This window comes from Streptomyces bugieae (genome assembly GCF_036352915.1).
In the GTDB taxonomy this organism is placed as follows: domain Bacteria; phylum Actinomycetota; class Actinomycetes; order Streptomycetales; family Streptomycetaceae; genus Streptomyces; species Streptomyces endophytica.
Genome location: NZ_JAZBJP010000022.1, coordinates 1 through 55,731, shown reverse-complemented (window position 1 = coordinate 55,731; position 55,731 = coordinate 1). Strand labels below are relative to the sequence as shown.

General features: G+C 74.1%; 53 protein-coding genes, 1 tRNA gene and 2 pseudogenes (1 of these 56 only partly in view). 21 read left to right on the top strand and 35 right to left on the bottom strand.

The genetic code is table 11. The annotated features are described in order from the left end of the window. Together V2J85_RS27265 and V2J85_RS27260 are read right to left on the bottom strand one after the other, a co-directional pair. Nucleotides 1–305 carry the 5' portion of a DUF3090 domain-containing protein gene (locus tag V2J85_RS27265; RefSeq protein ID WP_261952415.1) on the bottom strand. The gene continues 286 nt to the left of window position 1, outside the view, so 305 of the gene's 591 nt are visible here — the first part of the coding sequence; it begins with the start codon at nt 303–305; its stop codon lies beyond the left edge, outside the window. Between the two features lie 107 nt (nt 306–412). Then, complete coding sequence (locus V2J85_RS27260) at nt 413–1,111, bottom strand: histidine phosphatase family protein (protein WP_261952414.1); 699 nt, start codon at nt 1,109–1,111, stop codon at nt 413–415. 59 nt (nt 1,112–1,170) lie between these two features. On the opposite strand from V2J85_RS27260, the gene corA reads away from it, so the two are divergent. Further along, entirely contained in the window at nt 1,171–2,166 is a 996-nt protein-coding gene (gene corA / locus V2J85_RS27255) for a magnesium/cobalt transporter CorA (protein ID WP_261952413.1), read from the top strand. A 49-nt stretch (nt 2,167–2,215) separates the two neighbouring features. On the opposite strand, the gene V2J85_RS27250 is transcribed toward corA, so the two are convergent. Both V2J85_RS27250 and V2J85_RS27245 read right to left on the bottom strand, forming a co-directional pair. Continuing rightward, a complete protein-coding gene (locus V2J85_RS27250) occupies nt 2,216–3,004 on the bottom strand; it encodes a ferritin-like domain-containing protein (RefSeq protein WP_330823045.1) in 789 nt (262 codons plus the stop codon). 315 nt (nt 3,005–3,319) lie between these two features. After that, nucleotides 3,320–4,375: an LLM class F420-dependent oxidoreductase gene (locus tag V2J85_RS27245; RefSeq protein ID WP_330823044.1), complete on the bottom strand. Its 1,056-nt coding sequence runs from the start codon at nt 4,373–4,375 to the stop codon at nt 3,320–3,322. Between the two features lie 127 nt (nt 4,376–4,502). Here V2J85_RS27245 and V2J85_RS27240 point away from each other — a divergent pair, with 127 nt between their 5' ends. Next, complete coding sequence (locus V2J85_RS27240) at nt 4,503–5,486, top strand: aldo/keto reductase (protein WP_330823043.1); 984 nt, start codon at nt 4,503–4,505, stop codon at nt 5,484–5,486. Next, complete coding sequence (locus tag V2J85_RS27235) at nt 5,483–7,813, top strand: helix-hairpin-helix domain-containing protein (RefSeq protein WP_330823042.1); 2,331 nt, start codon at nt 5,483–5,485, stop codon at nt 7,811–7,813. The genes V2J85_RS27240 and V2J85_RS27235 overlap by 4 nt, the downstream gene beginning before the upstream one ends. A 46-nt stretch (nt 7,814–7,859) precedes the next feature. Here V2J85_RS27235 and V2J85_RS27230 read toward each other — a convergent pair whose 3' ends face one another. Continuing rightward, nucleotides 7,860–8,534, bottom strand: a complete 675-nt coding sequence (locus V2J85_RS27230; RefSeq protein ID WP_261952408.1) for a hypothetical protein — start codon at nt 8,532–8,534, stop codon at nt 7,860–7,862. 47 nt (nt 8,535–8,581) lie between these two features. On the opposite strand from V2J85_RS27230, the gene V2J85_RS27225 reads away from it, so the two are divergent. Continuing rightward, nucleotides 8,582–8,770, top strand: coding sequence for a DUF5703 family protein (locus V2J85_RS27225; protein ID WP_030416245.1), 189 nt, complete (start codon nt 8,582–8,584; stop codon nt 8,768–8,770). Nucleotides 8,771–8,903: 133 nt separating this feature from the next. Here V2J85_RS27225 and V2J85_RS27220 read toward each other — a convergent pair whose 3' ends face one another. The 3 genes from V2J85_RS27220 to V2J85_RS27210 all read right to left on the bottom strand — a co-directional run bounded on the left by V2J85_RS27220 (nt 8,904) and on the right by V2J85_RS27210 (nt 11,719). Then, nucleotides 8,904–9,800, bottom strand: a complete 897-nt coding sequence (locus tag V2J85_RS27220; protein WP_330823041.1) for a chaplin — start codon at nt 9,798–9,800, stop codon at nt 8,904–8,906. A gap of 186 nt (nt 9,801–9,986) precedes the next feature. Continuing rightward, nucleotides 9,987–10,220, bottom strand: coding sequence for a chaplin ChpH (gene chpH / locus V2J85_RS27215; protein ID WP_261952407.1), 234 nt, complete (start codon nt 10,218–10,220; stop codon nt 9,987–9,989). Nucleotides 10,221–10,393: 173 nt separating this feature from the next. Then, entirely contained in the window at nt 10,394–11,719 is a 1,326-nt protein-coding gene (locus V2J85_RS27210) for a M20/M25/M40 family metallo-hydrolase (RefSeq protein ID WP_330823040.1), read from the bottom strand. Nucleotides 11,720–11,950: 231 nt separating this feature from the next. Here V2J85_RS27210 and V2J85_RS27205 point away from each other — a divergent pair. From V2J85_RS27205 to V2J85_RS27190, 4 genes are all read left to right on the top strand, one after another. Beyond that, nucleotides 11,951–12,035, top strand: a tRNA-Leu gene (locus V2J85_RS27205). A 139-nt stretch (nt 12,036–12,174) separates the two neighbouring features. Then, complete coding sequence (locus V2J85_RS27200; RefSeq protein WP_330823039.1) at nt 12,175–13,143, top strand: pseudouridine synthase; 969 nt, start codon at nt 12,175–12,177, stop codon at nt 13,141–13,143. A gap of 87 nt (nt 13,144–13,230) precedes the next feature. Further along, the gene (locus V2J85_RS27195) at nt 13,231–13,905 is read left to right on the top strand and encodes an HAD family hydrolase (RefSeq protein WP_261952404.1); all 675 of its coding nucleotides are present in this window, start codon (nt 13,231–13,233) and stop codon (nt 13,903–13,905) included. A 34-nt stretch (nt 13,906–13,939) separates the two neighbouring features. Continuing rightward, nucleotides 13,940–14,392, top strand: coding sequence for an NUDIX domain-containing protein (locus tag V2J85_RS27190; protein ID WP_330823038.1), 453 nt, complete (start codon nt 13,940–13,942; stop codon nt 14,390–14,392). Here the strand turns inward: V2J85_RS27190 and V2J85_RS27185 are convergent. The 4 genes and pseudogenes from V2J85_RS27185 to V2J85_RS27175 form a co-directional block, all read right to left on the bottom strand. Beyond that, a complete protein-coding gene (locus V2J85_RS27185; protein ID WP_330823037.1) occupies nt 14,389–16,338 on the bottom strand; it encodes a HEAT repeat domain-containing protein in 1,950 nt (649 codons plus the stop codon). The two genes, V2J85_RS27190 and V2J85_RS27185, sit on opposite strands and share 4 nt — an antisense overlap. A 110-nt stretch (nt 16,339–16,448) precedes the next feature. Further along, a pseudogene (locus V2J85_RS41435) lies at nt 16,449–16,970 on the bottom strand (ATP-binding cassette domain-containing protein); the annotation flags it as partial. A 582-nt stretch (nt 16,971–17,552) separates the two neighbouring features. Next, nucleotides 17,553–18,080, bottom strand: a pseudogene (locus V2J85_RS41430) (ATP-binding cassette domain-containing protein); the annotation flags it as partial. A 308-nt stretch (nt 18,081–18,388) separates the two neighbouring features. Further along, nucleotides 18,389–19,831: a cytochrome P450 gene (locus V2J85_RS27175; protein WP_330823035.1), complete on the bottom strand. Its 1,443-nt coding sequence runs from the start codon at nt 19,829–19,831 to the stop codon at nt 18,389–18,391. Between the two features lie 119 nt (nt 19,832–19,950). Here V2J85_RS27175 and V2J85_RS27170 point away from each other — a divergent pair, with 119 nt between their 5' ends. The 3 genes from V2J85_RS27170 (at nt 19,951) to V2J85_RS27160 (ending at nt 22,460) form a co-directional block, all read left to right on the top strand. Further along, nucleotides 19,951–20,358 (top strand): (2Fe-2S) ferredoxin domain-containing protein, encoded by a 408-nt coding sequence (locus V2J85_RS27170; RefSeq protein WP_261952399.1) that lies wholly within the window; start codon nt 19,951–19,953, stop codon nt 20,356–20,358. A 186-nt stretch (nt 20,359–20,544) separates the two neighbouring features. Then, nucleotides 20,545–21,339, top strand: coding sequence for a response regulator transcription factor (locus V2J85_RS27165; protein ID WP_330823034.1), 795 nt, complete (start codon nt 20,545–20,547; stop codon nt 21,337–21,339). Then, nucleotides 21,336–22,460 (top strand): sensor histidine kinase, encoded by a 1,125-nt coding sequence (locus V2J85_RS27160; protein WP_261952397.1) that lies wholly within the window; start codon nt 21,336–21,338, stop codon nt 22,458–22,460. Before V2J85_RS27165 ends, V2J85_RS27160 begins: the two co-directional genes overlap by 4 nt. A gap of 26 nt (nt 22,461–22,486) precedes the next feature. On the opposite strand, the gene V2J85_RS27155 is transcribed toward V2J85_RS27160, so the two are convergent. The 6 genes from V2J85_RS27155 to V2J85_RS27130 all read right to left on the bottom strand — a co-directional run bounded on the left by V2J85_RS27155 (nt 22,487) and on the right by V2J85_RS27130 (nt 28,903). Beyond that, nucleotides 22,487–23,794, bottom strand: coding sequence for an MFS transporter (locus V2J85_RS27155; protein WP_261952396.1), 1,308 nt, complete (start codon nt 23,792–23,794; stop codon nt 22,487–22,489). Beyond that, nucleotides 23,791–24,489, bottom strand: a complete 699-nt coding sequence (locus V2J85_RS27150) for a helix-turn-helix domain-containing protein (RefSeq protein ID WP_330823033.1) — start codon at nt 24,487–24,489, stop codon at nt 23,791–23,793. The genes V2J85_RS27155 and V2J85_RS27150 overlap by 4 nt, the downstream gene beginning before the upstream one ends. A gap of 71 nt (nt 24,490–24,560) precedes the next feature. Then, on the bottom strand, nt 24,561–25,244 hold the full coding sequence (locus V2J85_RS27145; RefSeq protein WP_330823032.1) for a cytochrome b/b6 domain-containing protein: 684 nt from the start codon (nt 25,242–25,244) through the stop codon (nt 24,561–24,563). Next, nucleotides 25,228–25,893, bottom strand: a complete 666-nt coding sequence (locus V2J85_RS27140) for a molybdopterin-dependent oxidoreductase (protein WP_261957197.1) — start codon at nt 25,891–25,893, stop codon at nt 25,228–25,230. Before V2J85_RS27140 ends, V2J85_RS27145 begins: the two co-directional genes overlap by 17 nt. 150 nt (nt 25,894–26,043) lie before the next feature. Next, a complete protein-coding gene (locus V2J85_RS27135) occupies nt 26,044–27,036 on the bottom strand; it encodes a hypothetical protein (protein WP_330823031.1) in 993 nt (330 codons plus the stop codon). 211 nt (nt 27,037–27,247) lie between these two features. Continuing rightward, a complete protein-coding gene (locus tag V2J85_RS27130; protein WP_330823030.1) occupies nt 27,248–28,903 on the bottom strand; it encodes an FAD-binding dehydrogenase in 1,656 nt (551 codons plus the stop codon). Between the two features lie 219 nt (nt 28,904–29,122). Between V2J85_RS27130 and V2J85_RS27125 the strand changes: the two genes are divergently transcribed. The 7 genes from V2J85_RS27125 to V2J85_RS27095 all read left to right on the top strand — a co-directional run bounded on the left by V2J85_RS27125 (nt 29,123) and on the right by V2J85_RS27095 (nt 35,379). Further along, on the top strand, nt 29,123–30,016 hold the full coding sequence (locus V2J85_RS27125; RefSeq protein ID WP_330823029.1) for a DMT family transporter: 894 nt from the start codon (nt 29,123–29,125) through the stop codon (nt 30,014–30,016). A gap of 509 nt (nt 30,017–30,525) precedes the next feature. Then, the gene (locus V2J85_RS27120) at nt 30,526–31,056 is read left to right on the top strand and encodes an NUDIX hydrolase (RefSeq protein ID WP_261952390.1); all 531 of its coding nucleotides are present in this window, start codon (nt 30,526–30,528) and stop codon (nt 31,054–31,056) included. Between the two features lie 22 nt (nt 31,057–31,078). Further along, nucleotides 31,079–31,489: a YidH family protein gene (locus V2J85_RS27115; protein ID WP_261952389.1), complete on the top strand. Its 411-nt coding sequence runs from the start codon at nt 31,079–31,081 to the stop codon at nt 31,487–31,489. A gap of 3 nt (nt 31,490–31,492) precedes the next feature. Continuing rightward, nucleotides 31,493–31,852, top strand: a complete 360-nt coding sequence (locus V2J85_RS27110) for a DUF202 domain-containing protein (protein ID WP_261952388.1) — start codon at nt 31,493–31,495, stop codon at nt 31,850–31,852. Between the two features lie 156 nt (nt 31,853–32,008). Next, nucleotides 32,009–32,956 (top strand): MBL fold metallo-hydrolase, encoded by a 948-nt coding sequence (locus tag V2J85_RS27105; RefSeq protein WP_330823028.1) that lies wholly within the window; start codon nt 32,009–32,011, stop codon nt 32,954–32,956. Nucleotides 32,957–33,106: 150 nt separating this feature from the next. Then, nucleotides 33,107–34,159: a phosphotransferase family protein gene (locus V2J85_RS27100; protein ID WP_261952386.1), complete on the top strand. Its 1,053-nt coding sequence runs from the start codon at nt 33,107–33,109 to the stop codon at nt 34,157–34,159. Nucleotides 34,160–34,164: 5 nt separating this feature from the next. Further along, the gene (locus V2J85_RS27095) at nt 34,165–35,379 is read left to right on the top strand and encodes an acyl-CoA dehydrogenase family protein (protein ID WP_261952385.1); all 1,215 of its coding nucleotides are present in this window, start codon (nt 34,165–34,167) and stop codon (nt 35,377–35,379) included. 245 nt (nt 35,380–35,624) lie between these two features. On the opposite strand, the gene V2J85_RS27090 is transcribed toward V2J85_RS27095, so the two are convergent. From V2J85_RS27090 to V2J85_RS27080, 3 genes are read right to left on the bottom strand one after another with little or no spacing between them, the layout of a single operon-like run. Next, nucleotides 35,625–36,236, bottom strand: coding sequence for a TetR/AcrR family transcriptional regulator (locus V2J85_RS27090; protein ID WP_261952384.1), 612 nt, complete (start codon nt 36,234–36,236; stop codon nt 35,625–35,627). A 26-nt stretch (nt 36,237–36,262) separates the two neighbouring features. After that, nucleotides 36,263–37,927: an AMP-binding protein gene (locus V2J85_RS27085; RefSeq protein WP_330823027.1), complete on the bottom strand. Its 1,665-nt coding sequence runs from the start codon at nt 37,925–37,927 to the stop codon at nt 36,263–36,265. Beyond that, entirely contained in the window at nt 37,924–38,697 is a 774-nt protein-coding gene (locus tag V2J85_RS27080) for an SDR family oxidoreductase (RefSeq protein WP_261952382.1), read from the bottom strand. The genes V2J85_RS27085 and V2J85_RS27080 overlap by 4 nt, the downstream gene beginning before the upstream one ends. A gap of 173 nt (nt 38,698–38,870) precedes the next feature. Here V2J85_RS27080 and V2J85_RS27075 point away from each other — a divergent pair, with 173 nt between their 5' ends. Beyond that, nucleotides 38,871–40,157 carry an exo-beta-N-acetylmuramidase NamZ family protein gene (locus V2J85_RS27075; RefSeq protein WP_261952381.1) on the top strand — a complete coding sequence of 429 codons (1,287 nt, stop codon included), beginning with the start codon at nt 38,871–38,873 and terminating at the stop codon, nt 40,155–40,157. Here V2J85_RS27075 and purM read toward each other — a convergent pair. The 14 genes from purM to V2J85_RS27005 form a co-directional block, all read right to left on the bottom strand. After that, a complete protein-coding gene (purM, locus tag V2J85_RS27070; RefSeq protein WP_330823026.1) occupies nt 40,142–41,212 on the bottom strand; it encodes a phosphoribosylformylglycinamidine cyclo-ligase in 1,071 nt (356 codons plus the stop codon). The genes V2J85_RS27075 and purM overlap by 16 nt on opposite strands. A 46-nt stretch (nt 41,213–41,258) precedes the next feature. Next, a complete protein-coding gene (locus V2J85_RS27065) occupies nt 41,259–42,146 on the bottom strand; it encodes an NAD-dependent epimerase/dehydratase family protein (protein ID WP_330823025.1) in 888 nt (295 codons plus the stop codon). After that, nucleotides 42,143–43,711, bottom strand: coding sequence for a class I adenylate-forming enzyme family protein (locus tag V2J85_RS27060; protein ID WP_261952378.1), 1,569 nt, complete (start codon nt 43,709–43,711; stop codon nt 42,143–42,145). The genes V2J85_RS27065 and V2J85_RS27060 overlap by 4 nt, the downstream gene beginning before the upstream one ends. Further along, nucleotides 43,708–44,898 (bottom strand): cytochrome P450, encoded by a 1,191-nt coding sequence (locus tag V2J85_RS27055; RefSeq protein WP_330823024.1) that lies wholly within the window; start codon nt 44,896–44,898, stop codon nt 43,708–43,710. Before V2J85_RS27055 ends, V2J85_RS27060 begins: the two co-directional genes overlap by 4 nt. Then, nucleotides 44,895–45,638: a glycosyltransferase family A protein gene (locus V2J85_RS27050; protein ID WP_261952376.1), complete on the bottom strand. Its 744-nt coding sequence runs from the start codon at nt 45,636–45,638 to the stop codon at nt 44,895–44,897. Before V2J85_RS27050 ends, V2J85_RS27055 begins: the two co-directional genes overlap by 4 nt. Next, on the bottom strand, nt 45,635–46,645 hold the full coding sequence (locus V2J85_RS27045; RefSeq protein ID WP_330823023.1) for a 3-oxoacyl-ACP synthase III family protein: 1,011 nt from the start codon (nt 46,643–46,645) through the stop codon (nt 45,635–45,637). Before V2J85_RS27045 ends, V2J85_RS27050 begins: the two co-directional genes overlap by 4 nt. Nucleotides 46,646–46,660: 15 nt before the next feature. Then, entirely contained in the window at nt 46,661–47,833 is a 1,173-nt protein-coding gene (locus V2J85_RS27040; RefSeq protein WP_330823022.1) for a cytochrome P450, read from the bottom strand. Between the two features lie 98 nt (nt 47,834–47,931). After that, a complete protein-coding gene (locus V2J85_RS27035) occupies nt 47,932–48,243 on the bottom strand; it encodes a DUF6506 family protein (protein ID WP_261952373.1) in 312 nt (103 codons plus the stop codon). Between the two features lie 2 nt (nt 48,244–48,245). Beyond that, on the bottom strand, nt 48,246–48,521 hold the full coding sequence (locus V2J85_RS27030; protein WP_261952372.1) for an acyl carrier protein: 276 nt from the start codon (nt 48,519–48,521) through the stop codon (nt 48,246–48,248). After that, a complete protein-coding gene (locus tag V2J85_RS27025; protein ID WP_261952371.1) occupies nt 48,518–50,317 on the bottom strand; it encodes a fatty acyl-AMP ligase in 1,800 nt (599 codons plus the stop codon). The genes V2J85_RS27030 and V2J85_RS27025 overlap by 4 nt, the downstream gene beginning before the upstream one ends. An 11-nt stretch (nt 50,318–50,328) precedes the next feature. Beyond that, nucleotides 50,329–51,804, bottom strand: a complete 1,476-nt coding sequence (purF, locus tag V2J85_RS27020; RefSeq protein WP_330823021.1) for an amidophosphoribosyltransferase — start codon at nt 51,802–51,804, stop codon at nt 50,329–50,331. Next, on the bottom strand, nt 51,801–52,331 hold the full coding sequence (locus V2J85_RS27015; protein WP_330823020.1) for a hypothetical protein: 531 nt from the start codon (nt 52,329–52,331) through the stop codon (nt 51,801–51,803). The genes purF and V2J85_RS27015 overlap by 4 nt, the downstream gene beginning before the upstream one ends. Beyond that, nucleotides 52,328–53,206 carry a hypothetical protein gene (locus V2J85_RS27010; protein ID WP_261952368.1) on the bottom strand — a complete coding sequence of 293 codons (879 nt, stop codon included), beginning with the start codon at nt 53,204–53,206 and terminating at the stop codon, nt 52,328–52,330. The genes V2J85_RS27015 and V2J85_RS27010 overlap by 4 nt, the downstream gene beginning before the upstream one ends. Then, complete coding sequence (locus tag V2J85_RS27005) at nt 53,203–54,582, bottom strand: flavin-containing monooxygenase (RefSeq protein WP_330823019.1); 1,380 nt, start codon at nt 54,580–54,582, stop codon at nt 53,203–53,205. The genes V2J85_RS27010 and V2J85_RS27005 overlap by 4 nt, the downstream gene beginning before the upstream one ends. Nucleotides 54,583–54,933: 351 nt before the next feature. Here V2J85_RS27005 and purS point away from each other — a divergent pair, with 351 nt between their 5' ends. Both purS and purQ read left to right on the top strand, forming a co-directional pair. Beyond that, entirely contained in the window at nt 54,934–55,191 is a 258-nt protein-coding gene (gene purS / locus V2J85_RS27000; RefSeq protein ID WP_330823018.1) for a phosphoribosylformylglycinamidine synthase subunit PurS, read from the top strand. Continuing rightward, the coding region (gene purQ / locus V2J85_RS26995) for a phosphoribosylformylglycinamidine synthase subunit PurQ (protein WP_330823017.1) at nt 55,188–55,731 on the top strand (544 nt) is incomplete at its 3' end. The genes purS and purQ, both read left to right, overlap by 4 nt.

Genomic DNA, 55,731 nt, shown 5'->3' with positions numbered 1-55,731 from the left:
CAGGCCAGCGCCATCGTGCCGACCCGGAACTCCTCCTCGACGGGCATCTCCAGCGGGGCGGTGTCGGTGAGCTCGGCGGGCGAGACGGCAGGGACCGGGGCGTTGCCGCCGCTGCGCCGGACGACCTCGTCCAGCAGCTCGTCGATCCGCTCGGCGAGCGCCGCGACCTGGGTCTTCTCCAGGGCGACGCTGGTGGTCCGGCCGGCCGCGGTGGCCTGGAGGTAGAAGCTACGGCGGCCAGGCAGCCCGACCGTACCGGCGACGAAGCGATCCGGTACGTCGTAGAAGAACACCTGACGGGACAACGTCCTGCTCCGATTGCTCGACTGCGGGGTCACTGCGGTCGCTGCGGGTCCTGCGGACCGCAGGGGCGGCGGGCAGCGCCGTCGCACCACCCTACTGCGCCGACTGATCACCCTGCGCCCGCACCACCGCCGATGGCCGCGTCCCGGTCCGCCGCCGGGCTGCCGCCGTCGTCCCGGGGCACCAGCGAGGCGAAGTCGCCGGTGTCCCCGAGGCGTACGAGGTAGGGGCGCAGCCGGGTGTAGCGGATCACGGTGAGGGAGCAGGGCTCGACCGAGATCCGCTGGAAGAGGTCGAGGTGCATGCCGAGCGCGTCGGCGACCAGGGACTTGATGATGTCGCCGTGCGAGCACATGGCGTAGGTGGCCTCGGCGCCGAGGGTCTGCTCGACGCGGGCGTTCCAGTCGCGGACCGCGTCGACCGCGCGGGCCTGCATGGCCCGCATCGACTCGCCCCCGGGGAAGGCGACCGAGGACGGGTGCTGCTGGACGGCCTCCATCAGCGGCTCGTCGGTCAGCTCGGCCAGCTTGCGGCCCGACCAGTCGCCGTAGTCGCACTCGCTGATCCGGTCCTCGATGTGCAGGGTGAGCCCGGGCCGGGCCGCCAGCAGGGGCGCCATGGTCTCCCGGCAGCGCTGCAGGGGGCTGGAGACGAGGGCGGCGAGCGGTACCCGCGCCAGCCGCGCGGGGAGCGCGGCGGACTGGGCCGCGCCGTGCTCGTCGAGGGCGACGCCGGGCGCCCGCCCGGCGAGCACTCCGGCGGTGTTGGCGGTGGAGCGGCCGTGCCGCACCAGGATCAGCGTGGGCATGCCCGCCACCCTACGTTCCGGGTACCGCTTCCTGGCAGGGGTCCCGGGGACGCGCGAGAATGCCTGGTGTGATCGTGGACTGCGCCATCTACCGGGAGGGCCGCCGCAGGGACTGCGCGGCCGACTTCTCCGGCGCCCTGACGGCGGCGCGGGCGGAGGGGCACTCCTTCCTCTGGCTGGGGATGTACGAGCCGACGCGGGAGGAGTTCGACCGCGTGACCAGCGAGTTCGCGCTGCACCCGCTGGCCGTCGAGGACGCGCTCAAGGCGCACCAGCGGCCCAAGCTGGAGGTCTACGACGACTCGCTGTTCCTGGTGCTGAAGCCGGTCACGTACGACACCCGGGCCGACACGGTGACCGCGTCGGAGCTGATGGTCTTCGTGGGGGACTCGTTCGTGGTGACCGTCCGGCACGGCGAGGCCAGCCCGCTGGCGGCGGTGCGGCGCCGGCTGGAGGAGCATCCGGAGATCCTGCGGCACGGGCCGGGCGCGGTGCTCTACGCGGTCAGCGACGCGGTGGTCGACCACTACATCGAGGTGGCCGCAGAACTCGCCCTGGACATGGAGGAGTTGGAGGCGGAGGTGTTCGCTCCGGTCCGTGGCCGGGACACCCGGAACACCGCCGCGCAGATCTACGCGTTCAAGCGCGAGGTGATGGAGTTCCGACGGGCGACCGGCCCGCTGGCGGAGCCGATGGCCCGGTTGCAGAACCCGGGAGTGCCGTTCGTGCACGATCACGCCCGGCCGTTCTTCCGCGACGTCGACGACCACCTCACCCGCGCGAATGAGTCGGTGGACAGCCTGGACCGGTTGCTTTCGGACATTCTCGCCGCCCATCTGGCACAGATGGGCGTCCGGCAGAACGACGACATGCGCAAGATCTCGGCCTGGGCGGCGCTGGCGGCCGTCCCCACCCTGATCGCCGGGGTCTACGGCATGAACTTCGAGAACATGCCGGAGCTGAGGTGGCAGTGGGGCTACCCGGGGGTGCTCGTGGTGATGGTCCTCATCGAGGTGTCGCTCTACCGGCTCTTCAAGCGCCGCGGCTGGCTCTGAGGGCCCGGCGCGGAAGCACCCTCGGCGGCGTCCTCACGCGAACTCCGGCTCACGCGAACTCCGGGGCGGAGGTGGCCGGGCCGCCCAGCGCGTTCCGCCGCTCGGGCATCGTGAGGCTGACCATCCGCCGCCAGCCCCCCAGCCGCTCGTAGCCGTACACCGCCGCGATGCCGGCGGTGAGCGCCGCGGACTTCCCCCTCGGCCACTTCAGGATGCGGCCCATGCGGTCCATCACGGCCAGGCTGACGTCCCGGTGGACGGCGATCTCGGCGTGCGCGCATTCGTGGAGGGCCCGCTGGATGGTCCGCCCGTGGCCGGCCCGGGCGAGGCGGAGCAGTTCCTCGTGGCAGTAGGCGAGGTGGTTGCTCTCGTCGTTCGAGATCATCCGGATCGCCTTGCCCACCTCGGGGTGGTCGCCGAAATGCCTGGCGAGCGTGGCCATCTGGTCGGCGGCGCGCTGTTCGGTGACCCGGCTGTGGGCGAGGTAGGTGATGATGTCGAGCTCGCCGAGCGGCTCGTCACGGCGCAGCTTGTCGTGCGCCAGGCCGATGCCCCGCCGTTCCAGGAGCATGGTGTAGTCGGTGGCCGCCGGGACGTCGGTGGGGGACAGCCCGCGCTTGCGCAGCAGGGCCCGGAAGATCCGGCCGTGCTTGTCCTCGTCGGCGCCGTGCCGGGCGACCTTGGGTGCCAGATCGCGCAGCGACTCGGGCAGCAGTGCGGCGATCCGGCCGTTCTCCCAGCCGCCCTGGGCCTCACCGCTCGCCGCTATGGAGCAGAACAGACGGTAGGCCTCGTCGTCGTCGACGATCTCCTGGAACAGGCTCCGGGCCGAGAGCATCTGCGTCACCTCCGAACGGACACACCCGCGAACAGTCAAAGCGGGCGTTCCGGACGCGGCAACCGGGCGGGGCGCCCGTTCGCCCGTTCGGACGAGGCGCGGCCGGGTGGCGGGGCGTAACCCGGCCGCCCGTACCGGCGTTGTGCAGCGCGACGGCCGTGGCGGGGAAGATCCCCCGAGCCCCCACCACGGCCGCAGGCTCCCGGATAGGCCCGAGGTCCGGCTGCCCCGGCGCCGGGCCCTTCGCCGGTCGCTACCGGGCGTTTCACCGGGCGCCTCTCGCTGAGCGCCGCCGGTCCGTTCGCCCGGCGGCGCTCATGCCAGCCCGGCGCGCTCCAGGGCCTCCGTTCCGGCCCGCAGCGAGGCCAGCCGGTCCTCCAGTCCGAAGCCCGCCGGGGACAGCGTCAGCGTGGTCACCCCGGCCTCCGCGTAGGCCCGCATCCGGTCGGCGATCCGCTCGACCGAGCCGAGCAGCGTGGTCTGGTCGATCAGCTTCTCCGGGACCGCCGCGGCGGCGCCCTCCTTGTCGCCGGACAGGTACTTGTCCTGGATCTCGGCGGCTTCCTTCTCGTAGCCCATCCGCCGGGCCGCCTGGTTGTAGAAGTTCTGCTTGCGGCTGCCCATGCCGCCGACGTAGAGCGCCGTGTACGGGCGGAACATGTCGGCCAGCGCGCTGACGTCCTTGTCGGCGCCGACGGCCAGCGGCAGCGTCGGACAGATGTCGAAGCCGTCCAGGGTCTTGCCGACCTTCTCCCGGCCGGCCCGGAGGTGGGCGACCGCGGTCTCCTCCAGGTTCTCGGCGGCGGGGAAGATCAGCAGGGCGCCGTCGGCGATCTCGCCGGTCTGCGTCAGGTTCTTGGGGCCGATCGCGGCGATGTAGAGCGGGATGTGCGGGCGCTGCGGGTGGACGGTGAGCTTCAGCGGCTTGCCCGGGCCGCCGGGCAGCGGCAGCGTCCAGTGCTCGCCCTCGTAGGACAGCCGCTCGCGGCTCATCGCCCTGCGGACGATCTCGACGTACTCGCGGGTGCGGGCCAGCGGCTTGTCGAACTTGACGCCGTACCAGCCCTCGGAGACCTGCGGGCCCGAGACGCCGAGACCGAGGCGGAACCGGCCGCCGGAGAGCGAGTCCAGGGTGGCGGCCGTCATCGCGGTCATGGCGGGCGTCCGCGCCGGGATCTGGAAGATGGCGGAGCCGATGTCGATGCGCTCGGTCTGGGCGGCGACCCAGGAGAGCACGGTGGCGGCGTCGGATCCGTACGCCTCGGCGGCCCAGCAGACGGAGTAGCCGAGGCGGTCGGCCTCCTGCGCCACCACGAGATTGTCGGAGTCCATCCCGGCGCCCCAGTAGCCGAGGTTGATGCCAAGCCTCATGCCGCTCCCCTTACCGATCAGTAACGTCGCTGTTCCGGGGACTGTAGCGCGCACCCCCGCCGGGCGTCACCGACGGGTTGTCCACAGGTCCCCTGTTCCCGGCGCCCGGCGCGTACTCTCAGGGCCCATGGAGCAAAGGCACCTCGGCCGAACGGGCCTTCGCGTGTCCCGGCTCGGGCTCGGCACCCTGAACTGGGCCCGCGACACGGGCGAGCAGGAAGCCGCCGACCAGCTCAAGACGTTCTGGGAGGCCGGCGGCACGCTCGTCGACACCGCCGACATCTATGCCGACGGCGGTGCCGAGTACCTCCTCGGCCGGCTGATGGAGGGGCTGGTTCCGCGCGAGGACCTGGTGATCGCGACGAAGGCCGGCAGCGTGCTGGAGGCCGACCGCCGGGTGGACTGCTCCCGGCGCCATCTCCTCGGCGCCCTCGACGCCTCCCTGGGACGGCTGGGCACCGAGTACGTCGACCTGTGGCAGCTCCACGCCTTCGACCCGCACACGCCGTTGGAGGAGACCCTCCAGGCGCTCGACCTCGCGGTCACCAGCGGCCGGGCGCGCTATGTGGGCCTGTCGAACTTCTCCGGCTGGCAGCTGGCCAAGGCCGCCACCTGGCAGCTCGCGGCGCCCGGGGTGCGCAACCGCCTGGCGAGCACCCAGATGGAGTACTCCCTCCTGCAGCGCGGCATCGAGCGCGAGGTGCTGCCCGCGGCGCTCGACCTCGGGATGGGCGTCCTGCCGTCCTCACCACTGGGCCGGGGCGTGCTGACCGGGAAGTACCGCCATGCGACCCCGGCCGACTCGCGCGGCGCCTCGGAGCACCTGGCGGCGTTCGTCGCGCCGTATCTCGACGAGACGGCGGGCCGGGTCGTCGAGGCCGTCACCACCGCCGCCGACGGACTGGCCGTCACCCCGCTCCAGGTCGCCCTCTCGTGGCTCCGGGACCGTCCGGGGGTGACCGCGCCGGTCCTGGGCGCCCGCACGGCACAGCAGCTCAGAGCGGCGTTGTCAGTGGAGGCCCTTAGTCTTCCTGACGAGATCCGCCGGGCGCTGGACGATGTGTCGGCTCCGGTGCACCACTACCCCGATCACGACTGGAGCACGCTGTGAGCACCGACCGCCCCGCCGGCGACACACCGCCCGGGCAGGAGGCCGCACCCGGGGCCGCGGAGGCCCCCACGCCCGAGGGGGCGCCGGCGGCGGACCCGGGCGCGACGGTGAGCCAGGCGCCGGCCGCGGCGCCCCCGGCCGGCAAGGCCACCGCGGCGGCGCTGGCGGCGGCCGTCCGGGCCGTGGAGAGCGGCGAGCGCTCGGCCGCGTCGTTCTTCGCCGACGCCCCGCGCCCCGCCAGGCCGGCCGCACCCGCCAAGGCGGCCCCGGCGCCCGCCGGCCCCGCACCCGGGGGCGGATCGGCGGGCCCGCCCCCGGAGCCGGCCCCCGCGCACCGCGCCCCCGCACCGGCCGCACCGCCCGCCCCGCCCGTGGGCGGCCCGGCCGCCGCCCCGGCCGCCCCTCTCCCGGCCCCCGCACCCGGCCTCGACGGCGTACGTCAGGTCCTGCGGGCGGGCGGAGCCCCCGAGACCCTCGCGGAGCGGACCGCCGAAGTGCTCGGGGAGCGGGCCGCGGAGGTCCTGCGCGAGGATCCCTGGCAGCTGCTCGGGGTGCCGGGCGTGCGGCCCGAGCAGGCCGACGGCTTCGCGCGGGCGCTGCTCGGCGGCTCCGCCGGCCCGGGCGACGAGCGCCGCGGCCAGGCGCTGGTCGGCTGGCTGCTGGAGCAGGCCGCGGTCGCGGGGCACTCCGCGCTGGAGGCCGGCGCGCTGCGCGACGCGCTCGCGCAGCGCCAGGTGCCCGACCCCGACGAGGCCCTGCAGAGCGCCATCGCCGAGGGCGCCGTGCTGGTCTTCCAGGACGCGATCGAGGAACCGGGCCGGGCCCGGCCCGCGGCGGACGAGGACGAGGAGGAGCGGCCGGTCCGGATCCTGCTGGGCCTGGACCGCTGGGCCATGGCCGAGGAGAGCGTCGCCGACGGCTTGGCCCGGCTGCTCAACACCTTCGAGCCGGTCCCGGACTCCGGTGCCGCGGACACCGCATCCGGTGCGGCGGACGCCGAGTCCGGCTCCGGCTCCGCGGACGCCGACGGGCGGGCGGACGACGTCGCACCGGAGGACGGTGACATCCCGGTGGCGCCGGTCCGTCCCTCCGCCGCCGACTGGGAGGCGGCGGCCGCCGCCGCGCCGTCGCCGTCGGCCGCGGAGCTGATCCGTGCCGCCGCGCACAGCGGCCTGGTGGCGCACACGGGCGCCGAGGCGGCCCGCGCCGAGCCCGCCGCGCTGATCGCCGCGGCCCGTGCGCTGGGCCTGCGGGCCTTCGGCGCCACCCACAGCGACAGCGGCCGCGGCCGGCTGGCCGCCGACCTCGCCGCACTCGCCCCCGAGGCGGGCCCGGAGGCCGGTTCCGCGGGGTCGGGGGCGGCGGTGACGGTCGCCGGGCTGCTGTCCGGGCAGGAGGGCCCCGGCCGGGACGCGGACGGCGCCCTCGCGCTGGATCTGCTGGTGGTGCTGGACGCCCCGCAGCTGGATCTGGAGACCGCGGCCCTGCTCGTCGAGTCGCTGACCGACGGGACGCGGCTGGTGCTCAGCGGCGATCCCGGCGTCCTGTGGTCCGCCGGACCCGGCCGCCTCTTCGCCGACGTCCTCGCGGCCCGTTTCTGCCCCCAGGTCGCGTCCCGCACCCCGGACTTCGGCCCGATCGGCGAGCTGGTGTCCGGCATCGGCATCGGTGAGCTGAGCCAGGTCGAGGCGCCCGGCAAGGAGGTGGTGATCGTCCCGGTGCGGGACGCCGGCGAGGCGGTGCACCGCGCCGTCCAGCTGGTCGCCGACTCCGTGCCCCGGGCGCTGGGCGTCCCGCCGGAGGACACCCAGGTCATCACGGTCGGACACGGCGGCGCGGCCGGCACCCGGGCGCTGAACGCCGCGCTCAAGGAGCGGCTCAACCCCGGCCCCGGCCGGTTCGGCGGCTTCGACCCCGGCGACCGCGTGGCCTACGCCCCGGCCCCCGGCCGTACGCTGCCCGGCACGGTCACCGGCGCCGACGCCGCGGGGCTGCATCTGGACTGCGCGGGGACCGCCGTCGTGGTGCCGCGCGAGCGGGTCGGCGGCGCGGTCCGGCACGGCTGGGCGCTCACCGCCCATCAGGCGGCCGGGATGCGCTGGCCGGCCGCGGTGGTCGTGGTGCCCGGGGACGCCACGGGCGGGCTGACCCGCGCCTGGGTCTACACGGCCTTCGGCCGCGGTGAGCGGCATCTGTCGGTGGTGCAGGGCGCCGATCAGGCGCTGGCCCGTGCGGTCGCCGAGCTGCCCGTCAAGGAGCGGACCACCCGGCTGCGGACGCTGCTCGGGCAGCAGAGCGTGCCGGCCGCGGAGGATGCCCCGGCATGAGGCAGGGTGCGGGCGACCGCCCGGAGCGGGGCGGCCGCCTGCGCCCTCACCTCTCGCGGTCGAGCGGCTCCAGCAGGTCGTCGTCGCCCAGTTCCTCGTCGAAGACGGCGCTGACGTCGAAGCGGCACACCACCCGCTGCGGGTCCGCCTGGTCGAACGGCGCGGAGAGCCACTCCCCCGGTTCGGCCGGTTCGTCGGCGGCCGCCACCCACAGCGTGGAGTCGCCCTCCTCCAGGCCGAACTCCTTGTGCCGGGAGGCGATCTCGTCCGGTTCGAACTCCCCGAAGAGCACTCCCAGCGCCGCGTGGACGCTGCTGCCGACGACCGCGGCGGCGTCCACGGAGGGTCCCGCCGCTTCGTCGGCGGCGTCCGGATCGAGGTCCGCGATGCGCTGCGCCTGGTGCAGCAGCCGCTGCGGTTCGGCAACGGTGTAGTCGCGCCGGATCAGCACGCTGAGCGCGCTGGGATCCTCCGGGCCCGCGTAGGCGGGCAGCGCGTCGCTGCCGGGGATCTCGAAGGGGGTGACCTCGTCGTAGGTGTCGTAGAGCAGCTCGTCGTACACCTCGGCCGCGGCGGCGAGCTCGTCGAACGCGGCGTAGACAGCCGGATCGTCCTGCCCCGAGCGGCGTTCGACCGCGTCGAGGTGACGGTCCAGCGCGGCTTTGACCGCCTCGGCGGCGGCACGTACCTCGGCAGCGGAAGGCTGCGCAGCATCAGACATAGTGCAGACGCTATCCGTACCGGGGCCGGTCCCGCACAATAGATGCGATGCCGGAATACGAATTCTGCGATGTGTACGTGCCACGGGGCGTTTCCCGGAAGGCCACCACACGCCTGCTGACCGACCATGCCGAGTACGGACACTGGGAGTTGGACCGTCTGCGTCTGAACCCGGACGGCAGCCGCAAGGTGCGGCTGCGCCGCCGGATCATCCGACAGCTCCGCGCCACGTGGTGACCACCACCGGCGCGTGAACAGCAGAGCGGGCCCCGCCTCGGCAGGGCCCGCTCAATGGTGCGCTCGTGCGCGCTCAGCCACCGCTCGTCACGGAACGCTGATCACCGCATGATCGCCGCGTGTGCGCCGCCGTTCACCGGCGGACGGCACGCGCCTTGCGGTACAGCACCGCACCTCCGAGCAGCATCCCGGCCGCGGCCGGAACCGCGTAACCGGCAGCGCCGGCGCCGGTCTCCGCGAGCTGCTGCCGGGGAGCCGGCACCACCTGGCTGTGCGGCGCGGTCTGCGACTGCGCCGCCGGGGTGTGCCCGCCGCCCTGCTGCGGGGTCGCCGGCTGGTGCGGCTTCCCCGGGTGCTGGGGCTTCCCCGGGTGGTGCGGCTTGCCCGGGTGCTGCTGCTCCGGCTGGTGCGGCTTGCCCGGGTGGTGCGGGTGGTGCGGGTGGTGCGGGTGGTCACCGGTACCCGGGTGGTGCGGCTTCCCGGGGTGGTGCGGATGCCCCGGGTGCTGCGGGTTGCCGGGGTGGTGGGGCTGGCCCGGCTGGTGCGGACGGCCCGGCGCCGGCGCCTCGTTGGCGCAGTCGTTGCCGAAGACCGGGTTCAGCAGACCGACCACGGAAACGCTGTTGCCGCAGGCGTTGACCGGGACGTCGACCGGCGCCTGGACATTGTTGCCGGAGCCCACACCGGGCGAGTTCGCGGTGCCGCCCGCGGCGCCGGCGCCACCGTGGTGGCCACCCCCGCCCGGGTGCCCACCCTGGTGGTGGCCACCCGCGTGGTGCCGGCCGCCGACGTCATTGGCGCAGTGGTTGCCGAACGCGGGGTTCAGCAGACCGATGACGTTGACGGTGTTGCCACAGGCGTTCACCGGGACGTGCAGCGGTACCTGGACATTGTTGCCGGATCCCACGCCGGGCGAGTTCACCGCGCCACCGGCGGCCCCCGCATCCGCGTGTGCGTAGCCGGCGACCGCGGCGAGTACGCCGCCCGCCGCCGCCATGGTGATCAGGCCCTTTCTTGCGACCTGTCTCATAAATAGTTCCCCTGCCTAGTGCCTTACAGGAATTGCGTGCGCGCGACGATCCCCCGGGGAGACCGGGGGATCATCCGCTCGCCCACCGAAATACCCAGAGGCCCCGGAATGCGTGCCACGCATTCTGGAGCCGAACCGGATCAGACCCTTACGGGTGCAGGTACAACGTCAAACGGCGCCAGAAAGTCACTTGTTGACGCAGTAGTTGCCGAAGGCCGGGTTCAGCACACCGACCACGGAGATCGTGTTGCCGCAGGCGTTCACCGGAACGTGCACCGGCACCTGGACGACATTGCCGGACACGACGCCCGGAGAGTGCACGGCAGCGCCCTGGGCACCCGCGTCGGCGGCGGCCAGGCCGGCACCGGCGAGCACCAGACCACCGGTGGCCGCCGCAGCAGCGACGATCTTCTTCAGCATTGTTCCTCCTCGTGGGCAATGCGGCCCCAGCCGCGGACCGCACACCCTGCAACGAGGAAAAGGACGTTGAAGCTACGAACACATCAAAGTGTTCACTCTTTCCGGCGACACCGGCGCGAACGGCAGGAAATCCGCGCCGATTTCGGCTTCGGCGACCCCTCTTCCCGCGGGTTTCAGCTCTGTTCGATGAACCGGTCGAGCACCCGCACCCCGAACTTCAGTCCGTCCACCGGAACCCGCTCGTCCACGCCGTGGAACATTCCGGCGAAGTCCAGCTCCGGCGGCAGCTTCAGCGGCGCGAAGCCGAATCCCCGGATTCCCAGATCGTCGAACGACTTGGCGTCCGTACCGGCGGACAGCATGTACGGCACCGCGCGCGCGATCGGGTCCTCGGCCTGCAGCGCCGACTGCATCGCCTCGACCAGCGCCCCGTCGAACGTGGTCTCCAGCGCCTTGTCCGCGTGCACGTCCTCGCGCCTGACCCGCGGGCCGAGGATCCGGTCCAGGTCGGCCAGGAACTCCTCCTCGTAGCCGGGCAGGAAGCGCCCGTCGACGTGCGCGGTGGCCTGGCCCGGGATCACGTTGACCTTGTACCCGGCGCCCAGCTGCGTGGGGTTGGCGGTGTTCCGGAGCGAGGCGCCGATCAGCTTGGCGATGCCGCCGAGCTTCGCCAGCGTGCCGTCCATGTCCTCCGGGTCGAGCTCGGTGCCCAGCGCGTCGCCGAGCTCGTCCAGGAAGACCCGCAGCGTCTTGGTCACCCGCACCGGGAACTCGTGCCGCCCCAACCGCCCGACCGCCTCGGACAGTTCGGTGATCGCGTTGTCCTTGTGGATCATCGAGCCGTGGCCGGCCGAGCCGTCCACGGTCAGCTTCATCCAGTGCATGCCCTTCTGGGCCGTCTCGATCAGGTACAGCCGCAGCTGCTCGTTGACCGTGAAGGAGAAGCCGCCGACCTCGCTGATCGCCTCGGTCACCCCCTCGAAGAGCTCCGGGTGGTGGTCGACGAGGTACCGCGCGCCGTAGGTGCCGCCGGCCTCCTCGTCCGCGAGGAACGCCAGCACGATGTCCCGCGGCGGCTTGCGGCCGGTGCGCAGCCGGTCCCGGACGACGGCCAGCGTCATCGCGTCCATGTCCTTCATGTCGACCGCGCCGCGCCCCCAGACACACCCGTCCGCGATCTCCCCGGAGAACGGGTCGTGGGTCCAGTCGGCGGCGTTGGCCGGCACGACGTCGGTGTGCCCGTGGATGAGCAGCGCGGGCCGGGAGCGGTCCTCGCCCTCGATACGGGCGACGGTCGACGCGCGCCCCTTGTGCGACTCGAAGATCCGCGGCTCCAGGCCGACCTCGGCGAGCTTCTCCGCGACGTACTCGGCGGCGGCCCGCTCACCCGGGCCCGAGTGGTCGCCGTAGTTGCTGGTGTCGATCCTGATCAGGTCCCGGCACAGGTCGACGACCTCGTCCTCGCCGGTCACCGTACGGGCCGGCTGTGACTCGCTCACGCTGCCTCCTCTTGGTTCACGGCCGCGTCGCGCGCCCCGAGGCGCCCGGTCCGCGGCGGGGGTCCACCGCCATCCTCCACCCCGGCCGCGCTGTGCCCAAGGCCGCAATACTCCCGACATCCGCTGGTCACAGGCCCGCGCCCGGTCACATGTACGGATGATCGACCACCCCCGAACGTTTGCTATTGTTTTCCACGTCGGAACGGCGCAGGCCGCACCGGCAGACACCTGGTCCGGGTGGCGGAATGGCAGACGCGCTAGCTTGAGGTGCTAGTGCCCTTTATCGGGCGTGGGGGTTCAAGTCCCCCCTCGGACACACATCACTATCGAAGCCCGCTTGGCACCGGCCGAGCGGGCCTCGGTGTTTTCCGACGTTCATCGCTTCGACGTCATACCTTCGATGTTCATCGCTTCGATGTTCATCGCTTCGACGTTTACGCCCGCCCGGAGATCCCGTGAGACGCCGCTCCCCCGTGCCGCCCGCCCCGTTGCCGCAGCGTGACGGGATCGATCCGGTGCGGATACGGCTGCCGGCCGATCCGGACGGGGCGTGGGGCACGGTCGGGGAGCATCTCGTGGCGCGGTTCGGCGGGGCGATCGGGGCCGGGCGGGTGGCACAGATGCTGCGCACGGGCCGGTTCGTGGGCGTCGAGGGGGCGCTGAGCGGCGGCGAGCCGTACCGGGCGGGGCGGTACGTGTGGTTCCACCGGGACTTCGCGCCGGAGGCGCGGGTGCCGTTCGAGGTGCGGATCGTGCACCGGGACGAACGGATCGTGATCGCCGACAAACCGCACTTCCTGGCCACCACACCGCGCGGGCAGCACATCACCGAGACCGCGCTGGCCCGGCTGCGGCGCGAGCTCGGACTGCCGGCGCTGCAGCCCGCGCACCGGCTGGACCGGCTGACCGCGGGGCTGGTGCTGTGCGTCGTACGGCCCGAGGACCGGGGTGCGTACCAGGGGCTGTTCGGCGGGCGCCGGGTGCGCAAGGAGTACGAGGCGGTGGCGCGGTACGACGAGGGCGTGGCGCTGCCGGTGACCGTGCGCAGCCGGATCGTCAAGGAGCGCGGGGTGCCGGCGGCGCGGGAGGTGCCCGGGGCGGTGAACGCGGAGAGCCGGATCGAGCTGGTCGAGCGGCGGGGCGGGCTCGGGCGCTACCGACTGCTGCCGGCGACCGGGCGGACGCATCAGCTGCGGGTGCACATGAACGGCCTGGGGCTGCCGATCCTCCATGATCCGCTGTATCCGGGCGGGGGTGACGCGGCGGGTGCGGCGGAGGCCGGTGGTGCGGCCGCCGAGGACTTCGGGGCGCCGTTGCAGCTGCTGGCGAGGGCGCTGGAATTCCGGGACCCGGTGGACGGGCGGGAGCGCCGGTTCGAGAGCGGGCTGCGGCTGGCGGCGTGGCCGGGGGCTGCGGCCGGCTGACGTCCGCCGGCGGAATTTACGGTGCGGGCGGGGGCCCGGCGTCCGTAGGGTGCGGGGGTTGGTGAACTGGGGCGAAGGGCTGGCCGGATGCTGATCTTTGACGCGGACGACACGTTGTGGGAGAACAACGTGATCTTCGAGCGGGTCATCGACGAGTTCCTGGAGTGGATGGTGCGGCCGGGGCTCGACCGGGCGGCGGTGCGGACGGTGCTCGACGGGATCGAGGCCGCGAACGCGCCGACGCTGGGGTACGGCAGCAAGGTCTTCCTGCACAGCCTGGGCGAGTGCGTGGCGCGGCTGCGCGGGCGGGCCGCGACGGCCGAGGAGACGGCGCGGATCGCCGGGTGGGCGGCCGCCTTCGCCGGGGACCGGGTGGAGCTGATGCCCGGGGTGGCCGAGACGCTGGCGGAGCTGGCGCGGCGGCACGAGTTGCTGCTGCTGACCAAGGGCGACGCCGAGGAGCAGGAGCGGAAGGTGACGGCCTCAGGGCTGACCCGGCACTTCCGCGGGGTGCACATCGTGCCGGAGAAGGACGTCACCACGTACGAGCGGCTGAAGCGCGCCTACGACCTGGTGCCGGACGAGACCTGGATGATCGGCAACTCCCCCAAGTCGGACATCCTGCCGGCGCGTTCGGCCGGGCTGAACGCGGTGTTCATCCCGCACCAGCACACCTGGGTGCTGGAGCACGACGAGCTCGACCCGGACGACAAGAAGGTGCTGCGGCTGTCGGCGTTCCACGAACTGCTGCGGCACTTCTGAGGGCGGGCACCGACGGGACGTGAGGAGGGACGACGTGGGAGAAGGAACCGGTGCGGTGCGGCGGCCGGGGGTGTCGTGCGTGTTCGTGTGCCATGACGGGGCGGGGCGGGTGCTGCTGGCGCGGCGGAGCGCCGGGGCCCGGGACGAACCGGGGACGTGGGACTGCGGCGCCGGGGCGCTGGAGTTCGGCGAGACCTTCGAGGCCGCGGTGGCGCGCGAGGTGTACGAGGAGTACGGCACCCGGCCGCTGGGCATCGAGCGGCTCGGTGTGCGCAATGTGCTGCGCGGCGATCCGGTGGACTCGCACTGGGTCGCGGTGGTCTTCGCGGTGCGGGTGGCACCGGACGAGGTGACGATCGGCGAACCGCACAAGTTCGACGCGCTGAGGTGGTGCCCGCCGGACGCCCTCCCCACACCGCTGCATTCGCAGTGCGGGGAGAGCCTGGCGTTGTTCGTGCGGTCCGCCTCGTCCCCGGGGGCGGGCTAACGCCCGTCTCCTCCGGTGAGGGCCGCCGCCGTGCGCTCGGCGGCTTCCAGGAGCTGTTCGTCGGCGCGCAGGTCGGCGTCCTCGGAACCGGCGTGGAGCGGGAGCCGGGTGCGCCGGTCGATCAGCGCGCGCAGGTGCGGGAGCGCGGGACGGGCGTGCGGTCCCATGGCGGCCAGGGTGGTCATCGCGACGGGCCCGAAGAGGTCGTCGTCGAGGTAGTCCGGGAGTACGGCGAGGAGTTCCGCGGCCACCGGCGGGCCCTCGTTCCGCCACAGCACGAGGGAGCCGCGGACCTGCATGGCACCGCCGCGCCCGAGGACGGCGCCGCGCAGCCGCGCGGACTGCTCGGGGTCGAGGCCGCCGTGGTCGAGCAGCCATTGGAAGAGGGCGGAGTGGTCCGCGGTGGGGCGGCGGCCCTCCGGTGGATGGGTGCGCAGATAGGTCTCCAGGGGCGCCCGGTCGCCGGTGATCCGGGCCAGGGCCAGTGCGCCGTGGCCGGGGCGCCGTCGGGAGTCGCGGGTGAGGGTGGTGAGCAGCGGCACCGCGGCGGCCGCGGGCGGGCCGATCCGGCCGAGCGTGCCGACGAGTGAGAGCTCGGGCCAGGTGGCCAGTGCGGCGCCGCGGGCCTCGGCCGTCTCGCACGCGTTACGCAGCGCCGTGAGGAGGTCGGGGACGCAGGGGGCGGCGGCCGCCGGATCGAGGGCGTCGAGGACGCCGAGGGCGAGGGAGCGGGCGTCTCCGGTGTCGGATCGGAGCAACGTGCGTGCGTAGGCGGCCAGTTGGCCGGTGTCGGCGGCTCCGGCACGGAGCAGGCCGCGGAGCGCGGCGAGCATGCCGGGCGGGCGGGCGCCGGCGGTCAGCAGGGCGTGGACGTACGGGGCGGCGCGCGGGTCGCCGGTCGTGGCGAGGGCGTAGGTGACCTCCCAGGCGACGGCGTCGAAGGGGCCGGCGCCCGGGCCGGCGGGGTCCGCGGCCGGGGCCGTGGTGGGGTCCGGGAGCAGGGCGGCCAGGGCGTCGGCGGACCGGCGGGTGGCCGTGCGGGAGGCGCACAGGGCGTGCACGACGAGGGTGCGGAGGTCGGGCGGTGCGGTGGGCAGCAGCCGGACGAGGTGCGGGGCGAGGGTGTCGGGGGCGGCCCGCCACTCCTGGAAGGCCCGGTGGGCCAGCTGCACCCCGACCCGTCGCCCGTAGGCGCCCGCATCGCCGGCCAGCAGCCGGGGGGCGGTGGCGTAGCAGTCCGCTTCGCGTTCCTGGCGGTACAGGGCGCGGCCCCAGCGGGAGCCGACGGAGTAGCCGCGGTCGGCGTCGTGGGCGGTGAGCGCGGTGACCTCCGCCAGGGTCTGGGCGTCCAGTTCCGGCCACTGTTCGCGCGGGGCGGTGGCCAGCTCCTCCAGGCAGCCGAGCAGCCGGATCTCGGGGAGCGGGTCGGTGCGGAGCGGGCCGGGCGGGCAGGAGGTGCCCGGGGTGCCGAGCAGCGCGTCGGCCAGGGCGATCCGGGTGACGGGGTCGGTGAGTTCGCCGAGGGCGGTACGGGCGCGGTCGGCGGCGCCGGTGCGTACGAGGAGCCTGGCGGCGGCCCGGCGGACGTCCGGGTCCGGGTCGTGGAGCCGGGCCCCGGCCGCCTCGACCGGGGCCGGCCAGGGCGTCCGGCCGTGCGTGAGCTCGCCGAGCAGGGTGAGCACGGTACGGCGTACGGCGGGGCTCACATGCCGTGCGAGCGCCAGCAGTTCGCGGGTGACCGGGCCGTCGGGGTCGGCGCCGACCGCCTCGAAGACGGCGGTTCTGGCCGGGGTGCCCGGGGAGAGGACGGATCCGTCGAGGACCGCCGCGGTGAGCTCCGACGGGTGGTCGGGACCGGGGGCGGTCGACGGAGTGGCACCGTTCGACGGGCCGGAGGCGGTCGACGGGGCGGAGGCCGGGTCCTGGCCCGGCGTCCGCGTGGTCATCGGGTGGGGCGGTGGCCGCCCTTCCTGTAGGTCATGAGGAGGATCATGGGCCACGGGAAGGGCGGCGGCAACGCATTTACCGAGCGGGCCCGCCGCCGTGCGCCGCGGTCCTACAGCGGGGCGATATCGGTGAGTTCACCGTCCTCCAGGGCGAGCCAGCGGGTGATGCCCAGTTCCCGGAGGAACGTCAGGTCGTGGCTGACGACCACCAGCGCGCCCTCGTAGGACTCCAGGGCGGTGACCAGCCGGCGGACCGAGGCCATGTCGAGGTTGTTGGTCGGCTCGTCGAGCAGCAGCAGCTGCGGGGCGGGCTCGGCCAGCATCAGCGCGGCGAGCGAGGCGCGGAAGCGTTCACCGCCGGAGAGCGTGCCGGCCCGCTGGTCGGCCCGGGCGCCCTTGAAGAGGAAGCGCGCGAGCCGGGCCCGGATGCGGTTGTTGGTGGCGTCCGGGGCGAAGCGGGCGACGTTCTCGACGATGGTCAGGTCGTGGTCGAGGACCTCCAGTCGCTGGGGGAGGAAGCGGTGCGGGACGTGGGTCTGTGCGGTGCCGGACTCCGGTGGGATCTCCCCGGCGAGGGTGCGCAGGAGGGTGGTCTTGCCGGAGCCGTTGCGGCCGGTGAGGGCGATCCGCTCGGGGCCGTGCACGTCCAGGTCGGCGCGGGCGCCGTAGCGGGTGCGCAGGTCGCGCAGGGTGAGCACGCCGCGGCCCGGCGGGACGGCGGTGTGCGGCAGGTCGATGCGGATCTCGTCGTCGTCCCGGACCGCTTCGACGGCCTCGTCGAGGCGGTCCCTGGCTTCCTTGAGGCGTTCGGTGTGCAGGATGCGGTGTTTGCCGGCGGAGACCTGGGCCTCCCTCTTCCGTTCGTTCATGACGATCTTGGGTTCGCGCTTGTTGGCGCTCATCTTGTTGCCGTAGCGGACCCGGCGGGCCAACTTGAGGTGGGCGTCGGACAGTTCGCGTTTCTGGCGCTGGACGTCGGCCTCGGCGACCCGCACCATCCGTTCGGCCGCCTCCTGTTCGGCGGCCAGGGCGCGTTCGTAGTCGTCGAAGTTGCCGCCGTACCAGTGGATCTCGCCGCCGCGGAGGTCGGCGATCCGGTCGACCAGGCCGAGGAGTTCCCGGTCGTGGCTGACCACGACGAGCACGCCGGACCAGCCGTTGACCGCGGTATACAGGCGCTCGCGGGCGGCCCGGTCGAGGTTGTTGGTGGGCTCGTCGAGCAGCAGGACGTCCGGCCGGCGCAGCAGCAGGGCGGCCAGCCGGAGCAGGACGGATTCCCCGCCGGAGATCTCGCCGATGGTGCGGTCGAGGTCGATGCCGGTCAGTCCGAGCTGGTCGAGGGTGGCGCGGGCCCGCTCCTCGACGTCCCAGTCGTCGCCGATGACGGTGAAGTGCTCCTCGCTCGGGTCGCCGTTCTCGATGGCGTGCAGGGCGGCGCGGGTCGCGGCGATGCCGAGTGCCTGGTCGACGCGGAGCGCGGTGTCGAGGGGGGCGTGCTGCGGGAGGTAGCCGATCTCGCCGGTGGTCCGCACGCTGCCCGCGGACGGGGTCAGCTCGCCCGCGAGGAGCTTCAACAGGGTTGATTTTCCACAGCCGTTGAGGCCGATCAGGCCGGTGCGGCCGGGGCCCACGGTGAGCTGGAAGTCCTCGAAGACGGGGCTGCCGTCGGGCCAGCCGAAGCCGAGGCCGGAGCAGACGAGGGACGCGGCGGAGGCGGCGCGGGATGCGGGGGTCTGGGACATACGGGTCTCCTGGGTGCGCGGAAGGTGTGCGGAAGCTGCGCGGGAGACACCGCGGGGGGACGCCGAAGGGCCGGGTGCGCCGGGGTACGCCGGTCGGGCACGCCGAGGTCACGGACGGCGCCACGCGGTACGTCAGGGCGTACGCGTGCGCGCGGTGTCTCAAGACCTCAGACGAGCAACGGCCTTCTCCAATCGGCGGCAATGGGGCCGAGGAAGACGGTACGGGGGACGCCGCGAAAAGGCAAACGCATTTTTCGTTGCGTTTGCCGGGGGCGGTGTGTCGCGCCGGCGTCCCCGGAAACCCGGCCCTACTCCCCCGCCCCGTCGCGCGGGCGCAGCCGCACCCGGGCGGGGCCGGTCGGCTGGAGGGTGATGCCGGCGGCGACCGGCACCTCCTCGTCCACGGCGTGCAGTTCGTACTCGCGCAGGAGGGTCGCCAGCGCGAGCACCGACTCCAGCATGGAGAAGTGCTGCCCGATGCAGGCGCGCGGACCGCCGCCGAAGGGGAACCAGGCGTACCGGTGCCGGTCCGCCTCCCGCTCGGGTGCGAACCGGCCCGGATCGAAGCGTTCCGGGTCCGGCCACAGCGCCGGGTCGCGGTGCGTCACCCACGGCGCGACCACCACGTCCGCACCGGCCGGTATGCGGAACCCGCAGATCTCGGTGGCCTCCACGGCCCGCCGGCTGACGACCGGTGCCGCCGGGTAGAGCCGCATGGATTCCTTGAGCGCCTGCGTCAGGTACGGCAGCCGGTCCAGGTCGGCGGCGGTGGGCACCCGGTCCGCCAGCACCCGGTCGATCTCCGCCCGGACCCGGGCCTGTTCCTCGGGGTGGCGGGCGAGGAGGTGCAGGGTGAAGGCCAGCGAGGTCGCGGTGGTCTCGTGGCCGGCCAGCAGGAAGATCAGCACCTGTTCGCGGATCTCGGTGGCGTCCAGCGAACCGTCCTCGGCGTTGCCGGCCGCGGCCAGCAGCGAGAGCAGGTCCTCGCCCTCGGCGTCGTCCGGGCCGTCCGCCGCTCCGCCCGCCGCGCGGCGGCCGGCGATGATCCGGTCGCACAGCGCGTCGAGTTCGTCCATGGCGGCCCGCGCCCGCAGATTGCCCGGGGTCGGCCAGTGCCGCGGGATCTTCACCGGCACGTAGGCGCGCTGCACGACGTAGGCGTTGATGACCGGGGCGCAGCGGTGGATGGCGGTCACCGCCTCCTCGGCGTCCAGGCCGAAGAGGATCCGGGCGACGGTGCGCAGCGCGAGCCGGTTCATCTCGGGGACCAGGTCGACGGTGGCGTCCTCGGCGGTCCGCCAGCGGTCGACGACGGTGGCGGCCTCGCCCGTCACGGCCGAGGCGTAGCCGTCCACCCGGCGCTTGGTGAACAGCGGCTGCACCAGCCGCCGTTGCCGGAGGTAGTCGGCGTCCTGGCTGGTGAGCAGGCCGTTGCCGAACGCCTGCCGGACCTCCTCGTACAGCGGGTGGTCCTTGCGGAAGTTGGCGGCCTGGGAGGCGAGGATCTGCTGGACGCCCTCGGGCGCGAAGACGGCGTGGAACACGCTGCGCAGGCCGGGCGGTCCGGCCTCCAGGCGGACCACGTCGCCGTGTGCGCGCCGGGCCCTCTCGAACGTGCTGAGGGAGTCGCGGCGCAGGTCGAGCATCGAGCCGAGGAGGGGGAGGCCGGCCGGGCCGGGGATGTCGTCGATGGGGGCCGGGACGGGCCGGGAGCCGGACGGGGAGTCGGGCTGGGAGTCGGTTATGGGCATGGTCGGATGTCTATCCCGGCGACGGGCGTTCCTACCCCCGGCCGGGGCCCGGGCGGAATGTGGCGGGAAGGCGCAGGGGGCCGAGGCGGTGCCGGGCGGGGCCGCGTAGCATGGGCCGGATGATCAACAAGCGTGCCGGCCGCCCGGCCACCGCGGCCGCGGCGTCCTGCCGGGTCACCGTCTGCCGCGGTTGCTGCTGCGGCGATGCGGCCAAGATCCCGGGCGTGGACCACACCGGTCAGATACCCCGGCTGCGGGCGGCCCTGGACGGGGCGGCACCGGTGCGCGCCTCGGACTGCCTGGACGTCTGCGACCAGGCGAACGTCGTGGTGGTACAGCCCTCACCGGCCGGCAGGGCGGCGGGCGGCCGCCCGGTGTGGCTGGGCCTGGTCAACGACGACGACGCGCTGGCGGACATCGCCGCCTGGATCCGGGCCGGCGGTCCCGGCCTCGCCGAGCCGCCGGGCGTCCTGGACCTGTACACGATCACGGTGTCGCGGCGGGTGCGGGAGGGACTGGCGGACTGAGGCCACGCGTCCTCCCCGGCGTCCGGCTCCTGCCGCCGGTCGCCCCGCCCCGCCGTCACCCCACCCGCCGTCATCCCTCGCGCCGGTTACCGGAGTCTTACGGACGCGGGCCGGGCCGCGCGCCGCGGCGCCCGGTGGTGTTGGCTTGGGGCCATGAGGTCTCTCCCGGGAAGGGCCCGCTGACCCGTGCACCACGAACCGCCGCCCGCCGCTCCCCCGCCCGCCCCCGCACCCGGGCCGCCCCGGCGCGTCCTGGTCGTCGAGGACGATCCGACCGTCGCCGAGGTCGTCACCGGCTATCTCTCCCGCGCCGGATACGCCACCGAGCACGCCGCCGACGGGTTCGCCGCGCTGGACCGGGCCGCGGCCTTCCGGCCGCACCTGGTCGTCCTGGACCTGATGCTGCCCGGCCTGGACGGCCTGGAGGTGTGCCGCCGGCTGCGCCGCGCCGACGACGGGCCCGCGGTCCCGGTGGTGATGCTGACCGCCCGCGGCGAGGAGGCGGACCGCATCCTCGGGCTGGAGCTGGGCGCGGACGACTACGTGACCAAGCCGTTCAGCCCGCGGGAACTGGTGCTGCGGATCGGCTCGGTGCTGCGCCGCGCCGAGTCCCCGCCGCCGGCCGCGGCGCCCGCGCCCGTCCTGCGGGCCGGGGACCTGACCGCCGACCCCGAGGGCCGCCGGGCCGACCGTGCCGGACGCGTACTCGCCCTCACCGCCCGCGAGTTCGATCTGCTGGTCTTCCTGATGCGCCACCCGGGGCGGGTCTTCTCCCGGGAGGAGCTGCTGCACCGGGTCTGGGGCTGGGAGTTCGGCGATCTGTCGACGGTGACCGTCCATGTGCGGCGGCTGCGCGAGAAGATCGAGTCGGATCCGGCGGCGCCCCGGCTGGTGACGACGGTCTGGGGCGCGGGCTACCGCTTCGATCCGGCAACGGGCTCCCCCGGGCCGGGAGAGGCGGACGAGGGGTGTCTGCCATGACGGACTTCCTGGTCATCGTGGCGCTGGCGGCGCTCGGCGCGGCGCTGGTGGGGCTGCTCGCCGCGCCCGCGGTACGGGCGCTGCGGCGCCGTTCGGTGGCGCTGTCGCTGTTCGCGGTGGCGGCGCTGGCGGTGGCCGCGATGGCCGCGGGCACGGTGGCGGTCGCCCAGGCGATGTTCCTGTCGGGGCACGACCTGGGCGTGGTGATGGCCGTGGTGGCGGTGTCCGGGGTGGTGTCGCTGGCGGCCGCGCTGCTCTTCGGCCGGCGGATCGCGGCGGGCAGCCGGGAGCTGGCGCGGTCGGCGCGTACAGTCGGCAGCGAGGGCGGATTCGTCGCGCCGGACGAGCCACCGACGGCCGAACTGGCCGCGCTGTCACGGGCGTTGGAGGAGACCAGCGCCCGGCTGGCGGCGGCCCGGGAGCGCGAGCGGGCGCTGGACGGCTCCCGGCGCGAGCTGATCGCGGGGATCTCGCACGATCTGCGGACCCCGCTCGCCGGACTGCGGGCGATGGCCGAGGCACTGGAGGACGAGGTCGCCGAGGACCCGGCGCGCTACCACGCGCGGATCCGGATCGAGGTGGAGCGGCTGTCCGCCATGGTCGACGACCTCTTCGAGCTGTCCCGGATCCAGGCCGGGGCGCTGGCCCTGACCCTGTCGCGGGTGTCGGTGTACGACCTGGTGGACGACGCGCTGACCGGGGCCCGGCCGCTGGCGCGGGCGGGCGGGGTGCGGCTGGTGGACGGCGGGGTGGCGCCGCTGCCGGTGCGGGTGGACGCCCAGCAGATCACCCGCGTCCTGGGCAATCTGCTGGTCAACGCGATCCGGGCGACCCCGGCCGAGGGGACCGTCGCGGTCAGCGCCCGGCAGGAGGCGGACCGGGTGGTGCTGGCCGTCGAGGACGGCTGCGGCGGCATCCCGCCGGAGGACCTGGCCCGGGTCTTCGACACCGGCTGGCGCGGCGGCAGCGCCCGCACCCCGCGCGCGGACGGCCAGGCCGGTGCGGGCCTCGGCCTGGCGATCGTGCGCGGCATCGTGGAGGCCCACGGCGGCCGGGCGACGGTACGGAACGCCGGCGCGGGCTGCCGGTTCGAGGTGGCGCTGCCGGGGCCCGGGGCGTGACGGGTCCCGGGCGCGGGCCGGCCGGCTCAGTTGCGGGCCGCCGCCCCGTCCCGTTCCTCCGGTTCGGGACCGTCGGCGTGGTGCGCGTCCTCCGTCCGGTGCTCCGGGAGGTCCCGCACGGTACGGACCGGTGAGAGGACCAGGGTCAGGGCGGCGAGCGGCACACCGGCGGTGGTGATCCACAGCGCGGTGCGGACGCCGAGGGCGGAGCCGAGCGCCCCGCCGAGCAGGGCACCCAGCGGCAGCGTCCCGTAGTTGAGGAAGGCGCTGCTGGCGACCAGGCGGCCGAGCAGGGACGGCGGGCAGTACCGCTGCTGGAAGCCCGCCTTGAGGATGTTGCCGCCCACCACGCCCGCGCTGACCCCGAAGCTGCCCGCCACGTAGAGCAGGGTGCCGGCACCCTGGGTGGTCAGCGGGATGAGCAACGCGGCGCCGGGCAGGCCGAGTTCGTACAGCAGCATGGCGCGGGCGGTGCCGAGCCGGGCGGCGGCGCGGCGCACCAGGAACGCGCCCGCGATCCCGCCGGTACTGGCCAGCGCCAGCAGCCCGCCGACGGCACCGGACGGCAGGCCGACCTCGCGCACCAGGAAGACGGCGACCAGCGACTGATAGCCCATCAGCGCGAGGTTGGAGAGCGCGCCGAAGAGCGTCAGCGTACGGAACCACACGTCGCCCGCGACCAGCCGCACCCCCTCGGCGACCTCGGCGGGCAGGGAGCGCGCTGCGCGGCCGCCGTTGCGTTCCGCCGGGTGGGGTTCGCGGTGCCGGATGCCGAGCAGGCACAGCAGCGCGACGAGGAAGGTGGCGGCGTTGGCCAGCAAGCCGCCCACCGCGCCGACCAGTTGGGTGAGGAGGCCGGCGGTGCCCTGCCCGGCGATCTGCGCGGCGGAGGCGCTGCCGTGCAGCTTGGCGTTGCCCTCGGCCCGGTCGGCGGGGTCGAGCAGGGTGGGGAGGTAGGCGCTGTAGGCGGTCTGGAAGACCACCGCGGCGCCGCCGGTCAGCAGGGCCACCGCGAGCAGCGCTCCCAGACCGAGCCCGCCGTACCGGGCCAGGACGGGGACGGCGGCGAAGAGCGCCAGGGACAGCGCGGCGGAGGCGAGCATCAGGGGGCGGCGGCGGACCCGGTCCACCCATACGCCGACCGGGAGGCCGATCAGCAGCCAGGGCAGCCAGCCGGTGGCGGCGAGCAGTCCGACCGCGAAGGTGGAGGCGTGCAGCGTGGACACCGCGACCAGCGGCATGGCCACGTTGGTGACCGCGGCCCCGAACTTCCCGGCCGTCTCGCCGCACCACAGCAGCCGGAAGTCGCGGTGCCGGCGGAGCAGTCCGCTCATCGCGCGCCGCCGTCCCCGCCGTCCCTCTCCTTGCGCGGGAAGGACTGCACCTGGACGAGGACGGGTCGCTCCGGCGCGCCGTCCACCACGTTCCCTGCCCCTTCCCCCTCCCCCTCCCCCTCCTCTTTCCCTTTCCCGTCCGCGTTCGCCTTCGCGTCCAGGGCCGCCGCCCGGTGCCGTTCGACGACGGCCGCCAACTCGGCGTTGAGCGCTGCCAGTTGGTCGGCCGTCAGGCGCAGGTCCGGCCAGCGGGCGAGGGTGCCGGCGTTGCGCCACTCCGGCTCCCAGTCCTCGGTGAGGTAGGTGACGACCTGGTGGAAGTCCCGCTGGACGATCTCGTGGAGGTAGACCGACAGGGCCCCGCGGGTGTCCGGATCGTCGCGGAACTCGACGGTGTCCAGGTGGCGGGAGACCCGGACCGCCCGCCACCAGCGTTCGCGTTTGGTGCCCCGGCCGGTCTCCTCCTCGATGAAGCCGTGGTCGGCGAGGTGGCGCAGATGCCAGCTGACGGTGCCGGTGTTCTCGCCAAGGCGCCGGGCCACCCCGGTCGCGGTGTCCGGGCCGTCGAGGGTCAGCAGGTCCAGGATGCGCATCCGCAGCGGGTGCGCCAGACCGCGCAGGCTCCGGGCGTCCAGCCGGCGCACGGGGAGGGCGGTGGACGGCGGAGTGGGCGGTATTGAGGCATCGTCAGGCATGCCGCGAGCATAGGTTTGCAGAGAACTCTCTGCACAGGGTTCTCTGCAGTCCCCTTACCGCACCAGACCCGCTACGGGTTCCCGGGCTTCCCGTCCGCCCCGTCCGGCCCGCGCTTCCCGTCCGCCCCCTCCCCCGGCCGCCACAACGGGTGTTCGCGCCGGGCCCATGCCGCCTCGACCGATCCGGTGCGCAGACCCACCCTCGACTCGGGGTCCCGGTACGCCATCCAGACGTGGCCGCCGATCACGATGAGGAGGCTGAGGGCGAGCCAGTCGTGGACGAAGGTGGCGCCGGTGCGCCAGACCAGGGGCGCCAGGTGCGTGAACCACATCAGCAGGCCGGTGCCGGTCATCACCAGGACCGCGCCGGCGAGCCAGGCCGCGTACAGCTTCTGGCCGGCGTTGAACTTCCCGGCCGGGCGGGCTCCCCGGCGACGCAGTACGGCCCGCAGCCAGGTCCGGTCGTGCGGGCCGAAGCGGTTGAGGCGGGTGAGGTCGGCGCGCAGCGCACGGGAGGCCAGGCCGAACAGCAGCGGGACCGGCAGCAGGATGCCGGACCACTCGTGGAGGGTGACCATCAGGGCGCGCCGGCCGACGAGTTCGGCGAGGAAGGGGAGGTAGAGGCAGGCCGCGGTGGCCACGCAGACGGCCATGAGGGCGCCGGTGGCCCGGTGCACCCGGTGTTCGGCGCGGGTGAAGCGCGGGACGCGGGGGCGGTCCGCGGCCGCGGCGGCGGACTCAGGTCGTGGGGACATCGTCCCGTCCGTTCGACCGGCCGACCCAGGCATCGACGTCATATCCGAGCTGCTCCCAGTATCCGGGCTGGACGTGGTCGGTGACGGTGATCCCGGAGAGCCACTTCGCCGACTTGTAGAAGTACATGGGCGCGACGTAGAGGCGCACCGGCCCGCCGTGGTCGTGGCCGAGCGGCCGGTCCTGCATCCGCAGGGCGATCAGCACGTCGTGGCGGCGGGCCTGTTCGAGGGTGAGGGACTCGCTGTAGGCGCCGTCGAAGCAGGTGAAGCGGACGGCCTTGGCCTCGGGGCGGACACCGGCGGCGTCGAGGAGGGTGGCCAGGCGCACCCCCTCGAACGGGGTGCGGGGCACCCGCCAGCCGGTCACGCACTGGACGTCGCGGACCAGCCGGGTCTGCGGCAGGGCGCGCAGATCGGCGAGGCGGTAGCTGGCGCGGTGGCGCACCAGGCCGTCGACGGTGAGGCGGTAGCTGTGCTCGTCCTTGTCCGGGACGGAACCGGTCACCGAGTAGTAGCGGAAGCCGCCGCCGGCGGGCAGCAGACCGGACAGGCCGGTGGGGTCGTTCTGCGCGGCCGCGCCGAGGGTTTCGTCGTAGGCGCGCTGGAGGTAGGGGGCCGCGGCGACGCCGGCGGCACCGGCCGCGAGCATCCCGAGCACCACCCGGCGGCCGACGGGCGTGCCGCGCCGGTCCCCGTCGTGGTCGGCCGGGCGGGCCGGATTCGCGTCCTTGGTCACCCCTCGATTCGAACACCCCACGGGCGCCGGGGCCAGTGTCCGGGCCCCGGCGTCAGACTTTCGTCATGTGCCGGTGCGCCCGAACCCCCGGGCCCGGCGGAGTGCGGTGGCCCGGGCGGCCCGGAAGGCGCGGTCGGGATCGCGGCCCGGGTACGACCAGGGGGCGCGGGTCCGGTGGCGGCCGATGCGGGCGAAGAGGGTGGCGGCCTCGGCCATCCGTCCCTCGTGGAAGGTGGCGTGGGCCAGGAAGTTGAGGTCGACCTTGCCGCGGGGGTGGTCCTCGCCCTCCCATTCCAGCCACCAGTCGAAGGCGGCCTGCCGGAGCCTGTGCGCGTGCCGGGTGTTCCAGTGGCCGGAGTCCGCCGGGTCGGGCGGCTCCAGGCCGGCGGCGGCCCGTACGCGGTAGCGCTCGGCGTGGGCGACGACCGGGAGCAGGGCGAGCGGGGAGTCCGCGGGGGCGCGGGCCGCGGCACGGGCGGCGAACTCGTGGGCCGGGTGGCGCGGGTCGTCCGCGGCGTGCGGCTGCTGTTCGGCCAGGCAGGCGGCCATCAGGTGGTGGGCGTGGTGGTGGTCGGGGTGCCGGGCCCGGATCTGCCGGAAGGCGTGGGCGCGGGCGTCCTCGGTGCCGGTGCGGCGGGCCAGGATCAGCGCGCCGAGCCAGGGCGTGGGGTCGTCGGGCAGCAGCCGGGCGGCGGCCGCGCAGGCCGCGGCGGCGGCGCCGGTGCTGGTCTCGCCGCGCAGCGCCCGCCGGACGGTGGCGACGGCGAGGAGGGTGGCCGCGTCCCCGCTGTCCGGTTCGGCGAGCTGCCAGTCACCGGCCCAGGCGGCACTGCCCTGGCAGCCGGCCAGGACCGTTAATCGGTGGCCCCGGCGGTCCCAGTCGGTGCCGGTCTCGGCGAGCAGGGTGCGCACCCGGGCCCACTGGCCGAGCGCCAGGGCGTCGGCGGCGACGGCCAGTTCGGCGTCGTCCAGCGCGGGGCCGGGGGCCGGGCCGGCCGCGCGGCCGGTGGGGCCGGGGGCCGGGGGTGCGAGGGGCGGCGAGGGGGAAATCGACATCACGGGTCAGCGGGCTCCATGGCGCGCCGCGCCGGTCGTGCGCCGCACCTGTCGTCCTTGGTGGGCGGGGCCGGGTCTGCGCGCGCCTGTGCAGAGGGTGACGGTCTGGTCCGCACCAGTCATCACGCACAGCAAAGCGCTACGCAGAGCTCCCCGTCAAGGCGGAAAGGGGAATGGCTGGATCCGCCGACCTCTCCGCGGTCCCCCACTGTCAGGCCACCGCCCGGGCCGCCGCCCGGCCCGCCGTACGGCCGGAGAACAGGCAGCCGCCGAGGAAAGTGCCCTCCAGCGAACGGTACCCGTGCACCCCGCCGCCGCCGAAGCCGGCCGCCTCGCCGGCCGCGTAGACGCCCGGCAGGGGCGCGCCGCCGTCGGTCAGCACCCGCGAGGAGAGGTCGGTCTCCAGCCCGCCGAGCGTCTTGCGGGTGAGGATGCTCAGCCGGACGGCGATCAGCGGGCCCGCCTTGGGGTCGAGCAGCCGGTGCGGGGCCGCGGTGCGGATCAGCCGGTCACCGAGGTACTTGCGGGCCCCGCGCATCGCCGTCACCTGGAGGTCCTTGGTGAAGGAGTTCGCGATCTCCCGGTCCCGGGCCACGATCTCGCCGCGCAGCGCGGCCTCGTCGATCAGCGGCTCCTTGGTGAGCGCGTTCATCCGCCGTACGAGGTCGGGCAGCGCGCGCTCGACGATGAAGTCCGCGCCCCGGTCCATGAACGCCTGCACCGGACCGGGCGCCCCGCCCCTGGCCCGGCGCAGCACGTCCCGGATGCTCTTGCCGGTCAGGTCGGGGTTCTGCTCGGAGCCGGAGAGCGTGAACTCCTTCTCGATGATCTTCCGGGTGAGCACGAACCAGGTGTGGTCGTGGCCGGTGCGCATGATGTGTTCGAGGGTGCCGAGGGTGTCGAAGCCCGGGAACAGCGGCACCGGCAGCCGCCGGCCGCGGGCGTCCAGCCACAGCGGGGAGGGGCCGGAGAGGATCCGGATGCCGTGCAGCGGCCAGATCGGGTTCCAGTTGTCGATGCCCTCGGTGTAGTGCCACATCCGGTCGCGGTTGATGATCCGCCCGCCGGCCGCCTCGGTGATGCCCAGCATCCTGCCGTCGACGTGCGCGGGCACCCCGGACAGCATCCGCTCCGGCGGGGTGCCCAGGCGCTCGGGCCAGTTGGCGCGCACCAGCTCGTGGTTGCCGCCGATCCCGCCGGAGGTGACGATCACCGCCTGCGCCCGCAGCTCGAAGGCACCGGTCACCTCGCGGCTGCTGGGCTTGCCGCGCGGGACGTCCGAGGGCTCCAGGACCTCACCGCTGACCGTGTCCACGTCGCCGGCGCTGCGGGTGAGCGCGGTGACCCGGTACCGGAAGCGGAGGTCCACCAGACCGCGCGCGGCCCCGGCCCGCACCCGGCGCTCGAACGGGGCGACCAGACCGGGGCCGGTGCCCCAGGTGATGTGGAAGCGCGGGACGGAGTTGCCGTGCCCGGTCGCGGCGTAGCCGCCGCGCTCGGCCCAGCCCACGACGGGGAAGAGCCGCACGCCCTGCCGGTGCAGCCAGGACCGCTTCTCACCGGCCGCGAAGTCGACGTACGCCTCGGCCCATGCGCGCGGCCAGTGGTCCTCCGGACGGTCGAATCCGGCCGTGCCGAGCCAGTCCTGCCACGCCAGGGCGTGGCTGTCGCGGATCCGCATCCGGCGCTGCTCGGGTGAGTCGACGAGGAACAGGCCGCCGAAGGACCAGTGCGCCTGCCCGCCGAGGGACTGCTCGGGCTCCTGGTCGAGCAGGATCACCTTGCGGCCGGCGTCCACCAGTTCCGCGGTGGCCGCCAGCCCCGCCAGCCCCGCTCCGATCACGATCACATCAGCGTCGTACGCCATCAGCAGCCTCTCCTCGCCGGGGCCCGCCGGGCACCCGGCCGCCCCGGACCACCCGGGTGGAAACGATCCTCAGTGCACCCGACTGCCGCGTCAACCGTCCGTTACCGCGCAGTAGAGGAGGGCGCGCGGGAGAATGGGGGGTGACCAGGGCCACCCCTCACCCGCCGCCGGATGGCTATCCTCAGGCGCATCCCCCGCCCCGCGCGATAGAGGTGCGACGTGACGGTGATACTGCTCGCCCTTGGAGCGGCCTGCTGTCTGGGACTCGGCTTCGTACTCCAGCAAGCCGCCGCACAGCACGCCCCCATGAAGGACTACCTCTCCATCCGCCTGCTGCTCGACCTCGTGCGGATGCCCCTGTGGGTGGCCGGCATCGGCCTGATGGTGGTGGGCATGGCGCTGGGCGCGGTGGCGCTGGGCATGGGCGACATCACTCTGGTGGAGCCCTTGCTGGCGACCAATCTGCTCTTCGCGATGGCACTGTCGAGGCGGCTGACCAAACAGCGCCTGGGCCGCACCGGCTGGGCCGGACTGTGGCTGCTGGCCGGCGGCGTCACCGCGTTCATCGTGGCCGGCCGGCCACGGGGCGGTCAGCGCAGCACCGATCACCTGTGGCAATGGGTGATCATGGGCCTCGTGCTGGGCATCGCCCTGACGCTGGCGGCGGTCGCCAAACGGGAGCGGGTGCACGTCAGCCTGGAGGCCGCGCTGCTGGGCGTGGCGGCCGGCTTGATATACGGCCTGCAGGACGCACTGACCCGGATCAGCGGCGAACACTTCGGCCAGGGCGGCTGGTCGGCCCTGCTCACCAGCTGGCAGCCGTACGCCATCGTGGTCCTCGGTGTGCTGGCACTGGTGATGGTGCAGAGCGCCTTCGAGTCCGCGCCGCTGCGGCTCTCCCTGCCCGCGCTGACCGCCGCCCAGCCGCTGGCCGGGATCCTGTGCGGAGTCGGTTTCCTCGGCGACCAGCTACGGGTCACCGCCGGCGCGCTGGCCTGGGAGGTCGCCGGAATCGCGGCCGTGGTCGCGGGCATCGTCCTGATCGGCACCCACCCGGCGATGCCACCGGGCGCGGGGCGTCCGGAGGACGTCCGCGCGATGCAACCGCATTGAGTTTGCTCCCACGTACCCGTCTGTCCCGCCGCGGGTCGTCTCGCCGTTGCGCTTTGCGGCGCCTCCCACGTACCTGTCTGCGGCGCCGCGGGTCTTGCTCGCCGTTGCGCCTGCGGCGGGCTGGGTTGTTGTTGGGTGCGGTGACGGGCCTCCGGGGCCGGTTGTGTGGACTGCTGACGCTTTACGTCCACACAACCGGCCCCTCCGGCCCGCCCCCTCCCGTGAGAGGGAAAGAAACGGCGGTGGGGGTGCACGTAACGCCCACACGCGCGCAGCCAACAGACAACGCCCGCCCCCAACCAGCTGAGAAACTCCCACCCACGGGAGGGGCTGGACCGGAGGACGAAGTCTGGAGGGCCGGCACCGCACCCGACAACACCACGCCCGCCGCCAGGCGCAACGGCGAGACGACCCGCGACGCCGCAGACGGCTACGTGCGGGGCGCCGCAAAGCGCAACGGCGAGCAACCCCGACGGCGGGACAGACGGGTACGTGGGGAGAATGCCCCCATGGCTGAGGAACCGCTCAATGTCGATGAAGTCCTCGATGTCGTCGACGAGAACGATCAGGTCGTGGGGCAGGCCCCGCGCGGCGAGAGCTACGCGCGCCGGATGCGGACCCGCTGCTCCTTCGTGCTGGTGCGGGACGCCGAGGACCGGATCTTCGTGCACCGTCGCACGCCGAACAAGCTGGTCTTCCCCGCGCACTACGACATGTTCGTGGGCGGGGTGGTCGGGGCCGGTGAGAGCTACGACCGGGCGGCGCTGCGCGAGGCGGAGGAGGAGCTGGGCGTGCGGGGGCTGCCGCAACCGGAGCCGCTGTTCAAGTTCCTCTACGAGACGGCCGAGCACACCTGGTGGTCGGCGGTGTACCAGGTGCGCTGCACGCTGCCGGTCGTTCCGCAGGAGGCGGAGATCGACTGGTACGCGTTCCTGACCGAGGAGGAGCTGATCGCGCGGCTGGACGAGTGGCCGTGGACGCCGGACGGGATGGCCGCGTACCGGCAGCTGCTCGCCCGGCGGGAGCGGGGGGAATGCTGATGCGGGCGGGCGGGTTCCGGCGATGAGGCGCGGCGGTGGGCTGCGGGCGGCCGGCGAGGCGGTGCGGCTCTGGGTCGCGCCCGCGCGCGTCCGCGAGGAGGGCACGACCCCCGACTACCGGTTCTCGCTGGCCAATGAGCGGACGTTTCTGGCCTGGCTGCGGACGGGGCTGGCGCTGATCGGCGGCGGGTTCGCGGTGGACCAGTTCCTGCCCCGGCTGCACGGCACGCTGCGGGTGAGCTTCACCGTCGTGCTGCTGGTGGGCGGAGGGCTGTGCGCGTTGCGGGCGGTCAACCACTGGGTGCGCTGCGAGCGGGCCATGCGGCGCGGCGAGGACCTGCCCGTTTCCCGCTTCCCCGGTGCGCTGGCGCTGGCCGTCGGGCTGTTCGCGGCGGCGGTGGTCGTGCTGGTGCTGCTGGGCCGGACGAACTAGGCGATGGAGAGGGAGCGCCCGGTGGCGGGCGGTGCGGGGCCCCGGCCGGCGTCGGACCGGGATCCGGGGCTGCAGCCGGAGCGGACCCGGCTGGCCTGGCGGCGGACCACGCTGTCCGTCACCGTGGTGGCGCTGCTGGCCGGCCGGCAGCTGTTGCGGAACGCCGAGCACGGGGCGGCGGTGGCGGCGGAGGCGGTACTGACCGGCCTGGTGTGGCTCGGCTTCGTCGTCCTCGCGCACCGCAGGATGCGGGCCATGGCGAGCGGCCGTCCGCCGGGACTGCCGCCGCGGACCGCGCTGCTGCTGATCGGCTGCACCCTCGCGCTGGCGCTGTGCGGGGCGGCGATCCTGCTCCAGGGGTGAGTCGCTCCTGGTGCCGGGGGATCCAGGGGCGGGCGGCGGTTTCCCGCCCGGGGCGGTGGCGGGGGTACCGTGGCCCGGTCCCGCGACGGCGGAGCGCGACCGAACTTCCCGTAGGCGGGTGGACACTGACGGGGCATCGGAGCAGGAGGCGCACCCATGACGGAAGCGGCGGAGCGGACCACGACCGGGCGGGGCGTGCCGGACGAGCCATATCTGACCGAACTCGCGGGCGGGGTGCACGCCTTCATCCAGCCCGACGGGGGCTGGTGCCTGAACAACGCCGGGTTCCTCACCGACGGCGGGACCACCCTCCTCGTGGACACCGCCGCCACCGAGCGCCGGGCCCGGCTGCTAGGCCGGCGGATCGCGGAGAGCGGCGCCCCGGCGCCCCGCTTCGTGGTCAACACCCACCACCACGGCGATCACACCTACGGCAACGGCGTCTTCACGCCCGAGGCGACCGTCATCGGGCACGCCGCCTGCCGCCGGGAGCTGCTGGCCGCCGGGCACCAACTGCACGCCGTCTGGCCGGAGGTGGAGTACGGCGACATCCGGCTCACCCCGCCGACCGTGACCTACACCGACGAGCTCACCCTCCACCTCGGCGGCACCGAGGTGCGGCTGCTCCACCCGGGGGTGGCGCACACGCCCGGGGACACCGTGGTCTGGCTGCCCCGGCAGCGCATCGTCTTCACCGGGGACCTGGTCTTCCACGGCGGCACCCCGTTCCTCTTCATGGGCTCGCTCACCGGCTCGCTGAAGGCGGTCGAGCTGCTGCGCTCGCTGGACGCGGTCACCGTCGTCCCCGGGCACGGCCCGGTCGCCGGCCCCGAGGTGTACGACGTCATCGAGCGCTATCTGCGGTTCGTCGGCGAGCTGGCGGAGGAGGGGCGGGCGGCCGGCCGTACGCCGCTCCAGGTGGCGCAGCGGGCGGAGCTCGGCCGGTTCGCGGAGCTGGCGGAGTCGGAGCGGCTGGTGGCCAATCTGCACCGGGCGTACGCGGAGCTGGCGGGCGGGGCGCCGGGGGCCCCGCTCGATCCGCTGGTCGGGTTCGGCGACATGACGGTGATGAACGGCGGGGTGCCGGTGGCCTGTCACGCCTGAGGCGGCGGCCGCGGGTGACCGGAATCCTCCCGTGCGGCGGTGCGTGACGGACGCCCCACGTACCGCCACTGGACGCCATACCGACTAGTCGGCATGATCGGGGCACGACCGATCGACCGTCGGACCGTCCACTCCCCACGGAGGAGCACGATGAGCAAGGGCACCCCTCCCCCCACGGCCCCGGACCGGGAGGATCCCCCGGGCCTCGACCTGGCGCGGTTGCGCGCGCATCTGGACCGGGAGCGGCCCGGGCTGGCCGGCGGTCCGCTGCGGGCGGAGCTGATCGAGGGCGGGCGGTCCAACCTCACCTACCGGGTCACCGACGGCACCGCCCGGTGGGTCGTCCGCCGGCCGCCGCTCGGCCATGTCCTGGCCACCGCGCACGACATGCGGCGCGAGCACCGGGTGATCAGCGCACTGCACCCGACGCCGGTGCCGGTGCCCGAGACGCTGCTGCTGTGCGAGGACGAGGCGGTGATCGGCGCCCCGTTCTACGTGATGGAGCTGGTCGCGGGCACGCCGTACCGCACCGCCGCCCAGCTGGCGCCGCTCGGCCCGGAGCGCACCCGCGCCGTGGTGCTGTCCCTCGTGGACACGCTGGTGGAGCTGCACGCCGTGGATCCGGAGGCGGTGGGGCTGGGCGACTTCGGCCGTCCGGACGGCTTCCTGGAGCGCCAGCTGCGGCGCTGGGGCAAGCAGCTGGCCGCCTCGAAGAACCGTGAACTGGCCGGGATCGACGAGCTGCACGAGGCGCTCGGCCGGGCGCTGCCCGCCTCCCCCGCGCCGGCCGTCGTACACGGCGACTACCGCCTGGACAACGTCCTGGTCGGCGCCGACGACACCATCAAGGCCGTGCTGGACTGGGAGATGTCCACGCTCGGCGACCCGCTGACCGACCTCGGCCTGCTGGCGATGTACAGCTCGGACCTGGGCCTGCCCGAGTCCCCGGTGAGCACGACCAGCGGCGCCCCGGGCCACCCCACCCCCGCCGAGCTGATCGAGCGTTACGCGGCCCGCTCCGGCCGGGACACCTCGGCCATCGCCTGGTACACCGCGTTCGCCTGGTTCAAGCTCGCGGTGATCCTCGAAGGCATCCACTACCGCTTCACGCTCGGCCAGACCGTCGGCGCCGGTTTCGACCGGATCGGCGAGCTCGTGCCCGTCTTCATCGACCGCGGACTGACCACCCTCAAGGAAGGCTGAGCCACATGGACTTCGCATTCGACGCCCGGACCGAGGAGCTGCGCGCCCGGCTGCTGGCCTTCATGGACGAGCACGTCCTCCCCGCCGAGCGGACCGCCCACGAGCAACGGGCCGGCCTCGCCTCGCCGTGGGACACCCCGGCGGTCGTGGAGGAGCTGAAGGCGGAGGCCCGCCGGCAGGGGCTGTGGAACCTGTTCCTCCCCGACGAGGAGTACGGCGCCGGGCTGACCAACCTCCAGTACGCGCCGCTGGCCGAGATCACCGGCCGCAGCCCGCAGCTGGCGCCCACCGCGCTGAACTGCGCGGCGCCGGACACCGGCAACATGGAGGTGCTGGCGCAGTTCGGCAACGAGGCGCAGAAGAAGCAGTGGCTGGAGCCGCTGCTGGCCGGCGAGATCCGGTCGGCGTTCGCGATGACCGAGCCGGACGTGGCCTCGTCGGACGCCACCAACATCACCACGCACATCGCGCGGGACGGTGACGACTACGTCATCAACGGCCGCAAGTGGTACATCTCCGGGGCGATGAACCCGCTGTGCCAGATCTTCATCGTGATGGGCAAGACCGACCCGGACGGCGCGGACCTGCGCCGCCAGCAGTCGATGGTCCTGGTGCCGCGCGACACCCCCGGCCTGGAGGTGAAGCGCGCCATGCAGGTCTACGGGTACGAGGACCACTACCACGGCGGGCACGCCGAGGTGGTGTTCCACGACGTACGGGTGCCGGCGGGCAATCTGATCGGCGAGGAGGGCGGCGGCTTCGGCATCGCCCAGGCCCGGCTCGGCCCCGGCCGGATCCACCACTGCATGCGGCTGATCGGCATGGCCGAGCGGGCCATCGAGCTGATGTGCCAACGGGCGGTGAGCCGTACCGCGTTCGGCAAGCCGCTGGCCCAGCAGGGCGTGGTCCAGGAGTGGATCGCCGACGCCCGGGTGGCGGTGGAGCAGCTGCGGCTGCTGGTGCTGAAGACCGCGTGGCTCATGGACACCGTCGGCAACAAGGGCGCCCACACCGAGATCCAGGCCATCAAGATCGCCACGCCGCGTACGGTCGTCGACATCCTCGACAAGGCCGTCCAGCTGTACGGCGCGGGCGGCGTGAGCCAGGACTTCCCGCTCGCCGAACTGTGGGCCGCGGCCCGCACCCTGCGCCTGGCCGACGGCCCGGACGAGGTCCACCAACGGTCCCTGGCCCGGCGCGAGTTGAAGCGGTACCTGTAGACGCCGCGAGCCGACACCTGAGGACACGAGCTGGGGCCGCACCGGTGGGGGGCGGCCCCAGCTCGGTGGGTGCCTGGTCTGGTGGGGGGGCGGGGCTGGTGGGGGGCGGTCCCAGTAGGGGGCGTCGAACACATCCCGTAGGGGTCGGCAGCGCCCCCTCGGGGCCACAACGGGGTGCAGGGGTGGGGGTATTCCCGTCTCTGCGGAGGTGTCGCCTGCCTTGAGGTGTCGCCTGCCGCGCCGGTCTACGGCCGTAGCGCCCGCAGCAGGAGGTCGGCCAAGTGGTCGGCGACCTGTTGCGGGGTGAGGGGGCCGTCCTCGCGGTACCAGGTGCCGAGGTGGTGGACCGAGCCGAAGTGGTAGTCGACGACGAGGTCGGCGGGGATGTCGGCGGCGAACACGCCGGAGCGCTGGCCCTCCTCGATCAGGGCGCGGAACCGTTCGTGGTAGCGCCGCCGCTCGGCGCGCACCTGCTTGTCCTTCTCCGGGCTGAGGTGGTGCATCGACCGGAAGAAGATCTTGGTGTCGTCGAGGTTGTCGATGGTGGTGACCACGACGTCGGCGGCGGCGTCCCGCAGCCGCTGCTCGACCGGGGCGTCGGCGTCGGCGAAGTGGTCCAGCCGCTCCTGCTGGAGCCGGAGCACCCGGCCGTAGACCTCGTGCAGCAGGTCTTCCTTGGAGCCGAAGTAGTGGTAGAGGGCGCCCTTGGTGACGCCCGCCGCGTCCACGATCTCCTGGACGGAGGTGCGGTCGTAGCCCTGTTCCGCGAAGAGCCTGGTGGCGGTGGCCAGCAGCCGCCGCGCCACCGGCTTCGTGCTGCCGTTGCCGTTGCCGGTGCCGTCCTTCGTGCCGGCCATCGCCCTCACCTGTCCTTCGTCGTACGTCATGCGCGGTGGCGCAGCTCCCGTCGGAGGATCTTGCCACTCGTGGTCTTGGGGAGCTCGGTCAGGATCTCCACCTCACGGGGATATTTGTACGCCGCGAGCCGTTCCTTGCAGTACGCCGCCAGCTCGGCGGGCGGCACGTCGGCCCCCGGACGCAGGCTCACGTACGCCTTGACCGACTCGCCGCGGTAGGCGTCGGGCACCCCGACCACCGCCGCCTCGCGCACCGCCGGATGGCCGTAGAGGACGTCCTCGACCTCGCGCGGCCACACCTTGAAGCCGGAGGCGTTGATCATGTCCTTCTTGCGGTCGACGACGTAGAGCCAGCCGTCGGTGTCCATGAAGCCGATGTCGCCGGTGCGCAGCTCGCCGTCCGGGAGGGCCTCGGCGGTGGCGTCCGGGCGGCGCCAGTAGCCGGGGACGACCTGGGGCCCGCGGACCGCGATCTCGCCCGGTTCGCCGAACGGCAGGTCCGCGCCGTGGTCGTCGACGATCCGGACGACGGTGTCCGGGCCGGGCACGCCGACCGCGAGCGTCCCGGAGACCTTGTCCACCGGCGCCTCCCGGCCGGGCGGCACGCTGGCGCACGGCGCGGTGCACTCGGTCAGGCCGTAGCCGTTGTGGAGGTACGGGCCGAAGGCGGTGCGGAACTTCTCGACGAGGGCGGGCGGCAGCGGCGCGCCGCCGGACGACATGATCGCGAAGGACGTGAAGTGGTCGCGGGTGACGTCCGGGTGGGCCATCAGCGCCATGTAGGCGGTGGAGGGGCCGACGGTGTAGGCGGGGCGGTGTTCCAGGAAGGCGTCCAGGACGACACCGGCCTCGAACCGGTAGGCGAGCACGAGAGTGCCGGCGTTGGCGAAGCAGACGGCGAGTTCGCAGACCATGCCGGTGATGTGGAAGAGCGGGGCGAGCGCGAAGTACGTGGTGCCTTCGGGCAGTCCGTGGCCGGTGCGCTGGCGTTCGGCGTTGTAGGTGAGGTTGCCGTGGGTGTTGGTGGCGCCCTTGGGCGTGCCGCTGGTGCCGGAGGTGTAGCTGATCAGCGCGAGGTCGTCGGCGGCCGGCCCGGGACCGGCCGGCGGTGCCGCGGCCCGCCCGGTGCCGGCGCGGGCGACGGTCAGCAGGTCGTCGGCGTCCTCCTGCGGCCCGAGCGGCTCCCCGCGCAGCACCCGGGCGTCGTCACGGGTCTGCAGTTCCCGCTCGGAGGTGGTCAGCGCCAGGCGTACGGAGGGCGCGGCGGCGGCGGTGGTGCGCAGGAAGCCGTCCCAGGTGCGGTCGGCGCAGATCACGGCGGTGACCTCGGCGTCGTCCAGGACGTGCCGCAGCTCGGCGGACTTGTACATGGGGTTGACGGGCACCACGACCCCGCCGGCCTTCCAGACCCCGAGCAGGGCGAGGACGAACTGCGGGGTGTTCTGCAGCATGATCGCGGCCCGGTCGCCGGGCCGGAAGCCGCGGTCGGCGAGGTGGGCGGCGATGCCGTCGGAGAGCGCGTCGGTCTCGGCGTAGGACAGCCGGCCGTCGAAGTAGGCGAGCGCGGTGCGGTCGGGGGCCTTCCGGGCGGCGGCGCGGAAGGCGTGCAGGACGGAGGGCGGCGGCTGGATCGGGGCGCGCTGGGCGTCGGTGAGCAGGGCCAGCCAGGGCTTGTCGCGGTACGAGGTCACCGGGTGCCCCCTTCGCGCTGCTCCAGCTTCTGCTGGAGGTGGTTCATCGCGGTCAGCCAGCGGTCGGGGTCGGTGGCCCGGGCGGTGTAGTAGTCGGCGACCTCCGGGTGCGGCAGGACCAGGAACCGGTCCTTTTCGATGGCGTCGAACAGCGCGTCGGCGACGGCGTCGGGCTCGACGGCGGTGGGCGTGAGCACCAGGTCCCCGGCCGCTCCGGTGGCGGCCAGCATGTCGGTGCGGACGCCCTGCGGACAGATGGCGTGCACGTCGATCCCGCGGTGCCGGTAGGTGAGCGAGAGCCATTCGGCGAAGGCGTACGCGCCGTGCTTGGTGACGCTGTAGGGGGCGGCGGCGACCATGGTGAGCAGGCCGGCGGCGGAGACGGTGGAGACGAAGCGGCCGCTGCCGCGCGCCAGCCACTCCGGTACCAGCTCGCGGGCCGCCCGGACGTGCGCCATGACGTTGACGTCCCAGGCGAGCGCCCAGTCGTCCTCGGGCGCGTCCGGGCCGCCGCCGGTGCCGACGCCGGCGTTGGCGCAGAAGACGTCGATGGTGCCGCCGAGCGCCTCGCGGGCGGCCGGGACGATGCCGGACGCGTCCCCGGCGACCGCGACCGCCCCGATCTCCGCGGCGGTCTGCTCGGCCTTGGCCTCGTCCAGGTCGTTGACCACGACCCGGGCGCCCTCGGCGGCGAACCGGCGGGCCAGTGCCGCGCCGATCCCCCCGCCCGCCCCGGTCACGACGACGGCCTTGTCCCGTACGGCTTCCACTGCGGTGTCTCCCTCGGTCGCGCGGATCGACTGACAGGCAGACTAACCAGTCGGTATGTGGGAGCGGAAGAGTCGGTTTCCGGTCGGCCCGTCCCGTTCCCGGACGGCGCCCGGCGCGTTAGCGTGCCCACCGCACGTACCGGTTTGGCTCTCCCGATCACGGAGGTGTGCGGATGGCTCTGTCGAGGCGCGTTCTGCTGGGACATCTGGCGGCGACCGGCGCGGCCGGTACGGCCCTGACCGCGGCCGCGGCGCCGGCGCGGGCGGCGGTGTCCGGCCCGGGCCGGGGCGGACGGCGGGTGCGGACCGGTTTCGCGCGGCTGGCCGCGGACGGCTACCGCCTCCTGGCGGGCGAGAAGGTCGGCGTCGTCACCAACCCCACCGGTGTCACGACCGAGCTGCGGCACATCGTGGACGTGCTGCACGCCGACCCGCGGGTGCGGCTGACCGCGGTCTTCGGCCCCGAGCACGGCTTCCGGGGCACCGCGCAGGCGGGCGGGTCCGAGGGCCGCTACGACGATCCGGCCACCGGGCTGCCGGTCTACGACACGTACGGCAAGAGCGGCCGGGAACTCGCGGACATCTTCACCGCCTCCGGTGTCGACACCGTCGTCTTCGACATCCAGGACGTCGGCGCCCGCTTCTACACCTACATCTGGACGCTCTACGACTGCATGGTGGCGGCCGTCCTCGCCGGCAAGCGCTTCGTGGTGCTGGACCGGCCCAACCCGGTCACCGGCCGCTTCGCCTCCGGCCCGGTGCTGGACAAGGCGTACGCCTCGTTCGTCGGCCGCGAGCCGATCGCGCAGGCGCACGGCCTGACGGTGGCCGAACTGGCCCTGCTCTTCAACGGCGAGTTCGTCCCGGAGGCGGCCGGCCGTCCGGTGGAACTCGCGACCGTGCGGATGAGCGGCTGGCGCCGCGGCGACTTCTACGACGCGACGGGCCTGCCCTGGGTCCCCCCGAGCCCCAACATGCCCACCCCGGACACCGCGCTGGTCTACGCGGGCACCTGCCTCTTCGAGGGCACCAACCTCTCCGAGGGGCGCGGCACCACCCGCCCCTTCGAACTCCTCGGCGCCGACGGCATCGACCGGCGCTGGGCCGCGGCCGCCACCGAACTCGGCCTGCCCGGCGTGCACTTCAGGGAGGCGTACTTCGCGCCCACCTTCTCGAAGTTCCAGGGCAGGACCATCGGCGGGGTGCAGCTGCACGTGCACGACCGGGCCGCCTTCGACCCGGTGCGCACCGGCATCGGCCTGCTGGTCACCGCGAAACGGGTCTGGGGCGGCTTCGCCTGGCGGCCGGACCACGGCATCGACCGGCTGACCGGTTCGGCGACCGTGCGCACGATGATCGACGCGGGCGCGGGCCCGGACGAGATCGTCGCCGCCTGGCAGGCCGGTCTGGCGAAGTTCCGTGCGGTACGGGCCCGTTACCTCCGCTATCCGCCGGCGTAGTCGCCGACGAGTTCCGCGCCGGTGGTGCGGTCGCCGCGCTCGACGATCTCGCCGCCGACCCAGGCGTCCACCCCGCGGTCGGCGAGCGTGGCGAGGGCCGTGGTCACGGACTCCGGTGGGACGACGGCGATCATGCCGACGCCCATGTTCAGGGTCCGCTCCAGTTCCCGGCGCTCGACCGGGCCGGCCGTGCCGACCAGGCCGAAGACCGGGCCCGGGGTCCAGGTCGCGCGGTCGACGGTGGCGTGCAGCCCGTCCGGGACCACCCGGGCGAGGTTGCCCGCCAGTCCGCCGCCGGTGATGTGCGCGAAGGCGTGCACCTCGGTCGCGCGGGTCAGGGCCAGGCAGGCGGCGGCGTAGATCCTGGTGGGTTCCAGCAGTTCCTCGCCCAGGGTGCGGCCCAGTTCGGCGATGTGCTGGTCCAGGCGCAGTCCGGCCCGGTCGAGCAGGACGTGGCGTACCAGGGAGTACCCGTTGGCGTGCAGGCCCGACGAGGCCATCGCGATCACCGCGTCGCCGGTGCGGATACGATCCGCGCCCAGCAGCCGGTCCGCCTCGACGACGCCCGTGCCGGCGCCGGCGAGGTCGAACTCGTCCGCGCCGAGCAGGCCCGAGTGTTCGGCGGTCTCGCCGCCGATCAGCGCGCAGCCGGCCAGGACGCAGCCCTCGGCGATGCCCTTGACGATCGCGGCGACCCGCTCGGGGTGGACCTTGCCGACGCAGAGGTAGTCGGTCATGAAGAGCGGTTCGGCGCCGCACACGACGATGTCGTCCATGACCATCGCGACGAGGTCGTGGCCGATGGTGTGGTGGACGCCCAGGGCGCGGGCGATGTCGACCTTGGTGCCGACGCCGTCGGTGGCCGAGGCCAGCAGCGGGCGGGAGTAGCCCTTCAGCGCCGAGGCGTCGAAGAGGCCGGCGAACCCGCCGAGGCCGCCGACGACCTCGGGGCGGGCGGTCTTCCTCACCCACTCCTTCATCAGCTCGACGGCGCGGTCGCCGGCGTCGATGTCGACGCCCGCGGACGCATAGCTGGCTCCGGTGCGGGGGCTCACGGGCGGCCGCCTTTCGGGGAGTTGGGGCAGGTGGTGGGGTGCGGCGTCACCATGACGCCGCGCCGTGGAAGGAGGTCGGTCCGGGACGGAAGCCGAGGCCGCGGCGGGCGGCGCCGAGCGCCAGGGTGCGTTCCATGGCGAGGTGGCTGAGCGCGTAGCGGGTGAGCCGCGGCGGCCGGGGCCGTTCCGCCAGCCGCCAGGCCGTCTCGGCGGCCGCCGCGGCCGCGGACGCCACGGCGGCCGGTACGGTGCGCAGCCGTACCGTCAGGCCGCGGGCGGCGAGCAGGGCCCGCAGCGCCTCGCCGATGGGGACCGGGGCCGCGTCGGCGATGTTGTAGGTGCCGGGCCGGGTGGTCCGGTCGCAGGCCAGCAGCGCGGCCGCGGTCAGCTGGTCGATGTGGGTGAGCGACTGCAGGGCGGTGCCGTCGCCCGGCAGCCACAGGGCGCCGCCGCGGACCGCGCCGAGCACCCGGGGCAGCAGCGTCCGGTCGCCCGGCCCGTAGACGGCGTGCGGGCGCAGCACGACGGTGTCCGGGCGGCCGCGCAGGGCCAGTTCGGCGGCGGCCTTGGAGGCGGCGTACGGGGTGAGGTAGCGGCGGACCGGGGCCTCGGTCTCGTGGCCGAGGACGGTCGGCCGGAACGGGTCGTACACGCTGGCCGTCGAGATGTGCACCAGCCGGGCGCCGGGGAAGGACGCGGCCACGTTCCGGGTGCCGGTGAGGTTGGCGTGCCAGACGGGTCCGGGCGCGCCCCAGTCGCGGACGGCGGCGGCCGCGTGCACCACCGCGTCGACCTCGGGGGCGTCCGCCCAGGCCCCGGCGCACAGGTCCCAGTCGGCGCGGGTGAGGGCGTGCACGGTCCAGCCCGCGGCGGTCGCCGCCCGGCAGACCGCGCCGCCCACGAAGCCGCGGGCGCCGGTCACCGCGATCCTCATCGCGCCGCCCCCGCCGTCCGGTCGCCCAGCAGGTCGCGCAGCGCGGCGCGGTCCGGCTTGCGGGTGCGGCCGGTGACCGGGACGCGGTCCAGGACCACCACCTCGTCCGGCAGCGCGGCCGCGTCGATGAGGGCGGGCAGCCGGGAGCGCACGGCGTCGGCGAGCGACTCCCGGTCGGCAGCGGGCCGTTCGGGCACGACGGCCAGGACGACGCGCTCGTCGCCGTAGGTGTCCGGGACGCCGACGATGACCGCGTCGGCGACGCCGGGCAGGGCCGCGACGGCCGGTTCGTAGAGCCCGGGGTAGATGTTGGTGCGGCCGCGGATGAGCATGTCCTTCTTCCGGCCGAGCAGGACCAGTTCGCCGTTCTCCAGCCGGGCGAGGTCACCGGTGGCGTGTTCGGTCATCGGCGGCTCGCCGAGGTAGCCGCGGCACAGGTTGGGCCCGGAGACCAGCAGTTCGCCGTCCGGGGCGGTGCGCACGCGGACCCCCGGCAGGGGGGTGCCGAGCAGGTCGCCGGGGCCGCGGTGGGCGAGCTTCGCGCGGCCGGTGGCGACCGCGACCGGCACGATCTCGGTCATGCCGTACACGGCGAGGAAGCGGACCCGCGGCAGGACCTGGGTGGCCCGGCGCAGCAGGCCGGGCAGGACCGGTGCGCCGCCGAGGACGAGGTGGCGCAGCGAGGCGGGCAGTGCCGCCTCGCCGCGTTCGACGGCGTCGAGCACCGCGGGCAGGTCGGCCGGTACGCAGAACGCGTGGGTGGCGCCGGCCAGTCCGCGGGTGAACCGCCCGGGGTCGGCGGCGGGCGCGAAGCCGTACGGCGGCATGGTCCAGTGCGCCCCGGCGACCAGGGCCGGGATGCCCATCATCAACTGGTCGGTGTGCAGCACGTCGCCGTCGCCCATGCACAGGGCGGAGCCGCAGCCGACCAGGCCGGCGCCGAGCGAGCCGCGGGTGTGGACCACGGCCCGGGGCGCCTGGGTGGTGCCGGAGGTGAAGACGACCAGCGCCTCCTGTCCGGGCGCCGGTCCGGGGCGGTCGGCCGGGGCGGGGCCGGCGGCGAGCCGGCGGGCGGACAGTGCCCCGGCGGGGACGCCGGGCAGCCGTCGGCCGGTGTGGACGTGCCGCAGGCCGAGCCGGTGGTAGTGCGGCAGCAGCAGTCCGCGGCGCCGGGCCAGCGGGCGGCCGTAGCGGGCCACCGCATACAGCAGGGACTCGGCGGCGGCCCAGCGCGGCCGGGCGAGTTCGCGGCGGGCGGTGAACAGTTCGGGCCCGGCGCCGGGGTCGGCGAAGACCACGGTGCCGCCTGCGGCGATCACGCCCAGGGCGAGCACCACGCCGTCCGGTCCCGGCCGTACGGAGAACAGCATCCGCTCCCCCGCCGCCATCCCGGCCGCGCGCAGCCCGCTCGCCGTGGTCAGGACGGCGCGGGCCAGTTCGCGGTAGCCGAGGGTGCGGCCGTCCGGGCCGGTGAGGGCGGGCGCGTCGGCGCGCCGCTCGGCGGTGTCGAAGAAGGCGGTGAGCAGATCGATCGGGTCGTCCGCCGCGGGCCGGGTGCCGGTCAACTGGCGCTCCTGAGTTCGAGGTTCAGCCGGGCGTAGCCCGGGATCAGGACGTGCCGGGCCGGGCGGCGGCCGGTGACGGCGACCGGCCCGGCGGCGAGCGCGGCGGCCAGCACCGCGCGGATCTGCGCCATGGCCAGCGGCATGCCGAGGCAGAAGTGCGGGCCCGCGCCGAACCACAGCCGGCGCAGTTCCGGCGGGTGCGGCCGCTCGGGGTCGAACGGCCCGTAGGCCTGGGCGCACAGCAGCGTGGCCACCACGACCCGGTCGCCGGGCGCGACCGGGACGCCGCCGATCCGTGCGGCGCGGGCGACGCTGCGCAGCATCACGGGGGACGGCACGGTGATCCGCAGTGCCTCCTCGATCACCGGGTCGGGGTCGGCGGCGGGGTCCGCGAGCCGGTCGAGCCGGCCGGTGTCGTGGCAGAGCGCGATCAGCCGCGGGATGAACGAGACCAGGGTCTCGGTGCCGGTGAGCAGGAAGGCGCCGACGGCCCCGCGGGCCTCCTGCTCGGTCAGGCCCAGTTCCCGCAGCCGCCCCGGCAGGGTCTCGTCGCCGCCCTGACGGTAGGCCGTCACCGCGGAGGCGGTCAGCCGGCCCAGCACCTCGCGCGCCCGCGCCACCTGTCGGCCCGTCATGCCGGACCGCCACAGCCGTACCGACTTCGTCACCTCGGACGCCTCGGCGTGCGCCCCGCCGAACCGGCCGGGCTCCGCGGGCATCCCGACGATCGCGCAGATCGCGGCGCCCGCGCAGATCTGCGCGACCCGGACCAGATCGACCTGTTCGCCGGCGCGCAGCCGGCGGGTCAGCGCGTCGAGCGGCTGCGCCAGCACCCGGGCGCACAGGGCCGTGACGTAGCCGGGGGTGAAGAGCCCGGACAGCCGGCGGCGGAGCGCCGCGTGGTCGGGGCCCTCCATGTTGAGCAGCACCGACGGGCCGAGCACCGGAGTCCACAGGTCGGACGGTGAGCCGGGCCCGGTCTTGGTGAAGTGGCCGGTGTCGCAGAGGACTTCGCGGGCCAGCGCGGCGTCGCTGACCACGACGCCGACCCGCGGCACCCGGACCACCGGGCCGCGGGCGGCGATCGCGCGCAGCAGCCGGTAGGCGACGGGGTGGGCGGCGGTCTGCACCCGGTGTTCCCAGTGCTCCCAGGTGGCGGGCGCCGCCGTGGTGGTGGTCGTCGTCACCGGATGTCCACCACCTCGGGCCGGTAGCGGTGGTCCGCGTACCAGCCGAGGGTGCGGCGCAGTCCCCAGGCCCGCACCCGGCGGGCCGAGCCGGCCACCTTCACGTCGCGCCGCGTGCCGTACGCGGTGGTCAGCCGGCGGACCGCGTTGACCAGGGCGCGGTCCTCGTGGACCTCCTCGATGGCGGTGCGCGGGAACCCGCCGGCGCGTTCGTACAGCTCCGCGGTGATCGCCATGTTGCAGCCGGGCGCCATCACGTACGGGCCGAGGTACTCCGGGCCGCGGTTGCCGGGCCGGAACCGGCCGAAGAGCGCGGCCACTTCGGTCGCGGAGACCAGGGCGGCGCGCCGCAGCGGGGGCAGCGGCGCCTCGTCGGTGCGGGGCCGCAGCCGGCCGGCGATCAGTTCCAGTCCGGCGTCGAAGCCGGCCCGGACCCGGGCGGTCCAGTCGGGCGCGGGCAGGCAGTCGGCGTCGGTGCGGGCCAGGTGCGTGGCGCCGTGCGCGATGGCGTGGCGCATCCCGGTGTCGGCGGCCGCGCCGGTGCCCTTGCGGGTCTCGTGCACCAGGTGCAGGTCGCCGGGGAAGCCGAAGGACCGTACGACGTCCGGGGTGCCGTCCGTGGAGTCGTTGTCGACGATCACGAGGGAGAAGTCCCGGTCGGTCTGGGCCGCGAGCGCCCGCAGCGTCGCGGTGATGCCGGGGGCCTCGTTGTAGGCCGGTACCACCACCCAGAGCCTCACAGCCGGATCACGCTCACTCCCATGCTGATGCCGCCGGCGAGCCCGATCAGGGCCACCAGGTCGCCGACGCCGGCCCGGCCGCTCTCCCGGGCGCGGACGAGCTGCAGCGGCAGGCTGGCCGACGCCGCGTTGCCGTGTTCGGTGACGGTGAGCGGGATCTTGTCGGGGGGCAGCCCGAACCGTTCGGCGAGCTGGTCCAGATAGGGCTTGGAGACCTGGTGGACGCAGATGGCCGCCATGTCCTGCCAGCGGACGCCGAGCCGGTCCAGGGTGTCGTCGAGGATCTGCGGGCCGAGCCGTTCGAAGGCGCGGCGCAGTCCCACGCCGTCGAGCCGGAAGTAGGTGTGCTCGTCGCCGCGGGGGTGGGCCGAGCCGCCCGAGGCGAGCGTGCCGACGTTCCAGGAGGCGGAGTCGGCGGTGAAGCCGCAGCCGAGGATGCCGGGCTCCGCGGACGCCTCGACGAGCAGCGCGGCGCCGGCGTCGGAGAGGGTGTAGCCGGGGATCGACGCGAGGTAGCTGCGCAGGTCCGGCACCGCCCAGCGGACGGCGCGGGAGGGCGATTCGCCGCAGGCGATCAGGATCCGGCGGTAGGAGCCCTGGGCGATCAGCGCGTGGGCGGTCTCCAGCGCGTTGAGCACGCTGTTGCAGGCGTTCTTGACGTCGAAGACGGGGCAGCGCAGGCCGAGGCGGTCGGCGACCATGTGCGAGGTGGCCGGCTCGATCATGTCCTGGCTGGCGGCGGCGAAGAGCAGCAGGTCGATGGTGCCGGCGTCGGTGCCGGTGTCGGCGAGGAGTTTGCGGGCCGCGGCGGCCGCCAGGTCGGACGCCTGCCAGTCGTCGGGCATGACGTGCAGCCGCTCGACGCCGGTCAGCCGGTGCACGAGGCCGGGCGGCGGGCGGAATCCGGTGCCGGCGGCGGCCACCCGGTGCTCGGTGTCCGTCGTGGAGCGCAGGGTCTCGGGCAGGTGGACGGCCACACCGGCCAGCCGCGCGTGGATCTGGGGCATGGTGCTGGTCTCCCGTCAGACGAGGGTCACGGTCAGCCGGTCGTACGAGGGGATGACCACGCGGCGGCTGTAGCGGCGCTCGGTGATCCGCCAGGGCCGTCCCACCGCGGTCAGGGTCTCCAGGGTCCGGCCGATCTCGGCCTGGGCGATGGCGGAGCCGAGGCAGTGGTGGCGGCCGGCGCCGAACCACAGCTGGCGGTTGGCGGGTTCGGCGGGCCGGCCGAGCCGGAAGCCGCCGGTGAGGCTGTTGGCGGTGTAGTTGAGCAGCGTGATCCGGTCGCCGGCCCGCAGGGTGCGCCCGGCCAGCCGCACCTGGCTGCGCACGGTCCGGCCGATGACCGGCGCCGGCGCGGTCACCCGCAGCCCCTCGCGGACCGCCTCCGGGACCCGCTGCGGGGACGCCAGCAGGGCGTGCTGCTCGCCGGTGTCGTGCAGCAGCGCGACGGTCCGGGTGATGGCGCTGGCGGCGGTCTCGGTGGCGGCCACGCCCACCAGCGCGGCCATGCCGGCGGTCTGCCGGGCGTTCAGGCCGACCTCGCGGCAGCGGCCGATGAGGTGGTCGGCGGGCTCGGTGGCCCACAGTCCCTCGACGTGCCCGGTGAGCCGCGCCACGATGCCCCGGCCGCGGGCCACCGTCGCCTCGGTCAACTCGCCGCCGCCGGCAGCTTCGACGGACAGCGCGGCCAGTTCGCGGGCGGTGGCGAAGACCCGTTCGTAGGCGGCGTCGTCGGTGCCGGTGACCGGGACCCGGAGCAGCTCGGTCACGATCCGGCCGACGACGGCCCGGCCGAGGGCCGCGACGTCCAGCGGCCGGCCCGCGGCGAGCTGGACGCGGGCCTCGACGAGCCGGGCCCCGATGGTGCGGTCGACCAGCTCGCGGGCCGCGGTCTCGCCGAACAGCTCGCGGGTGCCGGCGCGCAGCGCCCGGTGGCCCTCGCCGTCGAAGAGGTCCTCGACCCAGCCGCCCAGGAGCTGGGCCCACAGCCGGCCGACGCCGCCGCGGTCGAGGACGGTGAAGTGCTTCTGGTCGACGAGCACGGACCGGGCGGTCGCCGCGTCGGCGGTCAGCCAGCCCAGCTTCGGGACGTAGGTCAGGGGCCGGGCCAGCCGGCCGGCGTGCAGCAGCAGCGGGAGGGCGGGGCGGCTGGCGGCCAGGACGCGCAGCTCGTGGAGTCCGGCGCGGTTCATGGTGGTCCCTCTCGTGGTGTCGGGGGAACGGCCGGGGCCCGCCGGGCTCCCTCCCGTACGGGGGAGGGAGGGGGCCCGGCGGGGAGCAGGCTGCGGGATCAGCCTGCCTGGGGAGGAAAGAGCGCTGCCATGCCGTCGATCGACTCGGGGCCGTAGCCGACCGAGCCGACCGGGACACGGGACTTGGTGGCCTCGATGACCCGGGCCGTCCACACGGGGCCGAAGCCGCCGCACAGTTCGATGAGCTGGATGCCCTCGTCGACGAGCCGGGCGGCGACCTCGGGTGCCCGGGCCGGGTCCGCCATGCCGACGAGGACGGCGCGGAAGCCGTCGCGTTCGATGACGGAGCGGTCGCGGTCGGGGTCCAGCCCGCGTCCGGTGAACAGGAACCCGAAGGCGTCCAGGGCCATGCTCAGCACTCCTTCCGCGGCTGCCGCAGCTCCGCCACGACCAGGTCGGCCGCTTCGGTCAGGCTCAGTCCGCCCAGCGACGCCTCCGTGCGCAGCTCGGCGCCGCACCACTTCTGCAGGTCGCCGAGGAGCACGGAACTCGTCATGGAGTCGATGCCGAAGGCGCTGAGCGGGACGTCCGCGTCGAGGTCGGCGGGCGCCATCTCCAGCATCTCGGCCAGCACGTGGCGCAGCCGCTCGACGACCAGCTCCGGGGTGATCTCCTGGGTGACGCTCATGCCGCACCGTCCTTCCGTACGCTGGACCACTGGGCCAGCGGCGGCAGCTGGCCCGACCTCATCTGCTCGGCGCAGGCGCGCCGGCGGATCTTCCCGCTGGTGGTGCGGGGCACCTTGTTGCGCGGTACGGCGTAGACGCTGACCGCGGTCGGCAGCACCTTGGCCACCGCGATACCGGCCGCGCGGACGGCGGTGGCGAGCACCTCCGGGTCGCGCACGGTGGTCTCCACGACCACGGCCACGCCCCGGTCGTCCTCGTGGAGCGGCCAGGCGGCGGCCCGCTGCTGGGCGAAGGCGGGGTGGGCGGCGACCGCGACGGCCTCGGCGTCCTGCGGGAAGTAGTTCTCCCCGCCGATGATCAGCACGTCCTTGATGCGGCCGGTGATGAACAGCTGGCCGCCGTCGACGAATCCGAGGTCCCCGGTCCGTACGTAGGACGGGCCGGTGGTGTCCTCGGTGCCGGCCAGGCGGGCCGCGAAGACCTCCGCGGACTCCTCTTCGCGGCCCCAGTAGCCCCCGCAGTTGCCGGGCGAGTCGACCCAGATCTCGCCGACCACGCGGTCGGCGAGCGCCTGGCGGGTGGCGGGGTCGACCACGGCGACGCGGATGCCGTCCGCCACCGGTCCGCAGCCGACGAGTTCGACGCCCGCCGCGGTGTCGGCGGTCGGCACGGCCTTGCCCTCGGCCAGCGCGTCCCGGTCGTAGTACGCCGCGACCACCGGTTCCAGCGACGGGCTCACGCTCACCAGGAGGGTGCACTCGGCGAGCCCGAAGCCGGGCGAGAAGACCTCCTCGCGGAAGAGGCTGAGCCGGAACGCCTCGGCGAACCGCCGCTGGGTGGCGGCCCGTACGGGCTCGGAGCCGTTGACCGCGACCCGCCAGGTGGACAGGTCGATGGCGGCGCGCTCCTCCGCGGGCACCCGGTTGACGCACATGTCGTACGCGAAGTCGGGCGCGGCGGTGAAGACGTCGTCCTCGGCGGCGATGGCGCGCAGCCACACCCGCGGGTCGCGGACGAAGGTGGCCGGTTCCATGGTGACGGTGGACGCGCCGGACACCAGGGGCAGCACCACCGCGGTGCACAGGCCCATGTCGTGGAAGAACGGCAGCCAGCTGACGATGGTGGTGGTGGGCTCCACCTCGCAGGCGTCGCGCATCGCGATCTGGTTGGCGACGAGGTTGCCGTGCCGGACGACGACGCCGCGCGGGTCGCCGGTGGAGCCGGAGGTGTACTGGAGCAGCGCCGTGGCCGCCGGGTCGAGCGCGACCGGGTCGGGCAGCGCCGCCCCGTCGGGCCGCGGGCGGTCCGGCCGGCGCACGGCGATCCACCGCACGCCGGGCAGCAGTTCGGCGTCGGCCTCGTCGGCGTCCTCCTGGGTGGAGACGAGGACGGCGCACGGGTCGCAGTCGCCGCAGATCGCCGACAGCCGCTCGGCGCGGGTGGTGGTGCCGCCGCGGGCGGCGGTGCGGAACGCGGGCACCGGCACGGCGATCATGCCGGCGTACAGGCAGCCCAGGAAGCCGATGTGGAAGTCGAGTCCGGGCAGCGCGGGCACGATGACGCGGTCCCCGGCGGTGCCGATCTCGCGCAGCGCGGCCGCCAACTGGCGTGCGCACAGGTCGAGTTCGACCGGGTTCAGGGTCTCGAGGGTGTCCCCGGACGCGTCGAGGGCGGTGACCACCGGCCGGTTTGCGTCGGGGCCCGCGGCGCGGGCGAGCAGCGCCGCGACGAGGGTGCGGGGCTCCCGGCCGGGGCCCGGCGCCGTGGTCGTGGTCGCCTCGGTTGGGGTGTTCACTGCTGTGCTCCTCATTCGACGGTGCCTCGGGACGCGAGGGCGGTGCCGGATCGGGTTCCCGGCTGCGGCCGGGTGGCCGGGGCGGCGAGCGCACCGGCGGGAATCGCGGTGGGGTAGCGGCCGGTCAGGCACGCGGTGCAGTAGCCGGAGGGGTCCCCGCCGGCGGCCTCCAGGAGCCGGTCCAGCGAGAGGAACGCCACGCTGTCGCAGCCCAGTTGCTCGGCCAGCTCGGTGATCGGCAGTCGGGCGGCGAGCAGTTCCTCCGGGCGTCCGGTGTCGATGCCGTAGAAGCACGGCCACCGGTACGGCGGGGAGGCGACCCGCAGGTGCACCTCCACGGCCCCGGCCCTGCGCAGCAAGCCGGTCACGGTGCGCATGGTGGTGCCCCGGACGAGCGAGTCGTCCACCAGCACCACCCGCTGCCCGGCGACCGCGGCGGCGACCGGGGCGAGCTTGCGGCGCACGGTGGTCTCCCGGGCCGCCGGGTCGCCCGCGATGAAGCTGCGGCCGACCGCCCCGGGCCGCAGCAGGCCCTGGACGACCCGGAGTCCGGACCGCTCGGCGTAGCCGTCGGCCGCGACCCGTGCCGTCTCGGGGGTGGCGACGACCACCGGGCGCGGCGATCCGGTCACCGGCGCGTAGTCGGCGAGGGCCTGGCCCGCCCGGTAGCGCGCCTGGTAGACGCTGCGCCCGGAGAGGGCCGAGTCGGCCCGGGCGAAGTAGACGTATTCGAAGAGGCAGGCCGCGGTCTTGGCGTCCGGCACCGGCACCCGGCTGCTCGCGGTGCCGTGCGGGCCGATGGTCAGCACCTCGCCCGGCTCCAGCTCGCGGACCACCTCGCCGCCGACGGCGGTGATCGCCGCGGTCTCGGAGGCCAGCAGCCAGGCGTCACCGCGCCGGCCGAGGGCCAGCGGCCGGAAGCCGTGCGGGTCGCGCACGCCGTACAGCTGCGTGCCGTCGGACAGGACCAGCGCGTAGGCGCCGGTCAGTCCGGGCAGCACCGCGTGCAGGGCGGCCGAGGTGTCGACGCCCGCCGCGGCGCGCCGGGCGAGCAGCAAGTGGGCCATCAGCTCGCTGTCGGTGGCCCACCGGGCGGGGTCGATCGCCTCGGCGCCGGGCGCGGTGTGCGGGTCGACCAGGGTGCCGTTGTGGGCCAGGGCCAGCGGCGGCCGGTCCAGGACGACCGGCTGGGCGCCGGCCAGCCCGTCCCGGGCACCGTGGGTGGCGTAGCGGACGTGGCCGACCGCGACCGGGCCGTGCGGCAGTCCGTCGAGGTCGGGCATTCCCTGGGCGACGGTGCCGGCGCCGTGCCGGGCGACCAGGGCGGCGCCGGTGCCGACGGCGATGCCGACGCTCTCCTGGCCGCGGTGCTGCAGTGCGACGAGCATCTCCCGTACCAGTGCGGCGTGGTGGCCGGCCGGCCCCCAGACGCCCGCGACGCCACAGGCCTCGCGGGGCTTGTCCGCGTCGTACAGGGGCCCGTTCATAAGGCGTCACCGCCCGAGTCGAGCCAGTCGGTGAAGGCGTCCAGGTCCGGCAGGATCACGGTCGAGCAGGACAGCACCGCGAGGTTCTGGCGCATGTCCGTGATGGCGACGACGGTGCGGCCGGCACGGTGCGCGGAGAGCATCTCCGCGGCGGTGCCCATGCTCGGCTCGTGCCCGGGCAGCCAGGCCACGCACACGTCGCTGTCCGCCGCCAGCCGGGTGAGCCAGTGGAACAGGTCGGTCAACTCGCGGAGTTCCTTGGCGAGTTCGTCGTGGTGCAGGACCTTCCGGTCGGCCAGCGCGGCGTGTGCGGCGCGGACGTCCGCGGGGTGCGAGGCGAGCCATTCGGCCATCACCACACCCGGGTCGTGGATGACCGCGTCGGGGCGGCGCGCGCGCAGCGCCTCGGTCAGCCGCTGCCGGTAGGACTGATCGGTGAGGTCGGCGCCGGTGCGCGCGCCCTGCATGGTGCCGGCCAGGAAGTAGGAGCGGGCGGGCCGGTCGTCCCGCGCGTCTGGGGCGGTCACTCGTCCTCCAGGGAGTACGGGGCCAGGACCAGCCCGGCCGGTGCCGCGGCGCGGTGGATCGCGGCCGCTTCGAGGAGGAAGGCGACCACGTCGTCCTGCGGCGCGCCGACAGCGTCGGCCACGACCTCCAGGTCGCGCCGGAAGCGGGCGTCGCCGTGCGTCGCGACGGCGCCCTGGTTGTCCTTGGTGAGCATCAGCAGGCTGTCCTCGGCGACCCCGGCGGGCCGCCCGGCGAGCGGCAGGACCAGCTCCGCCATCTGCCGGCTGACCGGGTGCAGCACCCGTACGGACACGCTGTGCTGCTCGGGGTGGACCAGCAGCGGGCGCACCCAGTCCGCGGCCGGCGGCACGGTCTCCAGCTGCGACTCGGGGCGCAGCACGAAGGACCGCGAGGCGATGTTGTGCCCGCGCCGCGGGCTGTACCGCAGGTAGTCCAGGCGGACCGCGTCGTCGTCGAGCGTCCAGGTGGCCCGCACCCGGCTGGGCGCCGGGCTGCCGTCCTTCTTGACCCGGAACGGGTAGGCGTCGACGGTCAGCTGCACGACGCCGTCGGTCGCGGCGGCGCGGTCGAGCCGCAGCGGCTCGGCGTGCAGCAGGTACGGGTCGAGGATGTCGAGGCCCTCCGCCCGCCGGTAGACGGCCGCCACGTGCCGCCCGTCGATGGGGTATTCGGCGGTGATCCCGGACCGTTCGGCGACCAGCCGGCCGGCCGTGAACGACTGCCAGGCGCAGGACTGTCCGAACCGCGGCGGGGCGGCCCGGGTGCCGAAGTACTCGTGGAACTGGGAGGCGCTGTTGTACGGCACCCCGACGAGCACCTCGTCGAGGACCTCCTTCTGCACCTCGCTCAGCACCGCCGCACCGACGGCGTTCACTTGCGGCCTCCCGAGAAGAGCGCGGCCGCCTGCTCCAGCAGGGAGGGCCGTTGGGCGTAGGTGGTGTCGCGGCCGCCCAGCAGCGACAGGTGGTCGCGCAGCACCCGCAGGTAGGTGAGGAGTTCGAACTGGGTGAGATTGCGCGGGGAGTCGAGGAACTTGATCCCGCCGGTGATGTCCACGTCCCGCCTCCGCTTGCGCTCGTCGAACCGGCGGGCCGCCTCCGGGTCCCGTTCCCGGGCCGCCAGATAGCTCGCGATCACCCGCGACTGCAGCTCGACGGTGGGGAAATGGCCGCCCGTTCCGTCGGTCATTCCGGCGATGAAGAGATCGTCGTAGCGCGGCGAGAAGGCGAGCAGATAGAAGTCCGGCCGGCCCTTGTTCCAGTCCAGGTGCTCCTCACCGACGAACGGAATGTGGATCCGGAAACCGGTCGCCATGATGATGGTGTCGAATTCCTCCGACGTACCGTCCGAGAACTCGACGAACTTCCCGTCGAAACGCACCGGGGCCTTGCGCACCTTCACCCGGCCGTGCGCGCAGTAGTACGGCAGCAGGGAGTTCACGATCGGCGGGGATTCCAGCGGCTCGTGATCGGGCTTCGGCAGTCCGAACTGATCGGGGGTGCCGATGCTCAGCTTCAGCATGGTCCGGTACGCCGCACGCGCCACCGGGGCCGGCAGCCGCAGATTCTGGCTCGATTCGGAGACCTGGTCCGCGGGCTTTCCGAAGATGAATTTCGGGAAGAAGTAGTAGCCGCGGCGCATGCTGATCGCGACGTGATCGGTGACGCCGGCGGCCTCCACCGCGATGTCACAGCCGGAGTTCCCGGCACCGACGACCAGGACCCGCTTGCCGGCGAGAGCGGCCGCGCTGGTGTAGTCCCGGCTGTGCAGGATCTCCCCGTCGAACTTCCCCGAGAACGCCGGCATATGGGGGTGCCAGTTGTGGCCGTTCGCAATGATCAGCGCGCGGTGCTCGGCCGAGTGCCCGTCCGCGGTGGTGACCCGCCAGCCGTCCGTGAGCCGCTCGACCTGCGTGACGTCGGAGCCGAACCGGATCAGCGGCAGCAGGTTGAACCGCTCCGCGTACTGCCGCAGATACCCGTGCACCTGATCGTGCCGGGGATAGGCGGGCAGCCCGCGGTCCATGGGAAGATCCGCGTAACCCGTCACCTCGCGGGAGGTGATGGTGTGGGTGTTCTGGTAGACGGAACTCCGCGGATTACGGATGTCCCAGATACCGCCCACGCCGGAGTGGGACTCGTACGCCACACACGGAATGTTGAGATCACTGAGGTTCTTGAGAGAGGCCAGCCCGGAAGGGCCCGCTCCGATGACGGCGACCGGCCGTGGATCCACTTGTGGTTCTGGCATGAAACTGAATTCCCCCATCGATGGTGCGGCGTACGCAGCCCCCTCCGAAGCCTGTGAGGGTGCTGCTGTACGACCAAGACTTCATCAAGTCGCGGGGTCGACTCCAGCCACTTTCAAGGACTTTCAAACGACCGGCTGGATTCCTGCCGAACCTTGACTTCACCGCCCCGACTTCCCCCTAATGGAGCCGACCGGACGGGGGCCCGGACCGAGCGGACCGAACCGACTTCGCGCCGGAGTGCACAGCGTCACTCCGGCGCGAATCCGCCGACTCCAAAGTGAAACAGGTCACTTTTTCCTTCCGGTGGAACCAAGCAACTCCCTTTTGCGTCAACACCCTTACCGGAAGGAGTGCCAGTGGCACGCGTCGTGGTCGACGTCATGCTCAAGCCGGAGATCCTCGACCCGCAGGGGCAGGCGGTACAGCGCGCACTGCCCCGCCTCGGTTTCGACGGCATCGCGATCGCCGAAGTCCGCCAGGGCAAGCGTTTCGAACTGGAGGTGGACGGGCCCGTCGATGACGCCGCCCTCACCCGTATCCAGGAGCTGGCCGACACCTTTCTCGCCAACACCGTCATTGAAGACTTCACCGTGCGGGTCGAGTCATGACCTCGCGTATCGGTGTGATCACTTTCCCCGGTACGCTCGATGACCGCGACACCCAGCGCGCGGTCGGTCTGGCGGGCGCCGAGGCGGTGCCGTTGTGGCACCGTGACAAGGACCTCAAGCAGGTCGACGCCGTGGTCCTGCCCGGCGGGTTTTCCTACGGCGATTACCTGCGCGCCGGAGCGATCTCGCGCTTTTCGCCGGTGATGGAGACCGTCATCGAGCAGGCGAAGGCCGGACTTCCCGTCCTGGGTATCTGCAACGGGTTCCAGGTGCTGACCGAGACGCATCTGCTGCCGGGCGCGATGCTGCGCAACAACCATCTGCACTTCATCTGCCGCGATCAGAGACTGCGGGTGGAGAACGCGAACACGGCCTGGACGACCGAATTCTCGGCCGGGCAGGAGATCTCCGTTCCGCTGAAGAACATCGATGGCCGGTACACCGCTGACGAGCGCACGCTCGATGAGCTGGAGGCGGAGGGCCGGGTGGTCTTCCGTTACCTGGACGGCAACCCCAACGGTTCGTTGCGTGACATTGCCG

Bases quoted from the DNA above. Each gene is read 5' to 3' on its own strand.
- V2J85_RS27260 (WP_261952414.1), bottom strand. From the start codon at position 1,111: ATGCCCACGCTGATCCTGGTGCGGCACGGCCGCTCCACCGCCAACACC.
- corA (WP_261952413.1), top strand. From the start codon at position 1,171: ATGCCTGGTGTGATCGTGGACTGCGCCATCTACCGGGAGGGCCGCCGC.
- V2J85_RS27250 (WP_330823045.1), bottom strand. From the start codon at position 3,004: ATGCTCTCGGCCCGGAGCCTGTTCCAGGAGATCGTCGACGACGACGAG.
- V2J85_RS27245 (WP_330823044.1), bottom strand. From the start codon at position 4,375: ATGAGGCTTGGCATCAACCTCGGCTACTGGGGCGCCGGGATGGACTCC.
- V2J85_RS27240 (WP_330823043.1), top strand. From the start codon at position 4,503: ATGGAGCAAAGGCACCTCGGCCGAACGGGCCTTCGCGTGTCCCGGCTC.
- V2J85_RS27230 (WP_261952408.1), bottom strand. From the start codon at position 8,534: ATGTCTGATGCTGCGCAGCCTTCCGCTGCCGAGGTACGTGCCGCCGCC.
- V2J85_RS27225 (WP_030416245.1), top strand. From the start codon at position 8,582: ATGCCGGAATACGAATTCTGCGATGTGTACGTGCCACGGGGCGTTTCC.
- V2J85_RS27220 (WP_330823041.1), bottom strand. From the start codon at position 9,800: ATGAGACAGGTCGCAAGAAAGGGCCTGATCACCATGGCGGCGGCGGGC.
- chpH (WP_261952407.1), bottom strand. From the start codon at position 10,220: ATGCTGAAGAAGATCGTCGCTGCTGCGGCGGCCACCGGTGGTCTGGTG.
- V2J85_RS27195 (WP_261952404.1), top strand. From the start codon at position 13,231: ATGCTGATCTTTGACGCGGACGACACGTTGTGGGAGAACAACGTGATC.
- V2J85_RS27185 (WP_330823037.1), bottom strand. From the start codon at position 16,338: ATGACCACGCGGACGCCGGGCCAGGACCCGGCCTCCGCCCCGTCGACC.
- V2J85_RS27175 (WP_330823035.1), bottom strand. From the start codon at position 19,831: ATGCCCATAACCGACTCCCAGCCCGACTCCCCGTCCGGCTCCCGGCCC.
- V2J85_RS27170 (WP_261952399.1), top strand. From the start codon at position 19,951: ATGATCAACAAGCGTGCCGGCCGCCCGGCCACCGCGGCCGCGGCGTCC.
- V2J85_RS27160 (WP_261952397.1), top strand. From the start codon at position 21,336: ATGACGGACTTCCTGGTCATCGTGGCGCTGGCGGCGCTCGGCGCGGCG.
- V2J85_RS27155 (WP_261952396.1), bottom strand. From the start codon at position 23,794: ATGAGCGGACTGCTCCGCCGGCACCGCGACTTCCGGCTGCTGTGGTGC.
- V2J85_RS27150 (WP_330823033.1), bottom strand. From the start codon at position 24,489: ATGCCTGACGATGCCTCAATACCGCCCACTCCGCCGTCCACCGCCCTC.
- V2J85_RS27145 (WP_330823032.1), bottom strand. From the start codon at position 25,244: ATGTCCCCACGACCTGAGTCCGCCGCCGCGGCCGCGGACCGCCCCCGC.
- V2J85_RS27140 (WP_261957197.1), bottom strand. From the start codon at position 25,893: ATGCTCGCGGCCGGTGCCGCCGGCGTCGCCGCGGCCCCCTACCTCCAG.
- V2J85_RS27135 (WP_330823031.1), bottom strand. From the start codon at position 27,036: ATGTCGATTTCCCCCTCGCCGCCCCTCGCACCCCCGGCCCCCGGCCCC.
- V2J85_RS27130 (WP_330823030.1), bottom strand. From the start codon at position 28,903: ATGGCGTACGACGCTGATGTGATCGTGATCGGAGCGGGGCTGGCGGGG.
- V2J85_RS27120 (WP_261952390.1), top strand. From the start codon at position 30,526: ATGGCTGAGGAACCGCTCAATGTCGATGAAGTCCTCGATGTCGTCGAC.
- V2J85_RS27115 (WP_261952389.1), top strand. From the start codon at position 31,079: ATGAGGCGCGGCGGTGGGCTGCGGGCGGCCGGCGAGGCGGTGCGGCTC.
- V2J85_RS27110 (WP_261952388.1), top strand. From the start codon at position 31,493: ATGGAGAGGGAGCGCCCGGTGGCGGGCGGTGCGGGGCCCCGGCCGGCG.
- V2J85_RS27105 (WP_330823028.1), top strand. From the start codon at position 32,009: ATGACGGAAGCGGCGGAGCGGACCACGACCGGGCGGGGCGTGCCGGAC.
- V2J85_RS27100 (WP_261952386.1), top strand. From the start codon at position 33,107: ATGAGCAAGGGCACCCCTCCCCCCACGGCCCCGGACCGGGAGGATCCC.
- V2J85_RS27095 (WP_261952385.1), top strand. From the start codon at position 34,165: ATGGACTTCGCATTCGACGCCCGGACCGAGGAGCTGCGCGCCCGGCTG.
- V2J85_RS27090 (WP_261952384.1), bottom strand. From the start codon at position 36,236: ATGGCCGGCACGAAGGACGGCACCGGCAACGGCAACGGCAGCACGAAG.
- V2J85_RS27075 (WP_261952381.1), top strand. From the start codon at position 38,871: ATGGCTCTGTCGAGGCGCGTTCTGCTGGGACATCTGGCGGCGACCGGC.
- V2J85_RS27065 (WP_330823025.1), bottom strand. From the start codon at position 42,146: ATGAGGATCGCGGTGACCGGCGCCCGCGGCTTCGTGGGCGGCGCGGTC.
- V2J85_RS27045 (WP_330823023.1), bottom strand. From the start codon at position 46,645: ATGCCCCAGATCCACGCGCGGCTGGCCGGTGTGGCCGTCCACCTGCCC.
- V2J85_RS27040 (WP_330823022.1), bottom strand. From the start codon at position 47,833: ATGAACCGCGCCGGACTCCACGAGCTGCGCGTCCTGGCCGCCAGCCGC.
- V2J85_RS27035 (WP_261952373.1), bottom strand. From the start codon at position 48,243: ATGGCCCTGGACGCCTTCGGGTTCCTGTTCACCGGACGCGGGCTGGAC.
- V2J85_RS27030 (WP_261952372.1), bottom strand. From the start codon at position 48,521: ATGAGCGTCACCCAGGAGATCACCCCGGAGCTGGTCGTCGAGCGGCTG.
- purF (WP_330823021.1), bottom strand. From the start codon at position 51,804: ATGAACGGGCCCCTGTACGACGCGGACAAGCCCCGCGAGGCCTGTGGC.
- V2J85_RS27005 (WP_330823019.1), bottom strand. From the start codon at position 54,582: ATGCCAGAACCACAAGTGGATCCACGGCCGGTCGCCGTCATCGGAGCG.